Origin of the sequence: Actinoplanes sp. M2I2 (assembly GCF_023544445.1) — a bacterium.
Classification (GTDB): Bacteria; Actinomycetota; Actinomycetes; order Mycobacteriales; family Micromonosporaceae; genus Actinoplanes.
The window spans coordinates 1-57066 of record NZ_JALPVJ010000010.1 but is presented as its reverse complement, the minus strand read 5'-3'; the positions used below and the strand labels follow the sequence as shown (position 1 = coordinate 57066).

General features: G+C 70.9%; 52 protein-coding genes, 2 tRNA genes and 2 pseudogenes (1 of these 56 only partly in view). 32 read left to right on the top strand and 24 right to left on the bottom strand.

Translation table 11 applies throughout. The features are described 5' to 3' along the window. Positions 1-107: the 5' end (the start) of a RidA family protein gene (locus tag HJC40_RS21360; RefSeq protein WP_250003039.1), read on the bottom strand. The gene continues 286 nt to the left of window position 1, outside the view; 107 of the gene's 393 nt are visible here — the first part of the coding sequence; the start codon lies at positions 105-107; its stop codon lies off the left edge, out of view. A 30-nt stretch (positions 108-137) separates the two neighbouring features. On the opposite strand from HJC40_RS21360, the gene HJC40_RS21355 reads away from it, so the two are divergent. Next, on the top strand, positions 138-866 hold the full coding sequence (locus HJC40_RS21355; RefSeq protein WP_250003038.1) for a trans-aconitate 2-methyltransferase: 729 nt from the start codon (positions 138-140) through the stop codon (positions 864-866). Between the two features lie 47 nt (positions 867-913). On the opposite strand, the gene HJC40_RS21350 is transcribed toward HJC40_RS21355, so the two are convergent. The 4 genes from HJC40_RS21350 to HJC40_RS21335 form a co-directional block, all read right to left on the bottom strand. Next, positions 914-1621, bottom strand: a complete 708-nt coding sequence (locus HJC40_RS21350) for a carbon-nitrogen hydrolase family protein (protein WP_250003037.1) — start codon at positions 1619-1621, stop codon at positions 914-916. A 28-nt stretch (positions 1622-1649) separates the two neighbouring features. Further along, the gene (locus HJC40_RS21345) at positions 1650-2378 is read right to left on the bottom strand and encodes a class I SAM-dependent methyltransferase (protein ID WP_250003036.1); all 729 of its coding nucleotides are present in this window, start codon (positions 2376-2378) and stop codon (positions 1650-1652) included. Positions 2379-2526: 148 nt separating this feature from the next. After that, entirely contained in the window at positions 2527-3561 is a 1035-nt protein-coding gene (locus HJC40_RS21340) for a MerR family transcriptional regulator (protein ID WP_250003035.1), read from the bottom strand. 85 nt (positions 3562-3646) lie between these two features. Next, positions 3647-4243 carry a LysE/ArgO family amino acid transporter gene (locus tag HJC40_RS21335; RefSeq protein ID WP_250003034.1) on the bottom strand — a complete coding sequence of 199 codons (597 nt, stop codon included), beginning with the start codon at positions 4241-4243 and terminating at the stop codon, positions 3647-3649. A gap of 71 nt (positions 4244-4314) precedes the next feature. Between HJC40_RS21335 and HJC40_RS21330 the strand changes: the two genes are divergently transcribed. Further along, positions 4315-5115: a LysR family transcriptional regulator ArgP gene (locus HJC40_RS21330; protein WP_250003033.1), complete on the top strand. Its 801-nt coding sequence runs from the start codon at positions 4315-4317 to the stop codon at positions 5113-5115. A gap of 3 nt (positions 5116-5118) precedes the next feature. Here the strand turns inward: HJC40_RS21330 and dapD are convergent, their stop codons facing one another. Further along, positions 5119-6111, bottom strand: coding sequence for a 2,3,4,5-tetrahydropyridine-2,6-dicarboxylate N-succinyltransferase (dapD, locus tag HJC40_RS21325; protein WP_374272355.1), 993 nt, complete (start codon positions 6109-6111; stop codon positions 5119-5121). A gap of 20 nt (positions 6112-6131) precedes the next feature. Between dapD and dapE the strand changes: the two genes are divergently transcribed. Beyond that, complete coding sequence (dapE, locus tag HJC40_RS21320; RefSeq protein WP_250003031.1) at positions 6132-7202, top strand: succinyl-diaminopimelate desuccinylase; 1071 nt, start codon at positions 6132-6134, stop codon at positions 7200-7202. Between the two features lie 3 nt (positions 7203-7205). Here dapE and HJC40_RS21315 read toward each other — a convergent pair whose 3' ends face one another. Continuing rightward, a complete protein-coding gene (locus HJC40_RS21315; protein WP_250003030.1) occupies positions 7206-7406 on the bottom strand; it encodes a hypothetical protein in 201 nt (66 codons plus the stop codon). A 231-nt stretch (positions 7407-7637) separates the two neighbouring features. Between HJC40_RS21315 and HJC40_RS21310 the strand changes: the two genes are divergently transcribed. From HJC40_RS21310 to HJC40_RS21290, 5 genes are all read left to right on the top strand, one after another. Next, on the top strand, positions 7638-8414 hold the full coding sequence (locus HJC40_RS21310; protein WP_250003029.1) for a TIGR00730 family Rossman fold protein: 777 nt from the start codon (positions 7638-7640) through the stop codon (positions 8412-8414). Position 8415: 1 nt separating this feature from the next. Further along, on the top strand, positions 8416-8967 hold the full coding sequence (locus HJC40_RS21305; protein ID WP_250003028.1) for a TIGR00730 family Rossman fold protein: 552 nt from the start codon (positions 8416-8418) through the stop codon (positions 8965-8967). A gap of 266 nt (positions 8968-9233) precedes the next feature. After that, positions 9234-10256, top strand: a complete 1023-nt coding sequence (locus HJC40_RS21300; RefSeq protein WP_250003027.1) for a LacI family DNA-binding transcriptional regulator — start codon at positions 9234-9236, stop codon at positions 10254-10256. Next, positions 10148-13978, top strand: a complete 3831-nt coding sequence (locus HJC40_RS21295) for an ATP-dependent helicase (RefSeq protein WP_374272351.1) — start codon at positions 10148-10150, stop codon at positions 13976-13978. The genes HJC40_RS21300 and HJC40_RS21295 overlap by 109 nt, the downstream gene beginning before the upstream one ends. Beyond that, entirely contained in the window at positions 13975-17352 is a 3378-nt protein-coding gene (locus HJC40_RS21290; RefSeq protein WP_250003025.1) for an ATP-dependent DNA helicase, read from the top strand. The genes HJC40_RS21295 and HJC40_RS21290 overlap by 4 nt, the downstream gene beginning before the upstream one ends. On the opposite strand, the gene HJC40_RS21285 is transcribed toward HJC40_RS21290, so the two are convergent. Then, entirely contained in the window at positions 17349-17765 is a 417-nt protein-coding gene (locus HJC40_RS21285; protein WP_250003024.1) for a pilus assembly protein CpaE, read from the bottom strand. The two genes, HJC40_RS21290 and HJC40_RS21285, sit on opposite strands and share 4 nt — an antisense overlap. 223 nt (positions 17766-17988) lie before the next feature. Between HJC40_RS21285 and HJC40_RS21280 the strand changes: the two genes are divergently transcribed. Continuing rightward, on the top strand, positions 17989-18192 hold the full coding sequence (locus tag HJC40_RS21280; protein WP_225254914.1) for a cold-shock protein: 204 nt from the start codon (positions 17989-17991) through the stop codon (positions 18190-18192). Between the two features lie 220 nt (positions 18193-18412). Here HJC40_RS21280 and HJC40_RS21275 read toward each other — a convergent pair whose 3' ends face one another. After that, entirely contained in the window at positions 18413-19126 is a 714-nt protein-coding gene (locus HJC40_RS21275; RefSeq protein WP_250003023.1) for a 1-acyl-sn-glycerol-3-phosphate acyltransferase, read from the bottom strand. 173 nt (positions 19127-19299) lie between these two features. Here HJC40_RS21275 and HJC40_RS21270 point away from each other — a divergent pair, with 173 nt between their 5' ends. Together HJC40_RS21270 and HJC40_RS21265 are read left to right on the top strand one after the other, a co-directional pair. Continuing rightward, a complete protein-coding gene (locus tag HJC40_RS21270; protein WP_250003022.1) occupies positions 19300-19536 on the top strand; it encodes a hypothetical protein in 237 nt (78 codons plus the stop codon). Between the two features lie 35 nt (positions 19537-19571). Then, positions 19572-20474 carry a hypothetical protein gene (locus HJC40_RS21265; RefSeq protein ID WP_250003021.1) on the top strand — a complete coding sequence of 301 codons (903 nt, stop codon included), beginning with the start codon at positions 19572-19574 and terminating at the stop codon, positions 20472-20474. 46 nt (positions 20475-20520) lie between these two features. Here the strand turns inward: HJC40_RS21265 and HJC40_RS21260 are convergent, their stop codons facing one another. The 7 genes from HJC40_RS21260 to HJC40_RS21230 all read right to left on the bottom strand — a co-directional run bounded on the left by HJC40_RS21260 (position 20521) and on the right by HJC40_RS21230 (position 29450). Further along, on the bottom strand, positions 20521-21666 hold the full coding sequence (locus HJC40_RS21260) for a glycoside hydrolase family 6 protein (RefSeq protein ID WP_250003020.1): 1146 nt from the start codon (positions 21664-21666) through the stop codon (positions 20521-20523). A 46-nt stretch (positions 21667-21712) separates the two neighbouring features. Continuing rightward, on the bottom strand, positions 21713-23665 hold the full coding sequence (locus HJC40_RS21255; RefSeq protein WP_250003019.1) for a galactose oxidase early set domain-containing protein: 1953 nt from the start codon (positions 23663-23665) through the stop codon (positions 21713-21715). Continuing rightward, positions 23662-25470, bottom strand: coding sequence for a glycosyltransferase family 2 protein (locus HJC40_RS21250; RefSeq protein WP_250003018.1), 1809 nt, complete (start codon positions 25468-25470; stop codon positions 23662-23664). The genes HJC40_RS21255 and HJC40_RS21250 overlap by 4 nt, the downstream gene beginning before the upstream one ends. Before the next feature lie 820 nt (positions 25471-26290). Then, a complete protein-coding gene (locus tag HJC40_RS21245; RefSeq protein ID WP_250003017.1) occupies positions 26291-27217 on the bottom strand; it encodes an ABC transporter permease in 927 nt (308 codons plus the stop codon). Continuing rightward, on the bottom strand, positions 27207-27959 hold the full coding sequence (locus HJC40_RS21240; RefSeq protein ID WP_250003016.1) for an ABC transporter ATP-binding protein: 753 nt from the start codon (positions 27957-27959) through the stop codon (positions 27207-27209). The genes HJC40_RS21245 and HJC40_RS21240 overlap by 11 nt, the downstream gene beginning before the upstream one ends. A 13-nt stretch (positions 27960-27972) precedes the next feature. Beyond that, a complete protein-coding gene (locus tag HJC40_RS21235) occupies positions 27973-29043 on the bottom strand; it encodes an ABC transporter substrate-binding protein (RefSeq protein ID WP_250003015.1) in 1071 nt (356 codons plus the stop codon). Then, positions 29040-29450, bottom strand: coding sequence for an Rrf2 family transcriptional regulator (locus HJC40_RS21230; RefSeq protein ID WP_250003014.1), 411 nt, complete (start codon positions 29448-29450; stop codon positions 29040-29042). Before HJC40_RS21230 ends, HJC40_RS21235 begins: the two co-directional genes overlap by 4 nt. A 178-nt stretch (positions 29451-29628) precedes the next feature. Here HJC40_RS21230 and HJC40_RS21225 point away from each other — a divergent pair, with 178 nt between their 5' ends. The 6 genes from HJC40_RS21225 to HJC40_RS21200 all read left to right on the top strand — a co-directional run bounded on the left by HJC40_RS21225 (position 29629) and on the right by HJC40_RS21200 (position 35122). Beyond that, the gene (locus HJC40_RS21225; protein ID WP_250003013.1) at positions 29629-30936 is read left to right on the top strand and encodes a pitrilysin family protein; all 1308 of its coding nucleotides are present in this window, start codon (positions 29629-29631) and stop codon (positions 30934-30936) included. Then, positions 30933-32249 (top strand): pitrilysin family protein, encoded by a 1317-nt coding sequence (locus HJC40_RS21220; RefSeq protein WP_250003012.1) that lies wholly within the window; start codon positions 30933-30935, stop codon positions 32247-32249. The genes HJC40_RS21225 and HJC40_RS21220 overlap by 4 nt, the downstream gene beginning before the upstream one ends. Positions 32250-32323: 74 nt before the next feature. Beyond that, complete coding sequence (nudC, locus tag HJC40_RS21215; RefSeq protein ID WP_250003438.1) at positions 32324-33232, top strand: NAD(+) diphosphatase; 909 nt, start codon at positions 32324-32326, stop codon at positions 33230-33232. A 100-nt stretch (positions 33233-33332) separates the two neighbouring features. Beyond that, entirely contained in the window at positions 33333-34220 is an 888-nt protein-coding gene (locus tag HJC40_RS21210) for a phytanoyl-CoA dioxygenase family protein (RefSeq protein WP_250003011.1), read from the top strand. A gap of 27 nt (positions 34221-34247) precedes the next feature. After that, the gene (locus tag HJC40_RS21205) at positions 34248-34685 is read left to right on the top strand and encodes a hypothetical protein (RefSeq protein WP_250003010.1); all 438 of its coding nucleotides are present in this window, start codon (positions 34248-34250) and stop codon (positions 34683-34685) included. Beyond that, positions 34682-35122 (top strand): hypothetical protein, encoded by a 441-nt coding sequence (locus tag HJC40_RS21200; protein WP_250003009.1) that lies wholly within the window; start codon positions 34682-34684, stop codon positions 35120-35122. The genes HJC40_RS21205 and HJC40_RS21200 overlap by 4 nt, the downstream gene beginning before the upstream one ends. On the opposite strand, the gene HJC40_RS21195 is transcribed toward HJC40_RS21200, so the two are convergent. Next, positions 35088-35333, bottom strand: coding sequence for a mycoredoxin (locus HJC40_RS21195; RefSeq protein WP_250003008.1), 246 nt, complete (start codon positions 35331-35333; stop codon positions 35088-35090). The genes HJC40_RS21200 and HJC40_RS21195 overlap by 35 nt on opposite strands. Before the next feature lie 81 nt (positions 35334-35414). On the opposite strand from HJC40_RS21195, the gene HJC40_RS21190 reads away from it, so the two are divergent. From HJC40_RS21190 to HJC40_RS21175, 4 genes are all read left to right on the top strand, one after another. After that, positions 35415-37550, top strand: coding sequence for an ATP-dependent DNA helicase UvrD2 (locus HJC40_RS21190; RefSeq protein ID WP_250003007.1), 2136 nt, complete (start codon positions 35415-35417; stop codon positions 37548-37550). 130 nt (positions 37551-37680) lie between these two features. After that, a complete protein-coding gene (locus HJC40_RS21185; RefSeq protein WP_250003006.1) occupies positions 37681-38025 on the top strand; it encodes a hypothetical protein in 345 nt (114 codons plus the stop codon). A gap of 142 nt (positions 38026-38167) precedes the next feature. After that, the gene (locus HJC40_RS21180; protein WP_250003005.1) at positions 38168-38530 is read left to right on the top strand and encodes a WhiB family transcriptional regulator; all 363 of its coding nucleotides are present in this window, start codon (positions 38168-38170) and stop codon (positions 38528-38530) included. Between the two features lie 353 nt (positions 38531-38883). Then, the gene (locus HJC40_RS21175; protein WP_250003004.1) at positions 38884-39774 is read left to right on the top strand and encodes a class I SAM-dependent methyltransferase; all 891 of its coding nucleotides are present in this window, start codon (positions 38884-38886) and stop codon (positions 39772-39774) included. A gap of 139 nt (positions 39775-39913) precedes the next feature. On the opposite strand, the gene HJC40_RS21170 is transcribed toward HJC40_RS21175, so the two are convergent. The 4 genes from HJC40_RS21170 to HJC40_RS21155 form a co-directional block, all read right to left on the bottom strand. Then, the gene (locus HJC40_RS21170; RefSeq protein ID WP_250003003.1) at positions 39914-41218 is read right to left on the bottom strand and encodes a M18 family aminopeptidase; all 1305 of its coding nucleotides are present in this window, start codon (positions 41216-41218) and stop codon (positions 39914-39916) included. 7 nt (positions 41219-41225) lie between these two features. Next, positions 41226-42572, bottom strand: a complete 1347-nt coding sequence (locus tag HJC40_RS21165) for an AarF/ABC1/UbiB kinase family protein (RefSeq protein ID WP_250003002.1) — start codon at positions 42570-42572, stop codon at positions 41226-41228. 91 nt (positions 42573-42663) lie between these two features. Continuing rightward, on the bottom strand, positions 42664-43701 hold the full coding sequence (locus tag HJC40_RS21160) for a ThiF family adenylyltransferase (protein WP_250003001.1): 1038 nt from the start codon (positions 43699-43701) through the stop codon (positions 42664-42666). A gap of 271 nt (positions 43702-43972) precedes the next feature. Further along, positions 43973-44134: a DUF5679 domain-containing protein gene (locus HJC40_RS21155; RefSeq protein ID WP_015625326.1), complete on the bottom strand. Its 162-nt coding sequence runs from the start codon at positions 44132-44134 to the stop codon at positions 43973-43975. A 471-nt stretch (positions 44135-44605) separates the two neighbouring features. On the opposite strand from HJC40_RS21155, the gene HJC40_RS21150 reads away from it, so the two are divergent. Then, complete coding sequence (locus tag HJC40_RS21150) at positions 44606-45139, top strand: M48 family metallopeptidase (RefSeq protein WP_250003000.1); 534 nt, start codon at positions 44606-44608, stop codon at positions 45137-45139. A 61-nt stretch (positions 45140-45200) separates the two neighbouring features. Next, positions 45201-45797, top strand: a complete 597-nt coding sequence (locus HJC40_RS21145; RefSeq protein ID WP_250002999.1) for a hypothetical protein — start codon at positions 45201-45203, stop codon at positions 45795-45797. 60 nt (positions 45798-45857) lie between these two features. On the opposite strand, the gene HJC40_RS21140 is transcribed toward HJC40_RS21145, so the two are convergent. Further along, positions 45858-47141: a zinc-dependent metalloprotease gene (locus HJC40_RS21140; RefSeq protein WP_250002998.1), complete on the bottom strand. Its 1284-nt coding sequence runs from the start codon at positions 47139-47141 to the stop codon at positions 45858-45860. 90 nt (positions 47142-47231) lie between these two features. Here HJC40_RS21140 and HJC40_RS21135 point away from each other — a divergent pair, with 90 nt between their 5' ends. From HJC40_RS21135 to HJC40_RS21110, 7 genes and pseudogenes are all read left to right on the top strand, one after another. Further along, positions 47232-48257, top strand: a complete 1026-nt coding sequence (locus tag HJC40_RS21135) for a PDZ domain-containing protein (RefSeq protein WP_250002997.1) — start codon at positions 47232-47234, stop codon at positions 48255-48257. A gap of 79 nt (positions 48258-48336) precedes the next feature. Further along, complete coding sequence (locus HJC40_RS21130) at positions 48337-51324, top strand: UPF0182 family protein (RefSeq protein WP_250002996.1); 2988 nt, start codon at positions 48337-48339, stop codon at positions 51322-51324. Between the two features lie 71 nt (positions 51325-51395). Then, positions 51396-51469 (top strand) — tRNA-Met (locus HJC40_RS21125). Between the two features lie 685 nt (positions 51470-52154). Then, on the top strand, positions 52155-52586 hold the full coding sequence (locus HJC40_RS21120) for a DUF4259 domain-containing protein (RefSeq protein ID WP_250002995.1): 432 nt from the start codon (positions 52155-52157) through the stop codon (positions 52584-52586). Between the two features lie 240 nt (positions 52587-52826). Next, positions 52827-53216, top strand: a complete 390-nt coding sequence (locus tag HJC40_RS21115) for a hypothetical protein (protein ID WP_250002994.1) — start codon at positions 52827-52829, stop codon at positions 53214-53216. A gap of 115 nt (positions 53217-53331) precedes the next feature. Next, positions 53332-54030 (top strand): annotated as a pseudogene (locus HJC40_RS46625) (ISL3 family transposase); the annotation flags it as partial. 305 nt (positions 54031-54335) lie between these two features. Then, positions 54336-54794 carry a transposase gene (locus HJC40_RS21110; RefSeq protein WP_308200925.1) on the top strand — a complete coding sequence of 153 codons (459 nt, stop codon included), beginning with the start codon at positions 54336-54338 and terminating at the stop codon, positions 54792-54794. A gap of 175 nt (positions 54795-54969) precedes the next feature. Here the strand turns inward: HJC40_RS21110 and HJC40_RS21105 are convergent. Next, positions 54970-55116, bottom strand: a pseudogene (locus HJC40_RS21105) (IS256 family transposase); the annotation flags it as partial. Between the two features lie 80 nt (positions 55117-55196). After that, positions 55197-55571: a cupin domain-containing protein gene (locus tag HJC40_RS21100; RefSeq protein ID WP_250002992.1), complete on the bottom strand. Its 375-nt coding sequence runs from the start codon at positions 55569-55571 to the stop codon at positions 55197-55199. Positions 55572-55622: 51 nt separating this feature from the next. Here HJC40_RS21100 and HJC40_RS21095 point away from each other — a divergent pair, with 51 nt between their 5' ends. Together HJC40_RS21095 and HJC40_RS21090 are read left to right on the top strand one after the other, a co-directional pair. Further along, entirely contained in the window at positions 55623-56603 is a 981-nt protein-coding gene (locus HJC40_RS21095; protein ID WP_250002991.1) for a GlxA family transcriptional regulator, read from the top strand. A gap of 258 nt (positions 56604-56861) precedes the next feature. Next, a tRNA-Met gene (locus tag HJC40_RS21090) sits at positions 56862-56935 on the top strand. Positions 56936-57066: the final 131 nt, after the last annotated feature.

The window sequence follows — 57066 nt, the reverse complement described above, 5'->3', positions numbered from 1 at the left end:
TCGAGCGGCACCTGCCCGGAGACCATGATCGTCGTGCCGGTGAAGGACACGGCGTGGCTGTAGCCGTTGGTCGGCGGCGACCCCACGGGCCGGACGTGGTGCTTCACGGATCGAGCCTAGACGCTACGGTCGAGCTCATGGTCCAGGTCTTCGGCGAGGTCGCCGCCCTCTACGACGAGGTACGCCCGGGCTACCCGGAGGAGGTTCGGCAGGCGATCCTCGACTACGGCGGCCGGCCCACCGGCATCGTCGAGCTGGGCGCCGGCACCGGCAAGGGCACCGAGCTGCTCGTCGCGTACGGGGAACCGGTTGTGGCTCTTGAACCCGACCCGCGCATGGCGGCCCTGCTGCGCGCCAAGTTCCCGCAGGTCGAGGTGGTCGAGACGACGTTCGAGGAGTGGTCCCCGCCGGCCCGCCGGCCCAGCCTCGTCGCGTGCGCGCTGGCCTGGCACTGGATGGACGTCGCGACGCGCAACCGCCGGTCCTTCGACACGCTCGCCCCGGGCGGCACGCTCGCGATCTTCGGCCACAAGTACGGCTACGCCGACCCGGCACAGGAACAGGCCATCACGGACGTGTTCCACCGGGTCGACCCGACGGTGGCCGACCGGGCCGACCACTGGGTGCGCGACGACGTGGCCGGCGCCGGGCTGTGGTCGGACGTCGAGGAGTGCTTGTTCACCACGTACCCGGACTTTTCGACGCAGCGCTATCTCGAACTGGTCCAGACGTTCTCGCCGTTCCGCCGGCACACCCCGGACGAGCAGCGGCGCACCCTGGACGGCCTGCGCGCCGCGGTCGACAGCTTCGGCGGCTCGGTCACGCTGGCGCTGCACACCAGCCTCGTCCTGGCCCGCAAGAACTAGACCGGAGAAACTGGACCGGAAAAGCCAGACCCTGAAAGGCCCGGAAACTAGACCCGGGCCAGGCGCTCGGCGAGCAGGGTCGCCCGCGCGATCTCGCCGACCGCGCTGCCGGCCCGGGCGGCCACCTTGCCGTCCGGCGCCCAGATGCCCGAGCGACCGGCCGTCTCGGGATAGGCGGGGCCGGTCGCGCCCGCGCAGGACGAGATCGCGACCCACACCCCGTACGTCCGGCTGATCCGGCGGGCCCTCTCGGCGTGCACGACGGCGGCCTCGGGCTCGTCGGCCACGCCGGCGATGTACGCGTCCATGCCGAGTGCCGCGGTGGTCGCCGCGTGCTCCTCGACGCCGGTGTCGCGGCAGATGCCGAGGCCGAGGCGCCACCCGTCCACCTCGATGACCTCCGGGCCGGGCCCGGGCTCGAAGCGCGCCTCGGTGTGGTGCGGGTTGACCTTGCGGTAGGCGACCCGGGCGCCGTCGCCGTCGATCCGCAGGGTGGCGATGTGCGGGCCGGCGACGGGCGCCCCGGCCAGCGCGATCGTGTCGGTGGCGGCGCAGGCCTCGATCAGCGGGTGCAGCCGTGGGTCGTCCGGCGACAGCAGGGGCGCGTCCAGGTCGTACCCGGTCAGGGAAAGCTCGGGGAAGACCACGACCCGGGCCGCCGCGGCGCGCACGGTGGCCGCGTGGCGGGTCGCGTTGGCCGCGACGTCGAGCGCGTGGACGGGCGGTTGGGCTACGGCGATGACCAACGAGCGCATGGGCCGATCTTTCTCGCGGGGGGGTGTGTCAGGGACGGACGGCTTCGACCAGGAAACGGTGAGCGGCGACGGTGAAACCGCCGTGCAGGCGGATGAAGGTGTCAAGACGTTCGAGAGCGTTCTGGTACAGCCTCGGCGAGAAGTCACGGATCTGCCAGGGAAGATCGCGAAGTTGGCGCACCACCGCGCCGACGTCGTGGAACGTGACCGGCGGGCGTTCCTCGCGCACGTCGACGACGTCGAGACCCGCGGCGGTCAGCGCCGACACGGCGACGTCGGCGTTCCAGGGGGCGCGGTGAGCCGGCGGCGCCCCCAGCGCCGCGTTCAGCTCGGCCAGGTCGTCGCTGCCGACCTGCTGGCTCAGCACCGTGCCGCCGCCGCGCAGCAGGCGGACGATGTCGTCGGCCGGGAGCCGGCCGTGGCGGCTCAGCACCACGTCGAACTCGTCCTCGCCGCCGGGCAGCTCGGTGCGCACCTCGACCGCCAGGGGAGTCAGCCGGTCGCGGGCCACCGGGGTGTTGCGGGCCCAGCTCTCGACGGCCACGGTGTGCGGCGGCAGCGGGGCCAGCTCGGCCAGCAATTCACCGCTGCCGGTGTCCAGGTCGAGCGCCGAGGAGGCGCGTCGCAGCAGCGTACGGGCCAGGGCCGGGTACGACCAGGAGGGCTCGGAGCCCACGTCGCGCCCGTCCAGCCAGGCGAACTCCCAGCCGGTGGCGCGCTCGCCGGCTGATTCCTCGTACTGCTGTCCGATGCGCACCCGACGACCGTAGCCAGTGGCGCCGGGCGCGGAACACCGTTGTGACGCGGCTCAAGCGCTATCGCGTGACGGGAACGTAAATTGTTACGCCGCCGCGACCTCGACCCGGCGCCTGCCCTCGAGCAAGGCCGAGCCGGGCGGCAAGCGGTCAGGGGCGGACGGGCATCAGGATCGAGAAGCGGGAGTCGTCGCCGGGGACGCGGACGGCCAGTGGCTTGATCGGGCCGTCCAGCTCCAGCACGAGCTGCCCGGCGCCGCCCGCGTCGAGCGCCTGCAGCAGGAACTCCCGGTTCACGGCCAGGTGGGCCTCGCCGCTGCACTCCGCCTCCGGCACCAGGCTCACGCCGCCGGTCGGATCGAAGGCCAGGACCGCGACCTGGTACGCCGTGCCGTCGTGCACGCGTGTCGCGGCCGACGCCGCCTCGACCCGGGAACGCAGCGCGGCGGTGTCGACGGTGACCCGGGTGGCCGGTGTCGTGAGCCCGTCGAGCAGGCGGCGGTGATCCGGGTAGTCGATGTCGAGGGGCTCGGCCTCGAGCGCGGCCGGCTCCGCCCGTACCCGGCCGGGGGTGAGATCGAGACCCGCTTCGCCGCCGGTGAGCCCCCGCCGCAGCTCGTCGACGAAGGGCAGCGGCAGCACCGAGCGGATCGGCGGCCCCTCGACCCCGGCGGGCGCCGACGCCACCGCCATCCGGAACCGGTCGGTCGTCACCAGCGTGAGCAGGCCGCCGGTCACGTCGGCGAGCACACACCGCAGCATCGGCAGCTCGGGGTCGGCGCCCGCGGCGAAGCGGACGGCGTCGATCGTCGCGGCCAGGGCAGCGGCGGGCAGACTGACTCGGGTCATGAGTTCCTCCAGGTCGAGCAGGGCGTGGATGCGGAGGAGCTCACGCCGGGCGTCGGCCAGCCCGGCCTCGAGGCGTTGCCGGTGGGCGTCGAGCCGGCGACGCACCGCCGGCAGGTCGTCCAGCTCGCGCACGGCCTCGGCGATCTCGGCCACCGGCAGCCCGACGCGGCGCAGGCCCGCGATCAGCCGGGCGGCCCGCACCTGGTCGTCGCGGTAGCGCCGGTAGCCCGTCGCCGGGTCGACCTCGGCCGGCACCAGCACGCCCGCGCTGTCGTAGAACCGCAGCGCGCTGACGCTGAGCCCACTGTCCCGCGCCACCGCCCCGATGCCCCGCATGTCTCCTCGCACATCCCGACCCTGCTGCCTCGACCTGGTCGAGAGTCAAGCTAGCGCCTGATCCGGCGGGGGCATGGGAGCGGTGTTAGCCGAGCAGCAGCATCGCGGCGACGGCCAGCATGACGACCGCGATCAGTCCGTCGAGCACCCGCCAGGCCGACGGCCGGGCCAGCAGCGGCGCGAGCCGGTGCGCGCCCGCGCCCAGCGCCGTGAACCAGACGAGACTGGCTGCGGCCGCCCCGGCGCCGAAGAGCCACCGGTGCGGATGCTGCTGGGCGACCGATCCGAGCAGCAGGACGGTGTCGAGGTAGACGTGCGGGTTGAGGTAGGTGAGCGCCAGGCAGGTGAGCAGGGTCGCGCGGAGTGTGGCCGGGGCCCGGTCGGCGGCCTTGAGCCCGGCCGGCCGCAGGGCCCGCCGGGCGGCCATCCCGGCGTACGTGATGAGGAAGGCCGCGCCGACCCACTTGATCACCGTGACGGCGTCGGGCCGGGCCGTGACCACCGCGCCCAGCCCGCCGATGCCGGCCAGGATCAGGAACAGGTCGGAGAGAGCGCAGACCAGCACCACGGCGACCACGTGCTCCCGGCGCAGGCCCTGGCGGAGCACGAAGGCGTTCTGGGCGCCGATGGCGATGATGAGCACGGCGGAGGCGAAGAAGCCGGCGACGACGGAGGTGAGCACGGATTCGACGCTAGGCGGGCGGTCAGACGTACTCAAGCTAAAGATTTTGACGTTGCATTAGAATCGCTAATGTGGATTTCGCGCAGCTGGCCACCTTCCAGGCCGTCATCGAGTCGGGCAGCTTCGAGGCGGCGGCCCGCGAGCTGCACGTCACACCCTCCGCGGTGAGCCAGCGCATCAAGGCCCTGGAGCGCTCGGTCGGCCAGGTGCTGGTGCGCCGCACCAAGCCGTGCGTGGCGACCCCGGCCGGGGAGGCGCTGGTCCGGTTCGCCGGGCAGGTGGCTCTGCTCGAACGGGAGGCCCTCGGTCAGGCGCGCGACGGCACCCGGGTCTCGATCGTGGTGAACGCGGACTCGCTGCACACCTGGTTCCTGCCGGCGCTGGCCGCCGTGCCGGGCCCGTCCTACGAGCTGCACACCGACGACGAGCACTACACGGCCGACCTGTTGCGAGCCGGTACGGCGATGGCCGCCGTGACCGCCGACCACGAGGTCGTGCAGGGTTGCCGGATCGAGCGGCTGGGCGCGATGCGCTATCTGGCGGTCGGCCGGCCCGAGGACGAGGCGATGATCCTGTACGACCGGCGGGACCGGCTCCAGCACCGGTTCCTCGAGATCGACAAGTCCGATGCGCCGGTCCACCACGTCCCGTCGGCCTCGGGGTTCATCGAGGCCATCCGGATGGGGCTGGGGTGGGGCATGGTCCCGGACTGGATCGCCCGCGCGGACATCGCGGCCGGGCGGTACGTCGACCTGCACCCGGGCCGCCACCTCGACGTGCCCCTGTACTGGCAGTACTGGCGGATCGGCTCCGAGGTGCTGGAGATGCTGACGGCCGCCGTCAAAGCGGCGGCCGCCCCGTACCTCCGGTGAAGCTCAGGAGTTGGCGTGCAGCGCCGCGTTGAGCTCGATGCCGGTGCCCTTGCGCGGCTTGGCCTCCAGCGCGCCGGTGACCGAGTTGCGCCAGAAGAGCAGATTGTCGACGCCGGAGAGCTCGCGAGCCTTGACCACCCGGCCGTCCGGCAGTGTGATCTTGGACCCGGCCGTGATGTAGCAACCGGCCTCGACCACGCAGTCGTCGCCGAGCGAGATGCCGATGCCCGCGTTGGCCCCCAGCAGGCTGCGCTCGCCGATGCGCACCTTGTCCTTGCCGCCGCCCGAGAGCGTGCCCATGATGGACGACCCGGCGCCGATGTCGGAGCTGTCGCCCACCACGACGCCCTGCACGATGCGGCCCTCGACCATCGACGTGCCCAGCGTGCCGGCGTTGAAGTTGGTGAAGCCCTCGTGCATGACGGTCGTGCCCGAGGCCAGGTGGGCGCCGAGGCGCACCCGGTCGGCGTCCGCGATGCGGACGCCCGAGGGCACCACGTAATCGGTCATCCGCGGGAACTTGTCGACGCCGAAGACGGCGAGGTGACGGCCCGCGGCGCGCTCGAGGAAGCGCAGCTCGTCGACCCGGTCGGGCGGGCACGGCCCGGCCGACGTCCAGGCCACGTTGGCCAGCGCGCCGAAGATGCCGTCGAGGTTGAGCGAGTTGGGCACGACGAAGCGGTGCGACAGCAGGTGCAGCCGCAGGTACGCGTCCGAGGCGTCCTTGATCGGGTCGGCCAGCGACGCGATGGTCGTGCGGACCTCGACCGTCGACAGGCCGGGCAGCGCCCGGGGCCCGGTCAGCCCGGCCGGCAGCGCGGGCTCCTCGGCGGGCGCCGCGCCCAGCCCGAGGAAGCCCTCCGGGTACCAGGTGTCGAGCACCTGCCCCTCGGCGGTGACGGTGGCGAGGCCGATGCCCCAGGCGGGGGAGGTCGAGATCGCAGTATCCACGGCCCGAACCCTACTAAAACGCTGAGCCGGATCGTGATTCACCATCGGCCGGTATCGTGCGGCCTATGGCCAACCCGCTTACCCCGGACGTGTTGGTCGACCCGGTGGAGCTCACCCGCACCCTGGTCGACATCGAGTCCGTGTCCCGCCACGAGCAGGAGATCGCCGATCACGTCGAGGAAGTGCTCCGACAGGCGGCCCACCTCAGCGTCGACCGGCTCGGCAACACCGTCATGGCTCGTACGGACCTGGGGCGCGACCAGCGCGTCGTGCTCGCCGGCCACCTCGACACCGTGCCGCTGAACGACAACTTCCCGTCCACCGTCGTCGACGACCTGATCTACGGCTGCGGCACCTCCGACATGAAGAGCGGGGTCGCGCTGGCCCTGCACCTGGCGGCCACGCTGCCCGACCCCCGCTACGACCTCACGTTCCTCTTCTACGAGGCCGAAGAGATCGACTCCCAGTACAACGGACTCAACCTGGTCGCCGAGGCGCACCCCGAGTGGCTGCTGGCCGACTTCGCCGTGCTGCTCGAGCCGACGTACGGGGTGGTCGAGGCCGGCTGCCAGGGCACGCTCCGGGCGCTGGTGCGTACGACCGGCCGGCGGGCCCACACCGCCCGGGCCTGGCGCGGCGTCAACGCGATCCACGCGGCCGGTGAGCTGCTGCGGCGGCTGTCGGACTACCGGGCGCGGACGGTGACGATCGACGGCTGTACGTACCGTGAAGGCCTCAACGCGGTCAAGATCCACGGTGGCGTGGCCGGCAACGTCGTGCCGGACGAGTGCGTGATCGAGGTCAACATGCGCTTCGCCCCCGACCGTACGGAGAAGCAGGCGCTCGAACACGTGCACGAGGTCTTCGAGGGTTTCGAGGTCGAGCTGACCGACTCGGCGCCCGGCGCGATGCCCGGTCTCTCGGCCGCGCCGGCCCGCGAGTTCCTGACCGCGGTCGGGGCCGAGCCGGCGGCCAAGCTGGGCTGGACCGATGTGGCCCGGTTCGCGGCGCTGGGCATCCCGGCGCTCAACTACGGCCCGGGCGATCCCCTGCTCGCGCACGCCCCGGACGAGCACGTCGAGATCGGCAAGATCCGCGACGGGGCGACGACGCTGCACCGCTGGCTGGCCTCCTGAGGATCACGCCGGCCGGATCGACACCCGCCCGATGGCCCGCGCGGCGGCCAACGGCTGTATCTCCACCGTGGCGTCCGGGTCGGTCACGACCTCGCTGTCGGCCGGGCGTCGCACGCCGAACGCCATGCGGCGTTCCTCGACCACGAGGCGGATGCGCCGCTGCATGCGACGCTGCATCTTCAGGCGCTCGTATCGGTTCGTCACGGTGGCTCCTTAAGCCCGGGAGCCCGGCTGTCGAGCCGGGCGCCGTGCGTGCGTTGCCGCGAACTGGAATCGCTGAGGGGCGGTTTTTTTCGGGAGTGGTTACTGAACAGACGCGCCGGAGCTACCGTCCGTTGCTTCAATCTGGCAAAAAGGTCGCCCACCCGCAATCCTCTTACCGAAACCCACCCGGTTGTTCACCGGGTAACTGACCGTCCGCACTACCTTTTAGGCATGACGGACAGCACCAACGGACGACGTGACGGTGCGCCGGAGCGTCATCGCGGCGCGGTCACGCTTCGCCGCGAGTCGATCCCGCCGAGCACAGCCGACGAGAAACTCCTCGATTCGCACCACCGGCGCGAGTGGAAGACCAAGGACGCCTGGCGGGCCCTGCGCATCCTCTCCGAGTTCGTCGAGGGCTTCGACACCCTCGCCGACCTGCCCCCTGCGGTCAGTGTCTTCGGCTCGGCGCGCAGCCGGCCCGACAGCGCCGAGTGCGAGATGGCCGAGGCTCTGGGCGCCGCGCTGGCCGAGGCCGGCTACGCGGTGATCACCGGCGGCGGCCCCGGGGTGATGGAGGCGGCCAACCGCGGAGCGACCGAGGCCGGCGGGATGTCGGTCGGCCTGGGCATCGAGCTGCCCTTCGAACAGGGCCTCAACGACTGGGTCGACGTCGGCATCGACTTCCGCTACTTCTTCGTCCGCAAGACCATGTTCGTCAAGTACGCCCAGGCGTTCGTGGTGCTGCCCGGCGGCTTCGGCACGCTCGACGAGCTGTTCGAAGCGATCACCCTGGTGCAGACCAAGAAGGTCACCCGGTTCCCGGTCATCCTGATGGGCACGGCGTACTGGTCGGGCCTGCTCGACTGGGTCAAGGGGACGCTGCTGGCCGACGGCAAGATCAGCGAGAGCGACCTGGACCTGATCCTGGTGACCGACGACGTCGACGAGGCGGTTCAGATCATCGTGGACGCCGACGCAGCCCTGGCCGACACCCAGGAGCGGTGACGTGGCCGCCATCGGCGTCTTCTGCGCCTCCTCCAGCACCCTCGACCAGAAATGGCTCGACCTGGCCACCCGCACCGGCGCGGAGATCGCGGCGCGCGGGCACTCCCTGGTCTCGGGCGGCGGCTGCGTCGGCATGATGGGCGCGGTCGCCGACGGCGCCCGCTCCGGCGGTGGCCACACGCTCGGCGTGATCCCGCAGTCGCTTGTCGACCTCGAGGTGGCCGACCTGGCCTCGGACGAGCTGATCGTCACCGGCGACATGGGCGAACGCAAGAACATCATGATCGAGCGGTCGGACGCCTTCATCACGCTGCCGGGCGGGCTCGGCACGCTCGACGAGCTCTTCGAGGTGTGGACCACGGCCACCCTCGACCTGCACCACAAGCCGATCGTGCTGCTCGACCCGGAAGGCTTCTACGACGGGCTGCTGGCCTGGCTCGACCGGCTGGCCGACACGGCGTTCGTCCGGTCGTCCGCGCTCGAACGGGTGATCGTGGTCAAGTCCATCGGCTCGGCGTTGGACGCCATCGAGGAACGGGTAACCGCGGCCTGAGGGTGTCACGCCGGGTGGGTGTCACCACACCCACCCGGCGTGACCAGAGCCCCGGCGGGCCCGCCGGACGGTGCGGGGCGCGCCGGGCGCGCTCTCACCGGGACACGCCGGTGCGCAGACTCCGGCCGTCCGGCGGCGTCGCGCCCGCCGGGGCACGCGCTGGATCGGTTGAGCCGACAGTGCGCCCCGATCTCGCCGGGCGTCAACGTGGCAATTGCGAACGTTCGCGTGGTGCCCGTTCGGGGGACCGTGGAAGACTGCGGGGCATGCCCCCGCAACGGGCGACCCTCCTGCAGGTCGCACAGCGGGCCGGCGTGTCCCGCAGCACAGCCTCCTTCGTCCTGGCCGGACGCCATCTGGACATGCGGATCTCGGAGGACGCGCGGCAACGGGTGCTCCGGGCCGCCCAGGAACTGGACTACCGGCCCAACCTCATGGCGCGCAGCCTGCGGACCAAGGTGACGCGGACCATCGCGCTGGTCTCCGACACGCTGGCCTCCGACCCGTACGCGGGCAAGGCCATCCACGGCGCCCTGGCCGCCGCCGTCGCGCACGGTCACCTGCTCTTCATCGGCGAGACCGAAGGCGACCCGGTCGTCGAGGAGAAACTGATCTCCGACTTCCTCGACCGGCAGGTCGACGCCTTCATCTACGCCAGCATGTTCACCCGGCCGGTGCGGCTGCCCAAGCTGCTCAAGGGACACGCGGTGGTGCTGCTCAACTGCCTGACCGGCGGGGCGCGGCCGGCCCATCACCAGATCATCCCCGACGAGCTGACGGCCGGCTGGAGCGCGGCCGCGACCCTGCTCGAGGCCGGGCATCGCGACGGGATCCACCTGGTCGGCAAGACCGGCGAAAACGTCTTCGCCGGGCGTGAGCGGCTGGCCGGCATCCGCGAGGGACTCACCGCGGCCGGCGTCCGCCTGGCCGGCGCGATCGACTGCGACTGGTGGCCCGATTCGGCGTACGAGGCGGTGCGCCGCGCCCTGGCCGACGGGTTCGCGCCGCGGGCGCTGATCTGCCTCAACGACCGGATAGCGTTCGGCGCCTACCAGGCCCTGCGGGAAACCGGCCGGGTGATTCCCGACGACGTGTCGGTGATCTCCTTCGACGACTCGGATCTGGCCGCCTGGCTGCGGCCCCAGCTGACCAGCATCTCGCTGCCGCACTACCAGCTCGGATGGCAGGCGGTCGGGAAGCTGCTGGGCCCTGCGTCCGACCCGGCGGTGCTGCGCGTGCCGATGCCGGTCCGCCGCCGGGCCTCGGTGGGCAAACCGGCTGTTCGTTAACGTCGGACCCTCGTGGTTTCCTTGTTGCCGTGAGCACGCCGGCCTCCTCCTCCGCCGCGGTGCGCCGCCCGGCGTACCGTCTGGTCCGGCGTCCCCCGACGGTGCTGCCGCCGCGCCTCGACGACCCCCTCCAGACGTACGTGACCTCGCACGTCGACGGCCCGCTGCTGGTGATCGGCGGACCCGGCACGGGCAAGACGGCGACGCTCGTCGAGTCGGTCGCCGCGCGCATCGCCGAGGGCGTCGATCCCGAACGCATCCTCATCCTCACGTTCGGCCGGCGCGGCGCGACGGCCCTGCGCGACCGCATCGAGGCCCGCGTCGCCGGCGACCCCGGCCGCATCGTGCACGAGCCGCTGGTCCGCACCTTCCACGCGTACGCCTTCGGGCTGCTCCGCCGGGCCGCGGCCGACCGGGGCGAGCCGTCCCCCCGGCTGCTCACCGGCCCCGAGCAAGACCTGATCATCCGCGAGCTGCTCGAGGCCTCCGGCACCACCGACGAGCCCGACCCCATCGGCTGGCCCGCCGCCCTGCGTCCCGCGCTGCCCACCCGGGCGTTCGCCCAGCAACTGCGCGACCTCATGCAGCGGGCGGCCGAGCGGGGCGTCGGCCCGGTCGAGCTGGCCCGCCTCGGCGAGCGCCTGGGCCGCGACGACTGGCCGGCGGCGGCCCGCTTCCTGCGCGAGTACGTCGCCGTCCTAGCCCTGCGCGACGTCACCACGCGCGGCTCGTCGGCCTACGACCCGGCCGAGCTGGTGCGGGCCGCCTCGGGTCTGCTCACCGACAGCCCCGAGCTGCTCGAGGCCGAGCGCCGCCGCCTGGCCTACGTCTACGTCGACGAGCTGGCCGACACCGACCCGGCCCAGATCGAGCTGCTGTCCCTGGTCGCCGGGGGCGGCAAGCCGCTGGTGGCGTTCGGCGACCCCGATTCGTCGATCTACGGCTTCCGGGGCGCCGACCCCGGTGCGGTGGCCGGCTTCCCCACCCGGTTCCGGACGGCGTCGGGCGCCCTGGCCGAGACGCTGACGCTGCACACCAACTACCGCGCCGAGCCGACGCTGCTCTCCGCCACCTCGCGGGTGTCCCGCCGCATGCGCGGCCCGATCACCCACCGCCCGATGCACCCGCCGCCGCCGGTGCTCGGCCCCGAGCCACCACCCGCGGCCGCCCCGCACGCTGTCACTCCGGCCGAGCCGGCCCCCTCCAGCCCGCCCGCTTCGGCTGACGCTCACGCCCCGGCCCTCGCCCGCTCCGCTCGTCCCGTCGGTGGCGAGCCGGTCGCCGAGGCGGTGGTCCGGACCTTCCGGGCGGCCACGGCCGAGGCGGCCTATGTGGCCCACGCGCTGCGGGAGGCCCACCTGCTGCACGGGGTGCCCTGGTCGCGGATGGCGGTCATGCTGCGCAGCACGTCGTTGCAGCTGCCCTCGCTGCAGCGGGCGCTCACCGCGGCCGGCGTGCCGACCGTGACCCACGCCGAGGACCTGCCGCTGCACCTCCAGCCCGCGGTGGCGCCCTTCCTGCTGCTCCTGCGGTGTGCGCTCGATCCCGAGGCGCTCAACGAGGAGACGGCCGTCGCGCTGCTGCACTCGTCGCTGGGCGGGGCCGACCCGCTGGCCGAGCGGCGGCTGCGGCAAGGGCTGCGGGCGCTCGCGCTGGCAGCGGGCGACCGGCGCCCGTCGGGCGAGGTGCTGGTCGACGCCGTCCGCGACCCGGCCGGCCTCGACATGGTGGAGCGGCGCTGGGCCCTGCCCGCGCAGAACGTCGCCCGGCTGCTGGCCACCGCGCGTGAGGCGGCCGCGGCGCCGGGGGCCACCGCCGAGCAGGTGCTGTGGACCATCTGGCGGGCCAGCGGTCTGGCCGACCGGTGGTACGCGATGAGCACCCGCTCCGGCCCGGCCCCGGAGAACACCGACGCCGGCCGGGCCCGGCAGTGGCGGGCCGAGGCGGCCGACCGCGATCTCGACTCGATGGTCGTGCTGTTCGACGCGGCGGCCCGGTTCGTCGACCGCCTGCCGGGGGCGCGCGTCGGGGTGTTCCTCGAGCACGTCCTGGGTCAGGATCTGCCGGCCGACTCGATCGCGCCCAGCGCCGACCGCGGCGAGGCCGTCCGGCTGCTCACCGCCCACGCCGCCAAGGGCCTGGAATGGGACGTCGTCGTGCTGGCCGGGGTGCAGGAGGGCATCTGGCCCGACCTGCGGCTGCGGGGCAGCCTGCTCGGGTCGGAGCGGCTGGTCGACGTGCTCGCCGGCCGCGCCGCCCCGGGGCCGGCCGCGGTCGTCGGTGAGACGTCCGCGCTGCTCGACGAGGAGCGGCGGCTGTTCTACGTGGCCACCACCCGCGCCCGTCGCAAGCTCATCGTCACCGCGGTCGCGTCGGCCGGGGTGGGCGGTTCCGAGGGCGAGGAGCAGCCCAGCCGATTCCTCACCGAGCTCGGCATCCCCGACACCCCGCTGCCCCCGGAGCCGCTGCCGCCCACCGATCCTCCACCGCCGCCCGGCCCCGACCTCTGGGACACCGACCCCCGAGGCCCGCGCGACTCCGGTCCCGCGGGCGGGGTCGAGGCGGGCGACGATCCGGTCGTCATCGACCGTCCTGGCGGCGCCACCGCTGGTGGACGAGACTCAAGCGCGGCCGGTGCAGTGGATCTCGGTGACCTGGGGGAGTGGCCGGCCGAGGAACCGCCCGACGAGGACCCCGGTGAGGCCGCAGTGGCCGACGACCCGGCGGAGATCCCGGTGGGGCGGCCGCCGCGGGCCCTGACGCTGTCGGCGCTCGTGGCCGAACTCCGTACCGTCGTGGTCGGCAGCGACCAGACACCGGCCCGGCGCCGGGCCGCGGCCGCGGAACTGGCCCGGCTGGCCGCCGCCGGCGTGCCCGGGGCCCACCCGGACGAGTGGTGGGGCCTGCGGCCGCTCTCCGACGACCGGCCGCTGGTCGACGAGGGCCAACCGGTCAAGGTCACCCCGTCCTCGATGGAGAGCGCGCTGCGCTGCAGCCTGCGCTGGCTGCTCGAACGGCACGGCGGCGCCGCCCCGCCGGGGCCGGCCCAGGGCGTCGGCAACCTCGTGCACGCCGCCGCCATGCTGGCCGAGGACGCCAACGCCGACCGCGAGAAGCTGGTCGAGTACGTCAGCGCCCGGTTCGAGGCGATCGAGCTGGCCGCCCGCTGGCTCGCCGGGCCGGAGCAGGAACGCGCGCAGGGCATGGTCGACAAACTGCTGCGCTGGCTGGCCGTCAACCCGCGCCGGCTGCTCGCGATCGAGCACGAGTTCAGCGTGCGCCTGGAGGACCCGCAACGCCCGATCCAGCTCACCGGCCGGGTCGACCGGCTCGAGATCGACGAGGACGGGCGCCTGGTCGTCATCGACCTCAAGACCGGCAAGAGCACCGCGGTCGCCGCCGCCGAGGTCGAGGAGCACGCCCAGCTGGCCGGCTACCAGACCGCCGTGCAGGCCGGCGCCTTCGCCGACTACGGCGCCGAGAGCGGCGGGGCGGCGCTGGTGCAGCTCGGCCCGGGCAAGCAGGCCCGCGAGCAGATGCAGCTGCCGCTGGCCGAGGCCACCGATCCGCAATGGGCGTACGAGATGGTTCGCCGCACCGCCGACACGATGGCCGCCTCCACGTTCTCGGCCGTCGCCAACAGCCGTTGCCGGGTGTGCCCGGTGCGCACCAGCTGCCCGGTCTCGGGCAAGGGACGTCAAGTCGTAGAGCAGGGCCAGTGACCCAACCGAGTCTGTTCGCCGACGAGCCGGCGGCGCCCCGCCGCCGTGCCGATTCCGGCCCCCGCTACACGCCCGAGGAGCTGGCCCGGCTGCTGCGGCTGCCCCGGCCGACGGCCGAGCAGTCCGAGATCATCTCGGCGCCGGTCGAGCCGTTGCTGGTCGTCGCCGGGGCGGGCTCGGGCAAGACCGAGACGATGGCGTCCCGGGTGGTCTGGCTGGTCGCCAACAGCTACGCCCACCCCGACGAGATCCTCGGTCTCACCTTCACCCGCAAGGCCGCCGGTGAGCTGGCCCATCGCGTGCGCACCCGGCTCGGCCAGCTCGTGCGCCGGCTCGGCCGCGACGACGCGCTCACCGGCGAGGCCACCATCTCGACCTATCACTCGTACGCGGCCCGGGTCGTCACCGAGCACGGCCTGCGCGCCGGCTTCGAGCCGTCGGCCCGCCTGCTCACCGAGGCCGCGCGCTGGCAGATCGTCGACTCGCTGGTCCGTTCGTACACCGGGGAGATGACCGGTGTGAACCGCGCCCCCGGCACCGTCACCGACGACGTGCTGGCGCTCTCCGGCGAGCTCGCCGAGCATCTGGTCTCCCCGGACGACCTGGCCGCCTGGACCGGCCGCTTCTTCGCCGAGGTGCAGGAGCTGCCGGGCAAGGTCTACAAGGACGTCCACGACGTGCTCACCCGCCAGCGTCAGCGGCTCACCCTGCTGCCTCTCGTGCGCCTCTACGAACAGCGCAAACTCGACCTCGAGGCGATGGACTTCGGCGATCAGATGGCCCGGGCCGCGTTGGTGGCCCGCGACCACCCCGAGGTCGGCGAGATCGAGCGGGGCCGGTTCAAGATCGTTCTCCTGGACGAGTACCAGGACACCAGCCACGCCCAGGTGACCATGCTCAACGCGCTCTTCGGCGGCGGGCACCCGGTCACCGCGGTGGGCGACCCCTGCCAGTCGATCTACGGCTGGCGCGGCGCCTCGGCCGGCACCCTCGACCGCTTCCCCGACGAGTTCACCCGGCCCGGCGGCGAGCCGGCCCCGGTCGGCGAGCTGACCCGCAGCTGGCGCAACCGCCCCGAGATCCTGCGCGTGGCCAACACCCTCTCCGCGCCGCTGCGAGCTTTCGGCGCCCGGGTCACCGAGCTGCGGGCCGCGGAAAGGGTGTCCGGCGCGGTCGGCGGCCGCACGGTGGCCTGCGCGCTGCTGCCCACCTTCGCCGACGAGGCGGCCTGGATCGCCGACTCGATGCTCACCGCCTGGCGGATCACCGCCGGTCTGCCCGAGGCCCTGCCCGGCGAGATCCCGGTCGACAAACGACCCACGAGCGCCGTCCTGGTCCGGGTCCGCAGCCAGATCGCCGCGATCGAGGAGGCGCTGCGCTCGCGGGGCCTGCCGGTCGAGGTGGTCGGCCTGGGTGGTCTGCTCGACACCCCCGAGGTACGCGATGTCGTCTGCACGCTGCGGGTGCTGGCCGACCCGACCGACGGGGCGTCGCTGCTGCGCCTGCTCACCGGCGCCCGCTGGCGGATCGGGCCGCGCGATCTGGTGGCCCTGCACCGGCGGGCCCGCGGGCTGGCCGCCGCCCGCGCCGCCGTGGTGGCCGGCGCCGAGCCCGACGACGTGGTCGCCGACCGCCTCGACGACGCCACGCTGGTCGAGGCGATGGCCGACCTGGGCGCGCCGCAGCAGTACTCGGCCGAGGGCTACGCGCGCCTGCACGCGTACAGCCGGGAACTGAGCGCGCTGCGGCAGCGCCTCGACCAACCGCTGCCCGACCTGGTGGCCGACATCGAACGCACGATCGGCCTGGACGTCGAGGTGGCCGTGCGCGGCTGGGCCGCCGGGGACGCCGGTCTGGCCCGCGGGCACCTGGACGCGCTGGCCGACACCGCCGCCCGCTACGCCGCCGAGACCGACGGCGGCACGCTGGCCGGTTTCCTGGCCTTCCTCACCGCGGCCGAGGAGGAGGAGCGCGGCCTCGAACCGGGACAGGTCGACGTCGTCGAGGGCGCCGTCCAGATCCTCACCGCGCACGCCGCGAAGGGTCTGGAGTGGGATGTCGTGTCGGTCGCCGGGCTGGCCCGGGGCGTCTGGCCGGGCCTCACCCGCAGCTCCGACCACTACCTGATGGGCATCGGCGTGCTGCCGTTCCCGCTGCGCGGCGACTCCGACGGTCTGCCCCGGCTCGACCTGTCACCGGCGGTCGATCAGAAGGGTGTGCTCAACGCGGTCACCTCGTTCGGCACGGCCTGGCGCGAGCACGACGAGCGGGAGGAGCGCCGGCTGGCCTACGTCGCCGTGACCCGCCCCCGTCGTCTGCTGCTCGCCTCGGGCTACTGGTGGGGCGACGGCGTGAAGCGCCCGCGCGGCCCGTCGGTGTTCCTCGACGAGATCCGCTCGGCGTGCGACGAGGGCGCCGGCGTCGTCGACGTGTGGACGCCCGAGCCGGCGCCGGACGCGACCAACCCGGCGGCCGAGGCGGTGGTCTCCGCGCAGTGGCCGTTCGACCCGCTGGGCCTGCGCCGCCCGGCCATGGCCGCCGCGGCCGACCTCATCCGCCGCCTGATCGCCGCGCCCGATGCCGAGGCGGCCGAGGCGTTCGCCGACCTGGCCGAGGCCGAGCCCGAGATCGCGGCCCGGGCCGAGCTGGCCGCCGAGCTGGTCGGCCTGCCCGACCCCGACTCCGACATCGCCCGCTGGCGTCGCGAGGCCGATCTGCTGCTGGCCGAGCGGGACGAACGGGCCCGCCACGACGGGCCGATCGAGGTGGCCGTGCCCGCGCACCTGTCCGTCTCCCAGCTGGTCGTGCTGCGCCGTGACCCGCAGGCCCTGGCCCGCTCGCTGCGCCGCCCGTTGCCCCGCCGCCCGCTGCCCCACGCCCGCCGGGGCACAGCGTTCCACGCCTGGCTCGAGCAGCGGTTCGGCGCCGTCCGTCTGATCGACATCGACGAGCTGCCCGGCGCGGCCGACGACGACGCGGCCGGTGACGAGGAGCTGGCCGCCCTGCAGCAGGCGTTCCTGGCCGGCGACTGGGCCGAGCGCACCCCGGTCGAGGTGGAGGTCCCGTTCGCGACCACGATCGCCGGGGTGGTCGTGCGCGGGCGGATGGACGCGGTTTTCGCCGACACGGCCAACCGCTACGACGTCATCGACTGGAAGACCGGCCGGCGACCCGAGGGGGCGGACGCCGAAGCCGCCGCGGTGCAGCTGGCGGCGTACAGGCTGGCCTGGGCGTCGCTCGCCGGCGTGCCGCTCAACCGGGTGCGGGCCGGCTTCCACTACGTCCGCGAGCAGGTCACCGTGCGGCCGGTGGACCTGCTCGACGCGGCCGAGCTGGCCGCGCTCATCGAACGACTGCCCGAACGGGTGAATTAGGGCAGGTCGGCACCTGCCGCGGCGAGCAGGTGCAGCAGCGCTGCGGCATAGGCGCCCTCGACCGTCTCGCCTTCGAAGGTGCGCTCCTCGCCGAGCAGGTCGATGAGCACTTCGTACCCGGCCGCGCCGCGCCGCAGCGTGCGGAACGTGCCGCCGAGCAGCTCCCGTAACTGGTCCTCCCGGGGCAGCCAGACGGTCTCGTCCAGCTCCACGTCGTCCAGCGCCCACTCGGTCGTGCCGTTGAAACCGATCACCTGGCCCTCCGCCATCGTGTGCACCTCGATGGTCATGTTGCTCAGGACGAAGGTCTCCTCGTCCAGATCACGGTCGGGGATCGCGAAGCGATCACCGAGCACGGGCTTCCAGACCAGCCCGGCCTCTCTGAGCTGCCGTGCCAGTTCGACGCCGATCACCAGCGAACCTCCTCGGACGTGTTAGGCTCTCCGCGTTGTCAGTTTGGTTCCCAAGTACTTAGGAGCGCCTGTGGGGGAATTCTGCCCCAGGCGCTCTTTGTCGTAACCCGGATTCCTCCGGTACGGGCGATCAGTACGGCGACACGAGTCCCACGAAGTGTGGGGTCTTATTACCTCGTTCCGACCATGTTGGGCGGAACGATCGACCGTCGAGGAGACGATCATGGTTACCGGCGTTGTGAAGTGGTTTAACGCGGACAAGGGCTTCGGGTTCATCACCCCGGACGACGGCGGCGCCGACGTCTTCGCCCACTTCTCCGCTATCCAGTCTTCCGGCTACCGCAGCCTGGACGAGAACCAGCGTGTCGAGTTCGAGGTGACCCAGGGCCAGAAGGGCCCGCAGGCCGCGAACATCCGCCCGCTCTGATCATCCTGATCAGCTAGCACGGCAAGACGAGGGCGCCGCATCCCGCAGGGGGTGCGGCGCCTTTCTGCAGCCTGCACAGCCCGCCCAAGGCCGGCATGGGCCGCCCAGACCTGCGGCTGCCCACCGCGCGCTGCTGGCTCGGGACCTCGTAGCCCGGCTCGCCACCGCGCGCACCTCACCCGGGGCCGCACGGCCCGCCTGAGCGGGCCGCACGGTGGGCTCAGACGGCGGCCGCCTCCGGTAGCGGGGCGGTGCCGCCGAGGTGGGCCGGCAGCCACCAGCGGTCGTCCGGGCCCGAGGGCTTGTCGGGGTAGGCCCGCTGGGCCGAATCGAGCAGGCCGCTCAGGCGCTCCTTGAGGGTCGCGGTGAGCGCGTCGGGCGAGGTGCCCTTGGGCATCTCGATCGCCTGGCCGATCTTGATGAGCACCGGCACGTGCCGCTTGGACAGGTCTTTCTTGTGGCCTTTGGTCCACAGCCGGTGGGGACCCCAGACAGCCATCGGGATCAGCGGCACCTTGGCCGTGCGGGCCAGCCGGACGGCGCCCGACTTGAGCTCTTTCACCGTGAAGGACTCGCTGATCGTCGCCTCGGGGAAGACGCCGACCACCTCACCGCGGCGCAGCGCCTCGGTGGCCGCGCGGAACGAGGCGGCGCCGGCGTCGCGGTCCACCGGGATGTGCCGCATGCCGCGCATCAGCGGGCCGCTGACCTTGTTGTCGAAGACGGACTTCTTGGCCATGAAGCGCACCAGGCGCTTGGCCGGCTGAGCGCCCAGACCACAGAAGATGAAGTCGAGGTAGCTCACGTGGTTGCTCGCGAGCACTGCCCCGCCCGTGGCCGGAATGTGCTCGGCACCATCGATCTCGATCTTGAGATCGAGCACCCGGAACATCGTCTTGGCAAGGGTGATGACCGGCGGATACACGAGTTCCATGGCAAGACCGTAGCGGAAGTCGCTGAACTTCTCCTGGGACGGCTGCAACGTCCGGGCCCGTTCGCGCGTCTAAGAACTATCGGCCCTTTTCGCTCGGACGTGACTTTGGAGGTACCGCCATGCTCACAGGTACCGGCATGTCGGGACGTACCGGCATGGATCGACCCACTGGCATGGAGCGACGTACCGGCACGCAGGCGTGTATCGGCATGGGCGGGCCCTCTGCCCGCCGGGAGTTCGGATTCGTGCTCGCGCTCGCCGTCCTCGGCATCGCGCTCGTGATCGTCGTGGCCTTCGCCCCCTGGTATCCCGCGGTCGGCGACGCTGCCCCCGACGTCGGTCCCACGCTCTGGCAGCAGGTCAGCGCCCTGTTCGGCGCGGCCGAGGGGACAGTCACGCCGACGCCGTGACGTGATCGCCACCGGCGTGGTGTTCACTAGGTTTCATGTCCGAGCAGACCCCGGAGTCGTTCCCCTGGCAGCAGCCGGGCGGCCGGTTCGGATCCGGCCTGGTCACCACCGCTCCGGTCACCACAGCTCCGGGCGGGGCTCCGCCGCCGCCCCCGCCGTCACGGCCCGATCCGCCGCAGCCGGACGGCCCGCAACGCCGCCGCCGGCAGATGCTGATCTTCGGGGGCATCGCCGGCGCGATCCTGGGGCTCGGTCTGACCATCGTGCTGATCCTCGTGTTCTCGTCCGAGGGCAACCCGTTCCGCTCCCGGGAGTCGGCCCCCACCGACGTACGCCCGCCGCTCGCCCAGGCGTGCCCGGCGCCGACCGGTTCGCCCAGCGCGCCGTCCACGCAGGCGCCCAGCGCGCCGCCGCCGGCGACCGGGGCGCGCACGACCGACGACGAGGCCGGCATCTCGTACCGGGCCTACGGGGCGCCCTGGGTGCCCTGGACCGATGTGTGGCGGGCCGGCACGCTGGAGGTTCCCTACCGGGTCGGCCAGCACTTCGTCACCGAGCAGTACAGCGCCGGCAGCTATCACGCCTCGATCCTGTCGGCCGCGGTGCCGGCGGCCGACAACGACGCGGTGACGCTCGACCTCGAGTGCGTGGGCCGGCAGGTGGCCGCTGACGTGCGCGCCGAGTACTACCCGCAACCCAACACGATGGACCCGATCCGCGACGAGCTGACCACGCTGGGCGGGCGACCGGCCTGGGTGAGCTCGTTCCGCCTGCACTTCTCGGCGCCGGGCCTGACCGCCACCTCGGAGCTCTCCGCGGTGGCGGTCATCGACGTCGGCAAGACGACCGCGGCCGTCCTCTACGTCTCGGTCCCCGGCACCCACAAACAGTGGGATCACGTGGTCGACGAGGTGCTGGCCTCCGTACGGCCCGTCTAGGGCGCGAGCTGGGGCGTCCCGGGAGCTTCCGCCCGCCGGCTCGGTGCTAGCGGGCCAGGCCGAGGGCGTAGTCGGCCCACCACTGGCCGGCCGGCGGGGCGCCGTTGCCGCACGCGCCGTCGGACTCGCCCGGGCGTTTGATCCACAGGTAGGCGTCGACCAGCTTGTGGTTCGTACGGGTGGTCGGCGGCTCGCCGAGGCTGCGGTCCGGGGGGTTGCACCAGTGCTCGTTGCCGTTCGGACCGCGGGGTGCCGGGCCGTTGCCGTTGCGGCTGGTGTCGATCACGAAGCGGGCGCCGTCGAGGTGACCCGACAGCGCGGTCCCGTACTCCCGGTTCGCCGCGGTGCTCTCGAAGTTCGCCACGTTCAACGAGAACCCGTTGCTCCTCGCCACCCCGGCCGTCCGCAGGGCGGCGGCCATCTTCTCGGTGTCGGTGATCCAGCTCGGGTTGCCGGCATCCAGGTAGACGACCACGCCGGGGTTCTTGCGCAGGGTGTCGATCGCCTCGCCGAGCAGGGCGAACCGTTCGGCGGTGCGCCCCGGGTCCAGGCAGCCCTGCACGGCTTGCGGGACAGCGTCCGGTTCGAGGATCACCACGGCCGGGTGGCCGGCCATGGCGTTGGCCATCGACGCGACGTAGGAGCGGTAGGCGTCCGCCCCGGAGGCCCCGCCGGCGGACTGGCCGGAGCAGTCGCGGTGCGGGATGTTGTACATCGTCAGCACCGGCAGCCGGCCGGCGCCGGCCGCGCCGGTGACCAGCTTGCGCGCCCGGGTGGTGTAGCCGGGCGCGGTGTCGGCGAACCAGGTGGCGGTGGGCTGGTCCGCGATCTCGCGGATCAGCCGGGCGTCGGCGTCGCGTCCGGCGGCCTGGAAGTCCCGGAGCTGCTTGACGGCCGCGCCGGTCCGGTCGACGTAGAGGTTCTTCCCGGCCAGCGCCCCGCCGCTCGCCGCCGGCGAGCCGGCCGACTTCGTGGCCGGCCGGCTCGTGGGCGGGGTGGTGGGGGCAGCGCTGGCGCTCCCCGGCGCACTGACGGCCGGGGAGGGTGGCGCCGGTGAGGCACTGCCGGTGCTGGACGGCCCGCCGTCCGCGAAGACCGGCGCGATGGGTTGATCGTCGCCGCGCACGGCCATGGTCACCGCCACGCCCGTGGTGACCGCGACGACCGCGAGGGCCGCGGAGGCTGCGAGCACCAGCCGAGGGCGCCGGAGGGGTGGCTTGGCGTGGTGGGCCATGAGGTCAGAGCACCTGTACCCAGCGGGCCACCGACGGCACGCCCTTGTCGTCCACCAGGAACAGCATGTACCAGCCGGACGGCACCAGGCCCTTCGTCTTGGGGATGGACAGGCCCAGGGTGTCGCCGCCGGCCGGGGTGATGTCCAGGGCGACGGAGCGCTGGTCCACGTCCAGGGCGTGGGTCACGGCGCTGGGCCGCACCAGCCGGGCGGTCTTGATCTGGGCCGCCTCCGCCGAGGTGAACGAGACCGTGGTGCCGCGCTTGACCTTCTCGGGGCCGTCGGTGATGGCCGGTCGCGCCCCCTTGAAGAGGTAGGGAGGCGAGTACACCTCGATGCGCTTCTCGAAGGTGCCCGGTCCCTTGCCCGACTCGTCGTAGAGCGGGTCGCTGCCCATCGTCACGACGCGCCCGTCCGGCAGCAGGATCGCCTCGGAGTGGTAGTTGCGGCCCACTGTGGACTCGGCCGCCGTGGCGAACGCGTTCTGGGCCGGCTGGTAGATCTGGGCGTTGAACAGGTCGCTGCGGGTCTTGTCGCCGTACTTGCCGCCGCGGTAGCCGGAGGAGCCGCCGCTGGTGAAGACGGTGTCGTCGGGCAGCAGGACCGCGCTCAGGTAGCGGGCCGGCGCCGGCAGGTCCGGTCCGGGCTGGAAGCGGGGCTTCTTCTCGGTCAGGTCGATGATGTCGGTGCGCTTGGTGGAGACCTCGGACTCGCCGACCCCGCCACCGCCGAGGATCATGACCTTCTGGTCCTGGGCGGGCGGCAGCAGGACCGAGGAACTGGTCTCGGTGAGCGTCGCGTCGCGCAGGCCGGGAACGGTCACGAACTTGTTGTTGCGGACGTTCCAGACGCCGGGGGTACGGCCCACGGTGTCCGAGCCGTAGCCGGCGTTGGAGCCGGAGTAGAAAAGGTTGCCGTTCGCCATCATGTGGAAGGCCGGGTACGTCGGGAACGTCCGCTTGAGCTTCGGGGCGTCGACCCACTTCTTGGTGGCAGCGACGTACTTCTCGTTGTTGCCGGGGATCATCCGGCCGAACTCGTCGAGGCCGGACACGGCGAGCACGTCGCCGTTGGGCAGTTCGGCCAGCGTCGGGTACCAGCGGTGTTTCACCATGTCGCCGACCCGCACGTAGCGCTCGGTCCGCGGGTCGAACTCGTAGGACGTCTTGTCCCCGCCGTACTCCTGCTTATCCCGGGTGATCTTGTCCGAGAGGCCGTAGATGTTCCGCGCGTCGGCGCCGGCCAGACCCTCGACGACGTACTGCTGCGGCTCGGCGACGATCGACTTGTCGCCCTTCTCGACCGCGTCCACGAAGACCTCGACCTCACCGGCGTGGGTCATCACCTCGGCGCCGTGCTGCATGGTGGTGGCCGCCGGCAGGGTCACCTTGGCGCGGGTCCGGTACTTCTTCCCCGCCTTCGAGACGATCGTGGTGCCCTTGGCGAACGTGCGCGGCCCGCCGGCGACCGACTCGTTCTTCAGCTTCATCACGCCGTACGCCTTGTCGATGTCCTCGGCGAGGACCTCGTAATCCTTCGTGCCGCCGGCGACGAGCAGGTTGCCGTTCGCCAGGAACGTGTGGCCGGCGCAGAACACGTCGGTCGGCGTGGGCACGTCGGTGAACTTGTCCGCCGCGGGGTCGTAGAGGATCGTCCGGAAGGTGCCGGCCTCGAACGCGTCGCGGTTGTTGCCGCTGCCCGCGATGATGAGCAGCTTGCCGGTGCTGAGCATGGCCGCGTGGATAGCGTTGATCTTGTAGTCCTGCGGGACCGGCAACGTGGCCCAGTGGCCGAACTCTTCCTTGTAGGCCTGCCGGTTGATGTTGAACTGGTGCAGAGCGGTGGCGCCGGCGGCGACCATCGGCCGGTTCACCACCACGACGACGCCGGAGACCAGGACCACGGCCAGGCCGGCCGCGATCCTGCGGGCTAGGGAGGGGCGGGTACGGGGCTTCATACGTACGTCTTCTCCATGGTCTTCGGGTCGAGGACTCGCTTGCGGGCCGGTGGCGGCCTCATGGTCTGGATCTTCCACACGATGATCGGCAGCAGGCAGATCACCAGGTTGAGGCTGGGCCACAGCCACATCGCGCCGTCCACGTGCCCGAGGAACGGCGAGGCCGCCAGCAGCGCGGCGTAGAACGCCGCCCAGGCCAGGCTGTACTTGAAGGTGGCCGGGCGGTCCGGGCTCGTCGAGTCGCCCTTCGGCGTCACCACGAACCCGGCCTTGCGGCCCAGCAGCGCGCCGACGAACGACGACACGTAGAGCGGGCTGGACAGGGTCGACACCAGCATCCCGGACAGGCCGGAGGAGCCCTCTTCCTCGTGCGGGCTCACGTTGTGCCGGCGGTTGAAGAGGTACAGGCCGATCTGGAACAGCGCGGCGTCGACGTAGAGCATCAGCCACACCTCCTGCGGCACCTGTACGCCCTTGGCCCCCAGCAGCAGGTAGCAGGCCGCGACGCTGGCGCCGAGCAGCCAGGCGAGCGCGGTCAGCGGGTAGTACGCCATCAGCAGCCCGTAGTGCAGCGCCCGCCCGAACCCGAGCTTCCAGCCGATCCGGCCGAACTTGCGCACCACGACCTCGTCCGTGCCGCGCGACCAGCGATGCTGCTGAGTGAAGTAGTCGGTCCAGGAGGACGGGCCCTCACCGACCGCGAGCACGTCCGGCGTGTACACCGAACGCCAGCGGGCGCCGGTCGCCGGGTTGGCCGTGCTGTGCATGACCAGGCTGGTGGCCATGTCCTCGGTGATCGAGTCCTGCAGGCCACCGATGCTGCGCAGGGCGGAGATGCGCACCGCGTTGTTCGTGCCGACCAGCATCGCGATGCCACGCTTGTTCCCGGCCCGCTGCAACAGCGAGTGGAACAGGTACTGCTGCGACTCGGCCCAGCGGGTCACCACGCTGTCGTAGTTGCCGTAGACCTGCGGCCCGACGACGAACGCGACATCCGGGTCGTTGAAGTAGCCGAGCAGGCGCTCGCAGAAGTTGGGCTGCGGGACGTGGTCCGGGTCGACCGAGACGAACACGTCGTACGAATCTCCGTGCCGATCGATCCACGAGTTGTAGTTGCCGTGCTTGGTCTTGGCCTTCATGGCGCCGACCGGGGTGTTGTACTGCGGGAGGCCGCGGCGGGTGTAGTGCCGCACGCCGATGCGCCGGCACATCGCGCGGACCTCGGGGTCGTCGCCCTCGTCGAGCAGCCACACGTCGTACGGGCCGGTGTGGCGGATCTTCTTGGCGGCGACCAGCGTGCGCTCCACCATGTCCACCGGTTCCTTGCCCGGGACGATCGTGGTCAGGAACGCCACCCGCAGCCTCGCGTCCGGGATGACCGGCTGCGGATCCCGCGCCCAGATCGTCGCCAGGCAGAGCGTGACGACGTTGAGGAGCCGGAACAGCTCGATCAGCGTGGTCGCGGCGATCATGAAGATCGTGGCGCCGAACAGCAACGGCCGCAGGTCGGGGTCGGGCAGCTCGATGGCGGAGATGAGCCAGCCGAAGAACGTGGTCTCGAACGCGAAGGCGAACAGCGTGATGAACACCGTCGCGATCGGGCGCCGCCGGGCGAGCGGGCGCATCTTCACCCGGTACGGCTTGCCTTCCGACTTCCCGACCGGCGCCACCGCGGGCCCGGCGAGCACGCTGTAGGCGCTGTAGCTGTACTTGTCCGTGAAGATGTGGGTCTGCTCGAGGTGAGCCCACGGCCCGTCCCGCTCCAGAGCCGTGCGGGGCAACGGGATGACCCGGGTGTCGTCCACGGGCGCCGGCCTGTGGTGCGGCGAATCTGGTGACGGAGTCCGCACGGCGCTCACCGTTGACGTCCTCCGCTCGGCCGGCGCCCGGCCCGGCGAAGGGCATGACAATTCACGGTCGAGCTCGATGGGAGCCGACGCCGACCAGATTCCACTTCAACACACCCCGTAGTGCTACGGTCAGTAATCATCGACGCATTTCTATGTCAGTACTGCGTAGGCGTTTGTAAAAACAGTGACCGAGGGTCGCATTGGGAAGTTGAAGAGCTGTTACTGGGGACGAGATAGAGAGTTACATCACTCATTTCTATACCCCTATGCCACAACTGTCCGGTTTGCTCGGTCGCCCTCGAGGGCCGGCGGCACGACATCGCCGCCGTCCCGGGTCGGCCGGGATCAGTGCGTCAGCACGCGGTCCCCGAGCCTGTTCTCCCGGGGTACGAAGGTGCGAGCTCTGGCGATTAGACAGCAACCGGCAGCACAACACCAGATCGCCAGTGGGAATACCGCGACCCGCTCCATGCCGCCGACGCCCAGGCCCAGCCCCTGCCCTCGCGGCCAACATGTGAAGGCCTCCGTGGCGGTCCGCCGGGAAGATCCCGCTCAGGCCCATTTCGGAGGCGCGGGCGCAGGTGGGGGAAATGGGGAAGATGCCATGCCCGTACCGTATTGATGCAGTCTCAGGCAGTCCATTTCGGACTTATGGCGATGGGGAACCCGTCTCGTATGCCACGGGACGAGAAAGGGACCAGTGTCGAAAGCCCGCCGGCACTCGGTCGCCGGCGGGCTTCGAACCACTGATCAGGTCAGGACATCCGGACCGGCCTCAGCTCCCGACCAGGCCCCAGCGCTTGCGCAGAGCGTTGTCCGCGGTGTTGAACAAGACGTCGATCAGGATGCCGATCACCAGCACGACGATGATGTAGGAGATCACCAGGCTCGAGTCGCTGAGGTCACGGGCCTGCTGCATGCGTACGCCGATCGACAGCGCCCCCGGCACGATGACCAGCAGCTCGCCCGCCATCAGGCTGCGCCACGAGAACGCCCAGCCCTGCTTGAGGCCGGAGATGAACGAGGGCAGCGACGCCGGCAGGATCAGGTGCCGGTATTTGGCGAAGCCCCGCATGCCCAGGACCTGGCCCACCCGCAGCCACGTGCGGGGCACGTAGTCGATGCCGCTGATCAGGCCGTTCGCCACCGACGGGGCCGCGCCCAGCACGACCACGAACAGGATGGCGCTCTCGCTCAGCTGGAAGAGCAGGATGGCCAGCGGGAACCACATGATCGAGGGCATCGTCTGCAGGCCGGTGATCAGTGAGCCGATGGCCGCCCGCAGCGGCGCGAACTGCGACACCAGCGCGCCGATGATCGTGCCGATCGCCACCGCCAGCAGGAAGCCGGTGAACGCGCGGGTCATGGTCACCCGTACGCCGTCCCAGAAGTCGCCCGTGGTGATGACCGTGCCGAGGTCGGTGAAGACGGTCGCCGGGGACGGGAGCACGTAGATCGGCTTCCACTCCGACCAGACCGCGATCTGCCAGATCAGCAGCACGATGCCGATGGCCAGCACCTTGGGCCAGGTGCTGCGCCAGATCCGCCGGCTCAGCCGGCCCCGGTCGCGATGCGGCTGCAGCTCGAGCGCGTCGAGCCCGCTGACCTCCGCGGCGGCGACCTTCTCGGGCGCCTCCGGCACGTCCGCCTGGGCGGTCGTGCCCTCGAGCCCGGCGCGCGCGGACGGGTACTTAATGGCCATGACGGGCGACCTCCGCGCGGAGACGGTCGGTGATCTCGGCGGCCTGGCCGGAAACCTCGGGGGAGTCGATGCGCCGGGGGCGCTCGTGGGTGATCGCGTAGTCCTCGATCACCCGGCCCGGGCGGCTGCTGAGCAGGATCACCCGGTCGCCCAGCCGCACCGCCTCGCGCACGTTGTGCGTGACGAACATGACCGTCAGCTGTTGCTCGCGCCAGATCCGTTCGAGCTCGTCGTGCAGGATGTCGCGGGTCATCGCGTCGAGCGCCCCGAACGGCTCGTCCATCAGCAGGATGTCGGCGTTCTGGGCCAGCGCGCGAGCCAGGGCGACCCGCTGGCGCATGCCGCCGGAGAGCTCGTGCGGCCGCTTGTCGCCGAAGTCGCGCAACCGCACGATGTCGAGCAGCTCGTCGGCGCGCTTGCGGCGCTCGGTCCGGGAGACGCCGGCCAACCGGAGCGGGAGCTCGACGTTGCCCCGGACCGAGAGCCACGGGAAGAGCGCGGCCTCCTGGAACATCAGCGACACCCGGCGACCGCCGATGTCGAGCGAGCCGCCGCTGATCCCGTCCAGCCCGGCGACCAGGGAGAGCAGCGTGCTCTTGCCGCAGCCGGACGCGCCGAGCAGGCAGACGAACTCGCCCTGCCGCACGGTCAGCGACACCCGGTCGAGGGCCAGGAGGTCGCCGTAGCTCTTGGAGATGCTCTCCAGGCGTACGACTGCTTCGGTCTGTTGCAGGAGGCTCATGAGATCGGACCCTTCAGGCCGCCGCGTCGCTGACCTCGGGCTTGCCCGCGGCCCTGAGCAGCTCGTTGAGCGGCCCGAGGTCGTAGATGCCCTTGAGGTCGACCGGCTTGAGCAGTCCGACGTCCTCGGCGTGCTTGGCGCTGGTGAACAGCGACGAGGCGACCGGGTCGGCGGTGAAGGTCAGGTTCTTGAACGACGCGGCGAGCACCTCGTCCTTCAGCGGCTTGCCGCTGAGCGCCTCGAGCTGGGCGTTGGCCGTCTTCTGGGCCTCGGCGTTGTTCTTCTCGATGTAGTCGAGCGACTCGAGGTGGCCCTGCACCAGCTTCTTGACCGTGGCCGGGTACTTCTTGAGGAACTCCTGGGTGACGATCAGGTGGGTGGTGACGAACAGCCCGCTCGGCCACAGGTCCTTCTCGTTGACCAGGACCTTGCCCTTGGACTCGAGCACCAGCCGGCTCAGGTTGGGCTCGGGCACCCAGGCGCCGTCGATCGCGCCCTGGGCGAAGGCCTGCAGCGCGGTCGCGTTGTCCTGCGGGAGCACCGACACGTCGCCGCCGCCCTGCTGGTCGGCGTTGAGGCCGTTCTCCTTGAGCCAGGCCCGCAGCGCGACGTCCTGCGTGTTGCCCAGCTGCGGGGTGGCGATCTTCTTGCCCTTGAGGTCGGCCGGGCCGTTGATGCCCTCCTTGACCACCAGGCCGGCGCCGCCCGAGGTGCTGCCCGCGATGATCTTCAGGCCGGTGCCCTTGGACTGGGCCCAGCCGTTGATGGCCGGGTTCGGGCCGATGTACGTGGCGTCGATCGCGCCCGAGAAGAGCGCCTCGATCGCGGCCGGACCGGCGTTGAACGTCTTGGTCTCGAGCTTGGTGCCGCCCAGGGCGGTCTGGAAGTAGCCCTTGTTGACCCCGATCAGGGCCGGGGTGTGGGTGATGTTGGGGAAGTAGCCGAGGCGCAGCGACGCGGCCTCGGCCGAACCGCCGGCTCCGCCGGCTGCCGCGTCGTCGTCGCCGCCGCACGCGGTCAGCAGCGAGGCGGACAGAAGGGCGGTGGTGGCCAGGGCCAGCGCGCGGATGGCGCGGAAGCTCATGCGGACTCCTTAAGGGTGGACAGTTCGGCCAGGGTCTTGTGATCGACGACGCCCTCGATGGCTTCCTCGACGGCGACCCACACGTCGTGCAGCCCGGTGGCCGCGCCGTGGTAGGTCGCGATGGCGGTGGGCAGCCCGCGCACGGTGGCCAGGGCCCCGCCGACGGCCCGGACGACATCGCCGACGGTGATCTGGTCGGCCGGCCGGGCCAGCGCGTAGCCGCCGTCGACACCGCGGTGGCTGTGCAGCAGGCCGGCCCGGCGCAGGTCGAGCAGGATGCCCTGCAGGAAGCTGAGCGGGATGTCCTGGGCGGCGGCGAGCGAGGCGGCCTTCACGAGCCTGGGCTGTTCCGCCGTCACCGAGAGCATGGCCCTCACGGCGTAGTCGGTGCGCGCCGAGACGTACACGTGGCCCCCTGTCCCGCATACCCGCGTTTGCCTACCTAGTAGATGGGAATGATGGTCTAAGTAGGGATTGGCGTCAAGCCTCGCCCCCCGGAAGTGCGACGACCGATCGATGCCGCCGGGTGGCCGCGTGGTGACATGCAGTCGCGACGCTGGCCGGAGAAGGCGCTAATGTCATTTCGTGGCGCGCAGAATCAAGATCCCCGCGACGAAGTACCCGGTGGAGCGTTTCACCCTGGCCAACGGATTGCGGGTGGTGCTCACCCCCGACCGCAGCGCCCCGGTCGTCGGGGTGGCGGTCGTCTACGACGTGGGCATCCGATCCGAGCCCGAGGGCCGCACCGGCTTCGCCCACCTCTTCGAGCACCTGATGTTCCAGGGCTCGGCCAACCTCGAGAAGCTGGCCCACTTCCGGCACGTGCAGGGCGCCGGCGGCACCTTCAACGGGTCCACCCACCTGGATTACACCGACTACTTCGAGGTGCTCCCGGCGGGCGCTCTCGAGCGGGCGCTGTTCCTCGAGGCCGACCGCATGCGCGGGCCGCGGCTGACCGAGGAGAATTTGCTCAACCAGATCGACGTGGTTAAGGAAGAGATCCGGGTCAACGTGCTGAACCGGCCCTACGGCGGGTTCCCCTGGCTGCGGCTGCCCCCGGTGATGTTCTCGACCTTCGCGAACGCCCACGACGGCTACGGCTCGTTCGGTGACCTCGACAGCGCCACCGTCGAGGACGCCCAGGCCTTCTTCGACCGCTACTACGCCTGTGGCAACGCCACCCTGGCGGTGGCCGGCGACTTCGACGTGGCGACCGCGACCGAGATGATCCACCGCCACTTCGGCGACGTGCCGGCCCGTCCGGCGCCGCCGCTGCCCGACTTCGACGAGCCCGACCTGACCGGCGAGAAGCGCGACTCGTACACCGACCGGCTCGCACCGCTGCCCGGGGTGGCCGGGGCCTGGCGGGTGCCCGACCCGATCGGCGACTTCGACAACTACCTGCCGTTCGTCGTGCTGGCCGAGGTGCTCACCGACGGCGACGCCTCCCGGCTGGTCGAGCGCCTGGTGCAGCGCGACCGCACGGTCACCAGCATCGGCGGCTACATCGGCTTCATGGGCGACGAGTTCCAGGTCCGCAACCCCACGGCGATGCTGATCCAGGCGCACATGCCGCCCGGCGGCGACGCCGACAAGGTGCTGCGCACGGTCGACGAGGAGCTCGACCGGCTGGCCGCCGACGGGCTGGCCCCCGGCGAGCTCGAGCGGGTCCAGGCCCGCATCGCCACCCACCTGCTGCGGGACACCGACGCGGTGCTCGGCCGGGCGCTGCCGATGGCGGTGCTCGAGCTGCAGCGCGGCCGTCCCGAGATGCTCAACGAACTGCCGAAACTGGTCGGCGAGGTCACCGAGGCGCAGATCGTCGCCGCGGCCGCCACCCTGCGCCCGGAGCGGCGCGCCACCGTCGAGGTCATCCCCGGAGCCGTCGCATGAGCCACACCCTCCCCGATCTGATCCCGGACGCGAAGCTCAAGCTGCCCAAGGAGGCCGAGCGCACGCTGGCCGGGGGCCTCACGGTGATCGCCATCCGGCGTACCTCCGTGCCGCTGGTCGAGCTGCGGCTGCGGGTGCCGTTCGGCAAGACGCCGCTGCCCCGGGCGACCGTGCTCTCGCAGGCGCTGTTCACCGGCACCAGCACGATGAGCAGCGTCGACATCGCGGCCGAGCTGCAGGCGGTCGGCGGCGGTCTGTCGGCCGGCCTCGACCCCGACCGGCTGCTGGTCACCGGCAACTCGCTGGCCTCCGGGCTCGACCGCATGCTCGAGATCCTCGCCGCGGTGCTGACCGACCCGGCGTACCCGAACGACGAGGTGGCGACCGAGCGCGACCGCCTGGTCGACCACATCCAGGTGGCGCTGACCCAGCCGGCCCACCTGGCCCGCACGGCGCTGCTCAAGAGGATGTTCGGCAAGCACCCGTACGCGGTGCAGACCCCCGGGCCCGACCAGGTGCGCGCGGTCCGCCCGGCCCAGCTGCGCACCCTGCACGCCGAGCGGGTCCGTCCCGAGGGCGCGGTGCTGGTGCTGGTCGGCGACCTGAACCCGGAAAAGGCGATCGACGCGGCGGAGAAGGCGCTCGGCAGCTGGACCGGCCCGGCCAAGGCCGTCGAGGTGCCGCCCATCCCGGCGCTCGAGCCCGGCCCGCTGCTGCTGGTCGACCGGCCCGGCGCGGTGCAGTCGTCGCTGCGCATGGCCCTGCCCGCGCTCGACCGCACCGACCCCGACTACGCGGCCCTGCAGCTGGCCAACCTGGTCTTCGGCGGCTACTTCTCGTCCCGCTGGGTCGAGAACATGCGCGAGGACAAGGGCTACACCTACGGCCCGCACACCGGCATCGAGCACTTCCTGGCCGGCTCGGCGCTGGTGGTCTCGGCCGAGGTCGCCACCGAGGTGACCGGTCCGTCCCTGCTCGAGACCCTGTACGAGCTGGGGCGCATCGCCAGCCTGCCGCCCGGCGAGGAGGAGCTGGAGCAGGCCCGCCGATATGCGCTGGGCACCCTGCGGCTGGGCATGTCGACCCAGGCCGGCCTGGCCGGTCTGGCCAGCATGTACGCCAGCTTCGGTCTGCGGCTCGACCACCTCCGGCAGTACTCGGCCGCGCTGGCCGGCGCCACCCGGGAGCAGGTGGCCGAGGTGGCCGCCCGCTTCCTCGCGCCGACGAACGCGGTCACGGTGGTGCTGGGCGACGCCGCCCGGGTCGAAGGGCCGCTGTCCGCGCTGACCACGGTGGAACGAAGCGCCGAGTGAGCTCCCCTGAAGAGCCCGATGTCCCCGAGCCCGATGTCAGGGAGCAGCCGGGCGGCCGGGTCGACTCGCCGCCACTGGCGCGCAGCACCCTCGACCGGGCCGCGGAGCACCGCACCGACGAGGCATGGCTGGCCGCGGCCTGGACCCGCGGTCAGGTCGTCGTCGTCGATCTGAGCAAGGGTGGCCGGGCGATGATCGCCGACGACCGGCTGGTGCTGCTGCCGTCGGCCGCCGCGCCCGACGGTGAGCACTGGTTCCTCGGCCTCGACACCGACGGCACCCCGCTGTGGATGGTCGACGCGCCGCTGCCCGAGTCCGCGGGGGCCGCGCCGGCCACGCTGCGCGACATCGGCCACCTGCTCGACGCGCGGGACGCCGGGGTCTTCACCACGGCGGTGGCGCTGGGCAACTGGCACCGCAGCCACACGTTCTCGCCGCGCACCGGCCTGCCGACGACAGTGGTCGAGGCCGGTTGGGCGCGCAAGGACACCGAGGGCAACACGATGTGGCCGCGCACCGACCCGGCCATGATCGTGCTGGTGCACGACGGCGTCGCCGGCCCCGAGGGCCGCTGCCTGCTCGGCCACAACGCCACCTGGGGGCGCGCGGCCGACGGCGGGCTGCGCTTCTCGTGCCTGGCCGGCTACGTCGAGCCGGGCGAGTCGGCCGAGGCCAGTGTCGCCCGCGAGGTGAGCGAGGAGGTCGGCGTCGATCTCACGTCGCTGCACTACGCCGGCAGCCAGTCCTGGCCGTTCCCGGGCTCGCTGATGCTCGGCTTCCACGCGACCGCCGACCCGGAGCAGCCGATCCGGCTCGACCCGGCCGAGATCGACGAGGCGCACTGGTTCACCCGGGACGAGGTCGCGAAGATGATCGCGGGCGACTACCACCACCCCGGCACCGGCACAGCGATGAGCCTCCCGATGCCCTCTTCCATCGCTTTCTATCTCATTGAGCAGTGGTTGGGCGGTTTCGCCCGCTAAGGGAATCAACTTCGTCGAATCAGAGAAGTTTTCTCCTTTCGAAGTAACCAAAAGAGGGCTCAGCCGCGTCTCGGTTTACAAAGACCGAGAGGTGGATTCGATGACGCAGGTGCAAGCGCCCGCATGGGCCCCGATGACCGCGGAAGAGCGCGCCCGGTTCGACCGGGACGGTTTTCTCGTGGTCCGCGGAGTGCTGTCCGAGAGCGAGATCGCGCTTGCGCGTGACGCTGTCCTGGGCGCCTTCGAGCGGGCCGGCCAGCCCGGCGGGCACGGGCTGGGCTCGACGGGTGCGCTGCACCAGCTCTCCGCGGTGACGTCCCTGCCGGAGCTGGCGTTTCTGCTCGACCACCCGGTGGCGTTCCGCTACATCTGGTCGCTGCTCGGGTGGAACGTGCACGTCTACCACTCGCACATCGACGTGCACCCGCAGATCCACGAGAAGCAGAAGGAATGGTGGCACTGGCACCAGGACGGCGGCCGCCAGAATCGGGAGATCGAGACCGACCCGCGCCCGACGTTGTCGGTCAAGCTGGCCTACTGGCTCTCCGACGTGAGCGAGACCGGCCGGGGCAACTTCACCGTCCTGCCCGGCAGCCACAAGACCAACTGGCTGCCCGGCCCGCCGAGCCGGGGCGTTCCGTGGCCCGAGCCCGAGGGCGCCCTGCAGATCACCGCGAACCCCGGCGACCTGGTGGTCTTCGACCGCCGCCTGTGGCACGCACGGTCCGACAACTACTCGTCGATCACCCGCGTCGGGGCGTTCTTCGGCTACACGTACCGCTGGATCGCCGGCCGTGACGATGTCGCCGACCTGCCGAACAGGCCGGAGTGGGCGGGCTTCACCGACGTGCAGAAGCAGCTGCTCGGCGGGGCCGGCGACGGCAGCGGCGACCACGCCTGGGGTCACTTCCCCGAGACGACGCCGCTCTACGGCGCGCTCAAGGATCGGGGTCTGCTCGACTCCAGCATCCCGGCTCTCATCCCGTAACAGTGGTCCTCCGGATAGCATCCGGAGGTGGGGCAAAGCGGGACAATAGATACAGCGGCGACCGCGGCGGGCCGTCTCCTCCTGGACGCACTGGGGGAGGAGAGCCCGGCGCGGTCGCTGTCACGGGCCGGCGGCTCACCCCGGGCCGCCCGGCTGCTGCACGAGCTGTTCACGGTGGCGGTGCGCCGCAGCTTCGTCGGCCGTGATCCCCGGGACGTCACCGACTACATCCGGGACCTGCTCGACTATCAGGCGCTGCCGTCCGGCGGCCGGCTCGCCCGCCAGGCCGAGGCGGTCGTCCGGTCCGTCCTCGGCGAGCCCGAGCTGGCGTACGCGATCCCGGCCCTGCGCCGGGCGGAGATCATCTGTGTGGTGGTCGGCGACCTCGCGCGGCCACCGGGCGTCCCCGCCGACGAGCTTCGCGCGCTGGTCCGCCAGGCCGAGCGACGGGTGGACCGGTCATGAGCCCGATGTTCTCGCCCGCCACGGGCGTACGCACCCAGGCCGGGCACCATCTGCTGCGGGTGGCCGCCGAGGAGACGCCGTCGCCGTGTGACGCGCCGGACGAGGACGCGCGCCGGCTCTGGGCGATCGCTTTCGGACTGGCGGCCCGTCGCCGCTTCGACGCCGACAGCCCGCTGGCCGAGATCCGGCGCACCGTGGCCGCGGGCCTGCCGACGCTCGAGGCCGAGATGCTGATGCGCGACGCCCTGGGCGAGAAGGTGCCGGTGGAGGAGATCGACGAAAGCGTCCGCACCGGCGCGTACCTGCTGCTCTTCGCCCGGCTGGTGGACGAGATGGCCTTGACCGACGGCGAGCTCGAGGGCCTGGTCGCCCGGGCCGAGGAACTCGCCGCCGAGCCCGGCATCAGCCCGCGGCCAGAGCCGACAGGCGCTCCTTGACCTGGACGATCGACGGATTGGTCAGCGCCGAGCCGTCGTCAAATTTCATCGTAGGGACGGTCTGGTTGCCGCCGTTGACGCTCATCACGAAGTCGGCCGCTTCGGGCTGCTGCTCGATGTCCACCACCTCGTAGGCGATGCCCTCCCGATCGAGTTGCGACTTCAGACGGTGGCAGTAGCCGCACCAGGACGTCGAGTACATGGTCAACATCGGTCGGAACTCCTTCGGATGGGTCACATGGCACAGCGCCTTCCGGCACAACGTCCGACCCGGGTGCCATGATTCCCTACCGTGCGGACTGATGCGGTGCTGGCCGGGCTCGACCCCGAACAGCGGACGGCGGTGACCGCCCCGGCCGGGCCGGTCTGCATCCTGGCGGGTGCGGGGACCGGCAAGACTCGTGCGATTACCCACCGGATCGCGTATCGAACGCTCACCGGCGAAGTGAGCCCCCGGCACATCCTCGCGGTGACCTTCACCGCGCGGGCCGCCGCCGAGATGCGTTCGCGGCTCACCGAGCTGGGCGCCTCCGGTGTGCAGGCGCGTACGTTCCACGCGGCGGCGCTGCGCCAGGTGCGCTACTTCGCGCCCCGGCTGCTCGAGGGCCGGGCCATGCCCGAGCTGCTCGAGAGCAAGGCCCGCATGGTCGGGCTGGCCGCTGCGCGGGCTGGGGTACGCGCCGACCGCACCGGCGCGCGCGACCTGGCGAGCGAGATCGAGTGGGCCAAGTCGTCGCTCGTCGAGCCGGACGAGTACGCCGTGGCGGCCCGCAAGGCCCTGCGCGAGCCGCCCTTCGAGCCGGCCAAGGTGGCCGAGGTCTTCGCCGCGTACGAGTCGCTCAAGCGCCGTCAGGGCGTGATCGACTTCGAGGACATGCTGCGCGCCGCGGTCTGGGGCATCGAGGAGCACCCCGATGTGGGCGAGCAGATCCGGGCGCAGTACAGGCACTTCGTCGTCGACGAGTACCAGGACGTCAACCCGTTGCAGCAGCGCCTGCTCGAGGCCTGGCTGGGCGGCCGGGACGACCTCACCGTGGTCGGCGACGCCAGCCAGACGATCTACTCGTTCACCGGCGCCACGTCGTCCTACCTGATCGACTTCCCGCGGCTGCGGCGCGAGGCCGTGGTGGTCCGGCTGGTGCGCGACTACCGTTCCACGCCCCAGGTGGTCGGTCTGGCCAACGCGGTGATCCGGCAGGCCCGCGGCAACGAGGCCCGGCTGCGGCTCGAGCTCGTCGGTCAGCGCCCGCCCGGGGCCGAGCCAGAGCTCAAGATCTTCCCGGACGAGGCCGGCGAGGCGGCCGCGGTGGCGCGCCGGTGCCGCGACCTGATCGCGTCCGGCACCCCGGCCAGCGAGCTCGCCGTGCTCTTCCGGACCAACGCGCAGTCCGAGGCGTACGAGAAGGCGCTGGCCGAGGCCGAGGTGCCCTATGTCGTCCGGGGCGCCGAGCGCTTCTTCGAGCGGCCGGAGATCCGCCAGGCGATGATCGCGATGCGGGCCGCCGTCCGCTCCACGCCCGGTGAGACACCGCTGGTGCAGGCTGTGGTCGAGGCGCTCGCGGCCACCGGCTGGCAGCGGGAGCAGCCCCCGCCCGGCGGCGCGGCGCGGGAGCAGTGGGAGGCGCTGGCCGCTCTGGTCGCCCTGGCCGAGGACTACGCGCGCCTGCCGGTGGTCGAGCCGATCGGGCAGGCCGGGGCCGTGCAGCGTGACATCACGCTGACCGCCTTCAACGACGAGCTCTTGCGCCGGGCCGAGCAGCAGCACGCGCCCACCGTCGCCGGTGTCACGCTGGCCTCGCTGCACTCGGCCAAGGGCCTCGAATGGGACGCCGTGTTCCTGGTCGGCCTGGCCGACGGCACGCTCCCGACGACGTACGCTAAGACGCCCGAGCAGCTGGAGGAGGAGCGCCGCCTCCTCTACGTCGGGGTCACCCGCGCACGGCAGTGGCTGTGGTTGTCGTACGGGCAGTCGCGCTCGCCCGGCGGCCGGGCGCGCAGGCCGTGCCGTTTCCTGCCCCAGCTCGAACGCACCTCGTCGACCGAACGCGCCGGCGACCGGAGTCGGAAACCCGACCGAAGGCGTTCCCAGGTGTCCTCGTGCCGCATCTGCGGGGCCACTCTCCTGGCCGGGGCCGACCGCAAACTCGGCCGCTGCCCGACCTGCCCGTCCGACCTCGACGAGGAGCTTTTCGAGCGTCTCCAGAAGTGGCGGGCGGCCACCGCGGCGGAGCTCAAAGTGCCTGCTTACGTGGTCTTCACCGACGCCACGTTGGTGGCCATGGCCGAGCGTCGCCCGTCGTCGCCCGCGGAGCTGCTGGCGATCGCCGGGATAGGGCCTCGCAAGCTGGGCCAGTACGGCGAGTCGGTGTTCGCTCTCGTGGGCGGCGCTTCACCCGAAGAGGTCGCTCAAAAAAACTTTGAAAACTAGTCCGTTAATTCGTTTGCCTCGCCTGTGGAGGCAGGCATAGCCTCAGGACACACCTCACCGAGCAGGGATGTTCGGTGAGTTCACATCAACGAGTGCAACGCAAATGGAGGAGGTGGCCACGATGGGAAGCATGACGATGACGATGCAGCTGTCGGCGCCGCTGACCCTTGCCTGCGCTCCGTCCGCCTCGCTGTTCGCCCCGGCCCACGTGTGGGCCCCGGCAGCCGCTGAGCGGGCTCCGTTCGTGGCCACCGCACCGATCACTGTGCCGGTGATGGCCGCCGAGCGAGCTCCGGTTTCGTACCTGCACCAGGTTTCCGTCCAGGCCGAGCTGGACGTTCTGGCGCTTGACCGGATCGAAGGCACCACTGGCACCAACGGCACCAACCCTGGGTTCAAGGGCAGCAATGTCTCCATCAGCAAGCGCTACACGGATGGTGGCAACGGTGTCCCGCCTCGAGGAAGGCCGGTCTGACCAACAGACCTCCGGCTCACCTCGAGGCCGCGGAACCCGTAACTGGGATCCGCGGCCTCATTTTTTTGCCGGCTCACCGGCCGGACGCATGACCTGAACGGCGATCCAGAAGATCGAGAAAAGAGAGAGGTGACCGGGCTTTATGAGTCTGGCGCTGGCCCCGCTCGACGTGAGCGTCGAGATCGAGGCAAACCTGCCCTGTCGGAAGTTCGACCCGGACCTGTGGTTCTCCGACTCCCCGGCCCAGCTGGAACTGGCCAAGTCGCTCTGCGGGGACTGCCCGCTGCGCGTCGAGTGCCTGGCCGGCGCGGTCGAGCGGAACGAGCCCTGGGGTGTCTGGGGTGGCGAGATCTTCGAGCGCGGTGCCGTGGTTCCGCGCAAGCGGCCGCGTGGCCGTCCCCGTAAGGCCGACGTGGCGCGCGACGCCGAGTTGGCTCACGAGGTCGAGGAGCGGCTCGCCGCCAACGGACTCGAGTCCCGCAAGACCGTCAGCCTGGCGGCCTGAAGATGACCACCACCGTCCCCTCCTACCGGAAGCAGAAAACTGACATGCACTCGAACGGAGCAACCAAGATGAGACTCCTCCAAGAGGCGTTGAGCCGGGCTCGAATGCGTCGGCCTCAGAGTGACTACACACCTGAGGCCCACCGTCCCGCTCGCCAGGTAGCCATGGAGGCGCGTCACACCGCCTCACGTGAACTCGGCGGTCGGCGATTCTGATACCCGACACGCATTGAATACCGATAGATGAGCCGAGAGGCCCGCCCGCATTCCGCGGACGGGTCTCTCGCTTGGTTCAGCGGGTCCGCGGCCGGCCGGATCGGGGCGGCGGGAATCCTGCTGCGCGCGGATCGGCGGATGTCTACGTTGGTGGCTGTGGAATCCCGCCTCAAGGCCATCACCGAGTCGAACCGGATGAGCTGGAACACCATCGCCCCCAGACGATCGGGCATCGCGACCGATCGCCTCCGCGCGGGCGAGGTCAGCTTGGCGGACTTCGAACGTCGGCTGGCCGGTGATGTGACGGGCCGGCGTGTCGTCCATCTGGCGTGTTCGTACGGGGACGAGGTGCTCTCCTGGGCGAACCTCGGCGCCGTCGCGACGGGTGTCGACATCTCCGACGTCGCCGTGGCCGAGGCGAAAAGCCGAGCCGCCGAGGCGGGGATCGAGGCCGACTTCCGCCGGGCCGACATGCTCGACCCGCCCGCCGATCTGGCCGAGCTGGATCTCGTCTACCTCAGCTGGGGCGCGATCTGCTGGGTGCCCGACCTCATCGGCTTCGCGACCATGATCGCCGGCCGGTTGCGCCCCGGCGGCGCGGTGCTGCTGTGCGACCACCATCCCGCCTGGGAGGTCCTGGCCGTCCGCGGCGACGACCACTTGGCCGTGGCCGGCGACTATTTCGGGCGCGACCGCCCCAACGTGGATCAGGACGACGCCAAACGCCCGCAGGGAGCCCGCGGCGAGCCGGATGCGCCGCGGTTCTCGGCCTTCGTGTGGCCGGTGAGCGATGTCGTGATGGCCCTGGTCGGGGCCGGTCTCCGACTGGACGCCTTCTTCGAGGCGCCCGAGCCCGCTCTGTACGCCGGGCTCGGGCAGACCGCCGGTGCGCTGCCGGCCTACTACGTCATCAAAGCCACCAAGCCCGACCCCACCAAGCCCGATCCCACCAAGCCCGATCCCACCAAGCCCGACCCCATCAGGCCCGGCCCCACCAAGCCCGAGCTCACCAGGCCTGAGCCCATCTAGCCTGAACTCAACACGCCTGGGCCCATCTAGCCCGAGTTGACCACGCTCGAGCCCACCACGCCTGAGTCCACTTGGCCCGACCCCACCTAGCCGGCCCAGCGACCGACGCCGTCTTCCCGGCGCGATCCGTCGCGTGATCTCAGGGCTGTGCGGACAAGAAGACGCGTGCGGCGGAGCTCAGGTAGGCCGGGTCGTCGACGTGGCAGAGCTCGCGAGCCGAGTGCATGGAGAGCAACGGCACGCCGACGTCGAGGGTGGGGATGCCGATGCGGGCCGCGGTGATCGGGCCGATCGTCGAGCCGCAGGGGACGGAGTTGTTCGAGACGAACTCCTGGTAGGGGACCTCGGCGGCGGCGCAGGTCCGGGCCCAGAGGGCCGCACCCGTGCCGTCGGTGGTGTAGCGCTGGTTCGCGTTGATCTTCAGCAGGGGGCCGCCGCCGGGGACGGGGCGGTTGACCGGGTCGTGGCGGTCCGGCCTGTTCGGGTGGACGGCGTGACCGGCGTCGGAGGAGAGGCACCACGAGCCGGCGATCGCCCGGGCCAGGTCGGAACGGTCGCCGCCGAGACCGATCGAGATGCGCTCCAGCACGTCGGCCAGGAACGGTCCGGCTGCGCCCGACCGGGTCTCCGAGCCGACCTCTTCGTGGTCGAAGGCGGCCAGCACCGCGATCGCCTGGGTGGGCTCGGCGGCGAGCAGGGCGACCACGCCGGCGTGCACCGAGGAGAGGTTGTCCAGGCGGCCCGAGGCGAAGAGGTTCTGCTCCGCGCCGAAGCGGGCGGGGCTCGCCGAATCGACCGTGATGATGTCGTAGCCGGCCACGTCGGCGCCGCCGATGCCGGCCAGGCCGGCCAGGTGGGCGACGATGTCCGCGTTCTCGGGGCCGCCGGCGCCCCAGATGGGCTGCAGCTCGCGCTGCTTGTCGGGGGCGAACGAGTCGTTCACCGCGCGGTCGAGGTGGATGGCCAGGTGCGGGATGCGGGCGAACGGGCCGGTCCGCACCAGGGTCGCCGTGCCGTCGCGATGCACGATGCGGCCGGCGAACGCGAGCTCACGGTCGAACCAGGAGGGGACGACCGGGCCGCCGTACACCTCGACGCCGGCCTGCCACCAGCCGAACGCGACCGTGGACGGCTTCGGCTTGAGCTTGAACCCGGGCGAGTCGGTGTGCGCGCCGAGGATGCGGAACGGGGTGCCGCGCCCAGCCGCCGGGGGCAGGGCCAGCGCGATGACCGAGCCGTCGCGCACGATGGTGAGCCGCGCTCCCGGGCGTACGGAATCGCTCCAGTCGGCGGTCTCGTCGAGCGTCTCGTAGCCCGCCTCGCCCAGCCGGCGGGCCACCTCGGCGGCCGCATGGTACGAGCTCGGTGACGCCGAGACGAAGGCGGCCAGGTCATCGATGTGCGCGGACGCGTCCATGTCGCCCATCAGATCATGAGCGGTCACCGGATGGTCACCCGACCGGCGCGAACCCGGGCAGCCACTTCTCGAGGATCGAACGGTAGGGCGCCTCGGCCTCGAGCTGGCTCAGGACGCCGATCGAGCCCAGGGTCACGCGGTGGATCAGCAGGTACGACGGGGGCAGGTTGAGCTTGCGGCTGAGCTGGTAGGCGGGCGAGCGCGGGCTGCTCAGCCGGGCCGCCTCACCGCGCAGCCACGAGCGGGTGAACCGGAACTGGTCGACCGCGACCGGCTCGATCATCGGACGCAGGAAGTCGAGCAGACCTTGGGCGTCGATCTCGTCGTCCTGCTTGACGAAGCCCTCCTCGCGCAGGCCGTCGGCGACCCCCTGGGCATCGCCCGCGAGGGCCAGCCGCACCAGGCGGCCGATCGGCTCGGGGTGGCCACCGGGCAGCCGGGCCACCGCGCCGAAGTCGATCACGCCGAGGCGGCCGTCGGCCAGCATGCGGAAGTTGCCCGGGTGCGGGTCGGCGTGCAGCAGACCGGCCCGGGCCGGCGCCGAGAAGTGCAGGATCGCCATCAGGCGGCCGGCCTGGTCGCGTTCCTCGACCGTGCCGTCCGAAATGATCTTGGCTAGCGGCGTGCCCTCGACCCACTCGGTGACGAGGACCTTGGGCGCCGCGGCGATCACCTTGGGCACATAGATCTCGGAGTCACCGGCGAACGCCTCGGCGAAGGTCCGCTGGGTCTCGGCCTCCATCGCGTAGTCGAGCTCCTCGGTGATGCGTTCGCGGAGCTCGGCCAGCAGCGGCTTGATGTCCATGCCGGGCTGAATGATCTTGAACATCCCGGCCAGCCGGGACAGCTGCTTGAGGTCGGCGATCAGGGCGTCGCCGGCTCCCGGGTACTGCACCTTGACCGCGACCGCGATGGTCTTGGGCTTGGCGTTCTTTCGGGCCGGGGGCAGTTTCCAGACCCCGCGGTGCACCTGGCCGATGCTGGCCGCCGCGGCCGGGCTGTCGTCGAACTCGGCGAACTTGTCGCGCCAGTCGGGACCGAGCTGCTCGGCCAGGGCCTTGTGCAGGCTCGCCACCGGCATCGGCGGCGCGGCCTCCTGCAGCTTGGTCAGGGCCTGCCGGTAGGGGCCGGCCATCTCTTCGGGCATGGCTGCCTCGAAGACCGACAGCGCCTGCCCGAATTTCATGGCACCGCCCTTGAGCTGCCCCAGGACGCTGAACAGCTGCTCGGCGGTGCGCCGTTGGATGTCCTCCGAGATCACGTCGCCGGCGATCCCGACGGCGCGCTTGCCGAAGCCCAGTGCGGTCCGCCCCGCGAAGCCCAGCGGAAGTGCGGCCAGTTTGGCGGTGCGGGCGGCCGCACGCCGCGGAATGTCGCTCACCAGATCATTGTGACCCAACTCGGGAGGTTCGATCGCCCGGCTCAACACCAATTGCCCGTTAGCAACGTGAAAGTCCATCCCGATTCCCGCATCATGGCCCGGTCGGGCGGCTCCGACGCCGCGGCGGGCGCGAGCAGTCGCAGCTCGGATGGGATGGCCACGTGCGGCGGCGAAGGCGGGACGGTGAGGTCAGCTCGGTCGAGACCCCCAGCGTCTCGGGGGCGCCGCCGTCGATGAACGTCAGGACCTCTTCGACGGCGTAGGCGGTGGCGGCCAGCAGAGTCGCGACGGTGCACGGCTCGGGCCCGGTGCGCTGCGGCGGGCCCGGCCAGGTGGCGTCCCGGTCGCGGCGATGCAGATCGAGGCAGGCCAGGCACGGTCCACCGGAGGGCGGGACCAGGGGGCCGATCACGACCGCGCCGTCCCGGATCGTCACGGCCAGATGGGGTTGGTGGCGCTGCCCGTGGGCCGCCGCGAGCAGGGTGACCGGCATGTCGGAGTCGAGCTGGACGACGAGGGTGGCCGGACCGCGGACCGCGCCGGTCTCCAGGCCCGGCGCCGCGCGCGCGAGGGCCGACACGACCGCGACCTCGCGGGGTTTGCCGACGTCGGACCCGCGCAGGGGGCCGGCCGCCAGCTCGCCCGGATGCACCAGTCCCGGCAGGTCGGGGCGGATATGGCCGACACCCGCCTCGGCCAGCGCCACCGCGATCGGCGCGCCCAGCCGGCCCCGCCCGCTGATCACCACCCGGGCGGCATGACGCCGGCGCAGGCGGGTCGCGGGAGTTCGGGACGCATCACCGCGCAGCGCGAGGACGGCGGCCTCGCCGATCAGCCGGTGTGCGGAGGGAAGCGACGGGGGCAGAAGCGACGCGGCCGGCACGGCGAGCCCGGCGGCGCGAAGAGTGTCGACGACGGCACGGGTGTCGTCGGGAGGTATGCCCTTCTCGGCCGCCTGCAGCAGCACCACCCGCTCGGGCCGGCTGCCGTCGAGGAGATCGAGCACCAGCGCAGTGCGGGGATGGGGAAGGCGCAGCATGACGGCCCGGGAGGGGTCGGAGCCGAGCTGCAGCTCGCCTCCGTCACGCCAGATGCGAGGGAGGCCGGGGATCAGAGTGGGGCGGTTCACGTGTCACAGGATGTCACCGCAAGGATGCGGAGCGAATAAGTTGTCCACAGGCTCCGACGGCTCGCCACACGGACTGTCCACAGGCCTCAGCTAGTTATCCACAGGCCCTGAGGGTTATCCACAACCTCACTCAACGTTCCGCGGGGGATGTGGATATGTGCCGCGGCGGTAATGCACCGGGGAGGGCGACCTGCCCTCCCCGGGTGGGTGAACGGCCTTGCCGGGGGCTCGACGATGGCCTAGTGGGGCCAAGCCCTCGGGGCCGTCCGGATCAGGCCTTGGCCTTGCCCAGGATGCGGTTCACGGTCGTCCCGCAGACCGGGCACTTGCCCTTGGCCATGTTCATGCCGGTCTTCGAGACCTCGACAGTGCCCTGGAAGTCGCGCTTCTCCTTGCACTTCACGCAGTAGCCGTTGTACGTGTTGTCGGCCACGGTTCCTCCTCGTCATGTTGTCGGCCGGGTCGGCCCGATGCCTGCTCGCGGTGGCAGGCCGCGACCTGTGTTCGGCGCTGGACCGCTCCGAGACCACGTGGATGTGGCCACCCATCGGGGCGACCACTACCCAGGTCAGGCCAGTTCCATGTCAGCGCGGCGTCGGCGGTGTCACCGACGACGTGAGTGTGCCCGCCCGAATCGCCCTTTTTGGGATGTTGTGCCGCAACACGCCGTACGGTGCCATCAAACGGGCAGAAAAGGGACGTTGGGCTCGATGGTGGCGGATCGCGTCGTGGGCTAGGTTGGGCACTCGGCGCTCCGGTTGTGCCACGTTGGAAAATTTTTTCGGTATTACGCGGACGAAGCACGCATATCCGGCGCGTGTCATCGGGCGTACTCTTGCGGTGACATGGGTCTCACGGATTAGCGTCTCAACGTGAACCCGAATCTGGGCCGCGCGAGCCGGTAATGGCCCGGACGCGCAAGCCTGTCGTGGAAGTGCGGCGCAGCCAGCGCCGTCGTCGCACAGTGTCCGCGTACCGCGATGGAGAGCGCGTCGTCGTGCTCATCCCCGACCGGTTCTCCCGTGCCGAGGAGACCGAGTGGGTCGAGCGGATGCTGGCCCGCCTGGCCGCCCGCGAGGAACGCATCCGGCGCACCGACGACGAGTTGCTTCTGCGCGCGCGCCGCCTCACCGGCCGCTATCTCGCCGATCATGTCTCTCGGGTGCAGCCGGCCAGCGTGCGCTGGGTGACCAACCAGAACGGCCGCTGGGGTTCCTGCACCCCCGATGACGGCACGATCCGCATCTCGCACCGCATCCAGGAGATGCCCGACTGGGTGATCGACTACGTGTTGCTGCACGAGTTGTCCCACCTCGTCGTGCCCAGCCACAGTCCCCGCTTCTGGGAGCTGGTCAACCGCTTCCCCAAGGCTGAGCGCGCGCGGGGCTATCTGGAGGGCATCTCCGCGGCGACCGGTCTGGTGCTGGCCGACGACTGAGCGGGCCGGGGCGTTGTCCACAGGCGCCGGGCGGGGCCCGGGGCGCCGATAGGGTGGGCCTGTGGTTCGACGGGTGGTTGCTGTGCTGCTGGTGCCGGTGCGATGGAGTCCGCCCGGGGTTGATCTGACGGCCTGGCGGGCGGCGCTCGCCGAGGACGTGGTCGACCTGCTGGCCCGGCTGGCGCAGGCCGAGGCCGCCGTCGCGGCGACTCCTGACGACGTGCCGCTGGCGCGCGAGATCGCCTGGCCCGGCATGCGGATCTACGAGGTGCCGACGGCGACCTACCGGCCCGTGCTGACCGCGGCGACCGAGGACGGTTTCGATCAGGCCGCCGTGATCGCGGCCGACGCCCCCGACGTGCCCGGGATGATCCTCGGCAAGCTGCTGCGGCCGCTCGAGAACAAGGCTGTCGCGGTGGCGCCCGGTGGCCCCGGCAACGGGTTGTTCGGGCTGGCCACCGCCTTGCCGGCGCCGGACTGGCTGGTCGATCACGACCTGGACACCGCTTCCGCCCAGATCCTGCGGAAGAACGCTCCCCGTCCCGGCGACGTCTCCTCGACCCCGGAGTGGCGGCGGCTGCGCGGGGCCGCCGAGCTGGCGAGTCTCGACCCGGCCCTGGAGGGCTGGGAGAACACCCGGGCCCTGTTGGGCGGCTGAAACGGCGGAGGCCGGGCCTCTCCAGCAGGAGAAACCCGGCCTCAGGGCCGTGCTCGGTGCTTACTTGGCGCCGGTCTCGCCGTCGTTCTCGCCGTCGGGCTTGTTGCCCGGCTCCTGGTTCTCGCCCGGCTCGAGGTTGTCGAGCTCGCTGATGTCCCAGTCGAGGTTGTTCTGGGCGAAGGCCTCCGGGTTGGCGAAGTCCTCATCGGTGGGAAGCAGGTCGGGGTGACCCCAGAGGGCGTCGCGACCCTGGACACCCCGCTGCTCGGCCACGGCGGCCCACAGGGCCCCCGCCTCGCGCAGGCGGCGGGGGCGCAGCTCGAGGCCGACCAGGGCGGCGAACGTCTGCTCGGCCGGGCCACCCGCGGCCCGGCGGCGGCGGAAGGCCTCGCCGAGCTGCACGACCGACGGCAGGCGGTCGCCGGCGGCGCTGTCGACCACGTGACCGACCCAGCCCTCGATCAGCGCGAGCGCCGTCTCGAGACGGGCCAGGCTGGCCTTCTGCTGCGGGGTGTCCTCGGGGGTGAAGATGCCCTCGAGCGCCATCGCCTGCATCGACTCGGGGTCGCCGGGGTCGACGCGGCTCATCGCGTCCTCGATCGCCTCACGGTTGACGGTGATGCCGTTCGCGTACGTCTCGACGGCGCTCAGAACGTGGGCCCGCAGCCACGGCACGTGGCCGAAGAGCCGCTGGTGAGCAGCCTCGCGCAGGGCCACGTACAGGCGTACCTGGTCCTCCGGGATCTCCAGGCCCTCGCCGTACGCCTTGATGTTGGCCGGGACGAGCGCGGCGGTGCCGGTGGGGCCGAGCGGCAGGCCGATGTCGCCGGCCGAGAGCACCTCGGCCGCGAGCTGCCCCAGGGCCTGGCCGAGCTGACCGCCGAAGAGCGCGCCGCCCAGCGTCGCGACCATCGACTGCATCGGGCCGAGCTGGGCCTTCGCCTCGTCGGGGACCAGGTCGCCCATGGCGCCGACCATGCGGCCCGCGATCGGGTCGCACAGCTTCTTCCACACCTCGAGGGTGTTGTAGATCCACTCGTTGCGGTTCCAGGCGGCGGCCGTGCGGATGCCGCTGGGCAGCGCGGAGGCCGGGTCGAGCCACAGGTCGGCGAGGCGCAGGGACTCCTCGACCTGGTGGCGCTCGAACATGTTCACCGCGGGGTCGCCGGCGGCGGACAGCTGGCTGGCGGCGACCTGCCGGGCCAGGTCCCAGTTCACCGGGCCGCTGCCCGGGCCGGCGAACATCTGCTGCAGTTGCGCCATGAACTGCTGCATCTGCTGCGGATCGGAGGGGTCGGGCGGCTGGGCACCCGGCAAGGAGAATCCGAACGGGATATCAGGCACGGAGTCAACGGTACGCGCGAAAAGCCCGCTCGGGACCCGTCGCGGTGTCAGCTCAGAGAGAACTCAGGCAGGGACGATAGTCTCTCGCGCATGAGACGTCGTGGTGTCACTGTAATCCTCGGCGCCCTGATCACCGCTCTGCTGGCAGTCGGTGTGATGGCCGCACCCCTGCCGTACGTCGTGCTGAAGCCCGGTCCGACGGTGAACACGCTCGGGTCGGACAACGGCGCCGAGGTGATCCAGGTGACGGATGCGAAGACCACCACGTCAGCCGGTCAGCTCCGGCTGACCACCGTGAACGTGCAGTCGCAGGTCGAGCTCGTGTGGGCGATCAGCAGCTGGTTCACCTCGTCGGACGCGGTCGTCCCGCGGGAGCTGATCTATCCGCCCGACCGCACCGAGAAACAGGTCGAGCAGCAGAACGCCGAGGAGTGGACCGAGTCGCAGGACAGCGCGATCACGGTCGCCCTGACCAAGCTGGGCTACCCGGTCCGTACGGTGGTCGCCAAAGTGACCGACGGCGGCGCGGCGACCGGCATCCTGCGGGCCGGCGACGTGATCACGGCGGTCGACGGCTCCGCGGTCACCGACCCGTCGAAGCTGACCGAGCTGGTCCGGGCCAAGCCGGCCGGCACGGCGCTGACCATCGCCTACACCCGGGAGGGCAAGGCCGCCACGGCCAAGGTCACCACCAAGGCAGCCGAGGACAACGTGCCGCGGCTGGGCATCGAGATCGGCACCAAGCAGAACGCGCCGTTCAAGGTCGCGATCGATCTCGACAAGATCGGCGGTCCGAGCGCGGGGCTCATGTTCACGCTCGGCATCATGGACAAGCTGGAGCCGGCCGACCTGACCGGCGGCAAGATCATTGCGGGAACGGGAACGATCGACAACAGCGGCAACGTCGGCCCGATCGGCGGGATCCCGCAGAAACTCGTCGGCGCCAAGAAGGCCGGAGCTCAGGTCTTCCTGGTCCCCAAGGGCAACTGTGCCGAAGCGCTGCGCAACGCGGTCGACGGGCTCCCGATGGCCGAGGTGGCCACCGTGGACGACGCGCTCACCGCGCTCAAGACCTTCACCGGGGGTGGCACCCCCAAGCCGTGCTCGGCTGAGTGACAGATGACGTACTGTGAGACACCGGCCCAACTGATATGTGGAGCCTCCGTTGGTAATGCGTAACAGCCCTCTACCGAGGATGAGCCGGCGCGGTCGCGTCACCGTCGGCGTCCTGGTCGGGGTCTTCCTTCTTTTCACGCTGCTCGGGTGGGGCATCGACGCGTACACCGATTATCTCTGGTTCAACGAAGTCGACTTCGTCAACGTCTTCTCCGGTGTCCTCCTCACCCGCCTCCTCCTCTTCCTGGCCGTCGGTGTCCTGGTCGCGCTGATCATCGCCGGCAACCTCTATCTCGCCTACCGGCTGCGCCCGCTGCTGCGGCCGCATTCCGCCGAGCAGGCGACGCTCGAGCGCTACCGCATGATCATCGCGCCGCGGCTCGGCACCTGGATCACCGTGCTCACGCTGATCATCGGCTTCTTCGCCGGCCTGTCCGCACAGGGCCGGTGGAAGGACTGGATGCTCTTCCGCAACGGCGGCACCTTCGGGGTGCAGGATCCCGAGCACGGTGTGGACGTCGGGTGGTACATCTTCGACTACCCGATGCTGCGCTACGCGCTGGGTGTGGCCTTCACCGCCGTGGTGCTCTCGGTGCTCGGCGCGCTCGCCGTGCACTACATCTTCGGCGGCGTGCGCCTGCAGGGCGTCGGCGACCGGATGACCACCGCCGCACGGGCTCACCTGACCTCGCTGGTCGCGCTGTTCGTCCTGCTCAAGGCCGTGGCGTACGTGCTCGACCGGCGCGCCCTGCTGCTGGAGCAGCACGTCTCCCCGGGGCTCTACGGCGCCGGGTACACCGACGTCAACGCGCTGCTGCCGGCCAAGGAGATCCTGGCGTACATCTCGATCGTCGTGGCGATCGCGATCATCGTCTTCTCCAACGTCTGGATGCGTAACCTGGTCTGGCCCGGCGTCTCGCTGGCCCTGCTGGCGATCTCGGCGGTGGCGATCGGCGGCATCTACCCGCTCGCGGTGCAGAACTTCTCGGTCAAGCCCAGCCTGAGCGAGAAGGAAGCGCCGTACATCCAGCGCTCGATCAACGCGACCCGGGCGGCGTTCGGGTTGGACGGCACCCAGATAGCGCCCTACCGGGCCAACAACGTCGTCCCGCCCAGTGGTCTGGCTCGCGACAGCAGCGCGCAGAACGCGCGGTTGATAGACCCTCAGCTGGTCTCGCAGGCCTTCACCCAGTCGCAGCAGTCCCGTGGCTTCTACGACTTCGGCAAGAAGCTGGACGTCGACCGCTACACGATCGACGACCAGACCGCCGACTACGTGGTCGGCGCCCGCGAGATCAACGACGACAAGCTGACCCCGCAGCAGCGCAACTGGCTCAACCGGCACACCGTCTACACCCACGGCTACGGCCTGGTGGCGGCGCCGGCCAACGAGGTCGTCTGCGGTGGTCTCCCGTTCTTCGTCTCCGGCTTCCTCGGCGACGACCGCCCGCCGGGCTGTTCCTCCGCGACCGAAGAGATCAAGGTCGAGCAGCCGCGCATCTACTTCGGCGAGCAGTCCACCGAGTACGCGATCGTCGGCCAGGAGGACGAGGCCCGCAAGGTCGAGTTCGACCGTCCGCAGGAGGACAACAACAACGCCGAGGAGCTGTACACCTACAGCGGTGAGGGCGGCGTCGAGATCGGCTCGTTCTTCCGGCGGCTGGTCTTCGCGATCAAGAACACCGAGAGCAACTTCCTGCTCTCGGACGCGGTCAACGGCGACTCCCGGCTCATGTACATCCGCGAGCCGCGGGAACGCGTCGCCAAGGTCGCGCCGTTCCTGACGATCGACGGCGACCCGTACCCGGCGGTGGTCAACGGCCGGATCACCTGGATCCTCGACGGCTACACCACGTCGGCGACCTACCCGTACGCACAGAAGATCAACCTGGCCACCGAGACGCAGGACGAGCTCACCGGCCAGGGGACGTTCGCCCTGGCCCGCGACGACGTCAACTACATGCGCAACTCGGTCAAGGCCACGGTCGACGCCTACGACGGCACGGTCAAGCTCTACGAGTTCGACGAGAACGACCCCGTGCTCAAGGCCTGGAACAAGTCCTTCGGCGGTGACCTGATCATCCCGAAGGCGGAGACCCCGGCCGCGCTCGCGGACCACTTCCGCTACCCGCAGGACCTGTTCAAGGTGCAGCGCAACCTGCTCACCCGGTTCCACGTGACCGACCCGCAGGCGTTCTTCTCCGGCCAGGACTTCTGGCAGGTGCCGAACGCGCCGGACGCTCCGTCCAGCAACCAGAAGCAGCCGCCGTTCTACTTGAACGTGCAGCTGCCCGAACAGGACCAGACCCGGTTCCAACTGACGGCCGGCGTGACTCCGGCCAACCGGGAAAACCTGGCCGCCCTGATCTCCGGCTCGTACGTGGACAACAAACCGCAGCTGGAAGTCCTCGAACTACCGGATCAGACGGTCATCCCCGGGCCCACCCAGGTCCATCAGAAGATGACCAACAACGCGTCGGTGCGGCAGCAGATCAACCTGCTGTCCAACAACGCGCAGAGTCAGGTGCTCTACGGCAACCTGATCTCCCTGCCGGTCGAGGGCGGTGTCCTGTACGTCGAACCGGTCTACGTCAAGACCGGCAACCAGGAGAACGCGGCCCCGCTGCTGCAGAAGGTCCTGATGTCCTACGGCGACGGCGGCACCTACGTCGTGCTGGCCGACAACCTCAAACAGGGCCTCGAACAGCTCGTCACGCAGGGCAAGCAAGCCAACGCCGGCAACAACAACACTGGTGGCAACAACAACAGCGGTGGCAACAACAACACCGACAACAACGCGCCACCATCGGCCCTGACCGGCGAACTGGCAACGGCGGCAGCCGCCGTCGACAAGGCCATCGGCGACGTCCGGACAGCCCAGCAGTCCGGCGACTTCACCCGGTACGGCCAGGCGCTCCAGGCACTCGAAACCGCGATGGACAACTTCGAGAACGCGCGGAACGCGGCCGCCGGAACGCCCAGCCCGGGCGCCTCGGCCACCCCGTCCGCGCCGGCCAACCCGTCGACGGCCCCATCCGGTAACCCGGCGCCGACACCCAGCGGCTGACCTCGGCGTCGACGCTCACCGGGGCCCGTTTTGCAGCTAACGACAGGGTTGCGCTAGTCTTAACAAGCCGACGCGGGGTGGAGCAGCTCGGTAGCTCGCTGGGCTCATAACCCAGAGGTCGCAGGTTCAAATCCTGTCCCCGCTACGAGTCGAGGGGCCCTTGTCCGCGGAAAGCGCGGACCGGGGCCTCTTCGCATTTCTGCTTGGGGGCCGAGCCCCCAGACCCCACGGTGCGGCGGTCGCGAGGGTGGGCTTTGCGCTTCGCGCTCGCCGAGGTGCTGCTCTGCGGGGGTGCTTTGCGCTTCGCGCTCGCTCAGGTGCTGCGCCGCACTCCACCCCAGGCGCTGCGCCCACAGCACCGCACCCCATTGCGCCGCACCGCAGTGCACTTGCACCCCGCTGCACTGCGCCGCACCTCACGCACCGTAGCCCGTTGCGCTGCGCCGGACCGCACCCCACTTCATTGCGCTACGTCGGACCGCACCGCACTGCACTGCGCGCTCTGCACTGCAGCCCATCGCGATGCGCCAGACTGTCCTTTGCCATCGAAGTGTGTCCGTCTTGCCAGCGGACTTTGTCCCTGGTGAGATTTCCGCCATCGAAGTTTGTCCGCCGCGTTGAGACGATCGGTCGGGGGCAGGCAGATCGAGGCCGGCTCGGCTCGGCTCGAGGTCGTCGAGGTGACGGGCTCCCGCCGTCGCGGCTCGTCACCGAATTCGGATGCGACCACCGCTGGATTACCGAGCTGGCGCCCGCCGCCGCCACCTCCGGCGCCGACCGACCCGTAGTCCAAAGATCACCCAAGGGATCGAGAGGAGATTGGCAAAGCCATGGGCACCTGGGACGCTGGGCCGTTCGATAACGACGACGCGGCAGACTTCGCTTATCAACTGGACGAAGCGCCAGCACCAGCCCGCATCGAGATGATCGGTGCCGTCCTCGAACGTGTCGCCGACCCAACCGACGATGACTCCCGCCTCTCCGATGCTCCACGAGCCGTCGCTGCCGCTGCCCTCATTGCCGCCCAGGGCCCAGGCGGCGTCCCCGTCGACCCGAACTACGGCCCGAGCACACCCATGCCGCAGTTCCCGGCCTACCTCCGGGGCCTCGCCATCAACGCTCTGGACAGCGTGATCTCGAAACCGACATGGCTGGCCGAAGCCTGGGACGAAAGCCCCAGCGGCCCCGAGTGGCGCCGGACCATTTCCGACCTGCGCACCATTCTCGACCCACCGCAGGAAGAAACGCTCTTCACACCGTGACCGGCGCGTCCAGCAGGCAAAGCCCACTGTCACAGACCGCCGCTCAGACATCCCTCACTGGCACGGACATAGTTCGTTAGCAACGGACACGGGCCGGCCCCGCCGGCGCCCGGCGGGCGGCCGGTGTGACGGTCTCATCTGGGCCCCACCATGCGGCTCGTTCACCAACTACTAGTGTCACCGCAGCTTGGGTAGCGAGCACACGGATCGCGGCAGATGCGAATGCAGCGGTGGCGGACTGTGAATTACTATCGCGTCACCACGCTCCGTCAGTGTGGTGACGCGATCGCGGGAGTCAGGTTGACCATTCGTGAGCAGGTACAGCGCTTCGTTGAGCTTGGACCACTTCCGTCCGAGGAGGACAATTCTGAGGACGGCGACGCCGATTTCGACAATCTTGAGCAGGTGCTACGCGGGATAGAGCGGCCGGTCAATCAGGTCGAGGCGGCAGCCTTGTCCGGCTCGTTCGGCACGGACAACTGCTTCGGGCTTGCTTGGACCCTGCTCCATCTAATCGAGACGGCGCCTATACCCATACCGTTGACTGAGCCGGCCGCCGACGCAAATCCATGGATTCGGCGCTTGTGGCTCCGCCAGCAGAACGCCTTGGCCGCTTCCTGTTTGTCATGATCGATCGTTGGGTTGATGGTGTGATGAGCTAATCGGCAGGCTGCTGCCGCATCTTGACGACGTAGAAGTCAACGAGGTCACCGCCTCCAGTTCTGGCGTCGTTCTTCATGCTGCGGTGCGCAACGGTGAGCAGCGCTGCCCGGCGTGCTCAGTGGTGTCTGGACGGGTGCATTCGCGGTATCGGCGCCGGTTGGCTGATCTGCCGGTCGGGGGCCGACTGGTGGAACTGTGCCTGACGGTGCGCCGCTTCTTCTGCCTCAACACCGCCTGCGGGAGGCGGACGTTCGCCGAGCAGATCGCCGGGCTGACACGCCGCCGCGCTCGTCGTAGCGAACCGTTGCGGACGATGCTGACCTCGATCGGGCTGGCGCTGGCCGGCCGGGCCGGTGTCCGGCTCGCCGCCAAGGTCGGGATCCGGACCAGCCGCAACAGCCTGCTGCGGCTGGTCCGAGCAGTCCCCGACCCTGAGGTGGGCTCGGTGCGGGTGCTCGGCGTCGACGACTTCGCCGTCAAACGAGGACACCACTACGGCACTGTCCTGATCGACTGCGAGAACCACCGCGTCCTCGATCTGGTTGAGGGACGCGACGCGTCACCGCTGGCGGTCTGGCTGCGGCAGCACGAGTCTCCAGAGGTGATCTGCCGGGACCGGGCCAGTGCCTATGCAGAAGGCGCCCGAACCGGAGCGCCGGACGCGGTGCAGGTCGCTGACCGTTTCCATCTCTGGCAGAACCTCGCCACCGCGGTCGAACGCCTGGGTCGCCAAGCACAAGGACTGCTTGATCGAGAAACCCATCGCTGCGACCGTCGACAACGACGCAGAGATCGTCGCGCAGCCGCAGGGCGCGATGGCACAACGCCGCCGAGCCCATCACACCCTGGTCCACGAGATGCTCGCGCAAGGCGCCGGGTTCCGGCAGATCGCCCGCCACATGGGCTGGAACCACCGAACCGTGTCCCTCTACGCCCACGCCGCGACGTGGCAGGAAATGATGATCGTGCCCAAGCAACGGGCAAGCGCGCTCGACCGATACAAGCCCTATCTGGCCGAGCGGATCGCCGGCGGGTGCCTCAAGGCCTCGGTGCTGCACCGAGAGGTCGTCGCGCAGGGCTTCACCGGTGGCTACGGCATCGTCCGCGGTTTCGTCGAGCAGCACCGCGCCCGGCCAGACCTGCAGGCGATCCCGAAGCCCGTGTCGACACGGCAGGTCACCGGCTGGGCATCCCGACAACCTCACCGACCGCGACGCCAACCGCCTGGCCATGATCCTCGATACCTGTCCCGAACTGCGAACCGCCGCCGAGCTCGTGCGGTCGTTCGCCGCGATGATGACCCAGCGACACGGCCACCGCCTCAGCGCATGGCTCACCCAAGCCGAACAGGCCGACCTGCCCGGCATCAACCGCTTCGTCAACGGCGTGACCGCCGACCTCGAGGCCGTGACCGCCGGACTGAGCCTGCCCCACAGCTCCGGACCAGTGGAGGGCAACGTCAAACGGATCAAGATGCTCAAGCGGCAAATGTATGGCCGAGCCGACTTCGACCTTCTCCGCAAACGAGTCCTGCTGGCCCACTGACCTGAAGATCAATCACGCTTCGCGGGACAGAACCCCCAACACTCGCGAACGAAGCCGCGCTGCGCCAGACCGCACCGCAGCCCACTGCGCCGCGCCGGACCGCACCGCAGGCCATTGCACTGCGCTGGTGGCTGTCGGGTCTGTCAAGAAACGGTGTGACTCGACGTTGTGATGATCAGTTGCGGCCTGCGGTGAGGCGGCCGTCGGAGGCAAGGTCGAAGGCGTTGAGAGCGGGTTTCCAGCGGGTGATCCAGTGGCGTCGGCCGGCGCCGGTCGGGTCGAGGACCATCACCCCGAGGTAGCCGCATATTAGGGCGGCCTTCGCCACACCGAGCGACCGAGCGACAACGCCACCGCGCCTCTCGCATTGCGCTGTGCTGGGGCTTTGCGTTGGGCGGGGGTTTATAGGGGGTGGCCTGTTGTTGCGTCTATGTGGGTGGGGATTTGGTTGGGGTGGTCGCCTACGGTGGGGGTGCCTGTGGGCTCGACCATGAGGATGGCGGCGCCTGTTGGGGATGAGGGCTTGTGTTCTGTTCCTCGGGGGACGGTGAAGACGTCGCCTTGGTGCAGGACGACGGTGCGGTCGCGTAGGGCGATGGTCAGTTCGCCGTCCAGCACCAGGAAGAACTCGTCGGTGTGGTCGTGGGTGTGCCAGATGTGCTCGCCGTGCACCTTGGCTATGCGGATGTCGTTCTCGTTGACCCGGGTCACGATGCGCGGGCTCCACAGCTGGTCGAAGGAGGCCAGGGCCGCGGTCAGGGAGATCGGTTCAGTCACGTTCTCAGGATGAAGCCTTGGTGGCTCCGGCGTGAGTGCTAGGAATGTCGAATGACGCAAGAATCCTTGCACCGCGTCGTGGCCGTGGTCGACGCCGGCTCCAACCCGTTCGAGCTGGGCTGCGTCACCGAGGTGTTCGGGCTGCGCCGGCCGGAGCTGGGCCGTGAGCTGTACGACTTTCGTCTCTGCGCGGCCACCCGCACCACCCGGATGCGGGACGGCTTCTTCGACCTGACCGGGATCGCCCCGCTCGACGCGGTGGACGAGGCGGACACGGTCATCGTCCCGAACCGTCCCGACGTCGAGGTTCCGCGGCGCCCGGCCGTCCTGGAGGCGATCCGCCGGGCCCATGCTCGGGGCGCCCGGCTGATCGGCTTCTGCAGCGGAGCGTTCACGCTGGCCGAGGCCGGGGTGCTCGACGGGAGGCGGGCCACCACCCACTGGCAGTGGGCTGCCGAGTTCCGCGTGCGCTTTCCCCGCGTACATCTGGAAACCGACGTCCTCTTCGTCGACGACGGTGACATCCTCACGGCGGCGGGAAGCGCCGCGGCGCTCGATCTGGGTCTGTACGTGGTGCGGCGCGACCACGGTGCCGAGATCGCCAACGCGGTCAGCCGCCGGCTTGTCTTCGCCCATCGTGACGGCGGTCAGCGGCAGTTCGTCGAGCGCCCGATCCCCGATATCCCGGACGACTCGCTGGGTCCGCTGCTGACGTGGGTCCAGGAGCACCTCGACCGCCCGCTGACGGTCGCCGACCTGGCCGGCCACGTGTCGGTGAGCCAGGCGACGCTGCACCGGCGGTTCCGGGCCGAGCTCGGTACGACGCCGCTGGCCTGGCTGACCGGCGAGCGGGTCGCTCTGGCCTGCCGGCTGCTCGAACGCGGCGAGTCCCGGCTGGACGTGGTCGCCCGCCGTTCCGGCCTCGGCACGGCGACGAACCTCCGCACGTTGCTGCGTCGCGAAACCGGCCTGACCCCGACCGAGTACCGCCGCCGCTTCGGAGCGCCTCCCGTCGTCAGCCGGGCCGGGTGAGCGGTACCGGGCCGTCTGCAACCGCGTCCATCGCGTACGCCTGGGGCTGACGCTGCGATGCCGGTAAATCCGGTCGGGTGCCGGGTTCTGGTCTCGCCCGGTTCGAAAACGAGGCCGGAAGGCTCGCCCATGGGGCGCATCGGTGCTGGTGGGAGGCGTGCCGCCGCTGGTGGTGCGGGGTCCGCGGCCGGGAGCGGGAGGCGTGGACGACCCCTCTGTGGTCGTTCCCGACAGGGCAGGGTAGGGTTTAACTACCGACGCGGGGTGGAGCAGCTCGGTAGCTCGCTGGGCTCATAACCCAGAGGTCGCAGGTTCAAATCCTGTCCCCGCTACGATTGTGATGTCTCAGGACATCGGAATAGCCTGAACCTACGTTTCGTAGGTTCGGGCTGTTTTGTTTTTGGGGGTGGGTCCGGGTGGCCGGCCGGTGGGCTGGTAGTCGCGTCGGGGGTCGATGGTGAGT

Coding starts and splice junctions, on each gene's coding strand:
- HJC40_RS21355 (WP_250003038.1), top strand. CDS start 138: ATGGTCCAGGTCTTCGGCGAGGTCGCCGCCCTCTACGACGAGGTACGC.
- HJC40_RS21350 (WP_250003037.1), bottom strand. CDS start 1,621: ATGCGCTCGTTGGTCATCGCCGTAGCCCAACCGCCCGTCCACGCGCTC.
- HJC40_RS21340 (WP_250003035.1), bottom strand. CDS start 3,561: ATGCGGGGCATCGGGGCGGTGGCGCGGGACAGTGGGCTCAGCGTCAGC.
- dapD (WP_374272355.1), bottom strand. CDS start 6,111: ATGGTGAATCACGATCCGGCTCAGCGTTTTAGTAGGGTTCGGGCCGTG.
- dapE (WP_250003031.1), top strand. CDS start 6,132: ATGGCCAACCCGCTTACCCCGGACGTGTTGGTCGACCCGGTGGAGCTC.
- HJC40_RS21310 (WP_250003029.1), top strand. CDS start 7,638: ATGACGGACAGCACCAACGGACGACGTGACGGTGCGCCGGAGCGTCAT.
- HJC40_RS21300 (WP_250003027.1), top strand. CDS start 9,234: ATGCCCCCGCAACGGGCGACCCTCCTGCAGGTCGCACAGCGGGCCGGC.
- HJC40_RS21295 (WP_374272351.1), top strand. CDS start 10,148: ATGGCAGGCGGTCGGGAAGCTGCTGGGCCCTGCGTCCGACCCGGCGGT.
- HJC40_RS21280 (WP_225254914.1), top strand. CDS start 17,989: ATGGTTACCGGCGTTGTGAAGTGGTTTAACGCGGACAAGGGCTTCGGG.
- HJC40_RS21275 (WP_250003023.1), bottom strand. CDS start 19,126: ATGGAACTCGTGTATCCGCCGGTCATCACCCTTGCCAAGACGATGTTC.
- HJC40_RS21270 (WP_250003022.1), top strand. CDS start 19,300: ATGGAGCGACGTACCGGCACGCAGGCGTGTATCGGCATGGGCGGGCCC.
- HJC40_RS21265 (WP_250003021.1), top strand. CDS start 19,572: ATGTCCGAGCAGACCCCGGAGTCGTTCCCCTGGCAGCAGCCGGGCGGC.
- HJC40_RS21255 (WP_250003019.1), bottom strand. CDS start 23,665: ATGAAGCCCCGTACCCGCCCCTCCCTAGCCCGCAGGATCGCGGCCGGC.
- HJC40_RS21245 (WP_250003017.1), bottom strand. CDS start 27,217: ATGGCCATTAAGTACCCGTCCGCGCGCGCCGGGCTCGAGGGCACGACC.
- HJC40_RS21240 (WP_250003016.1), bottom strand. CDS start 27,959: ATGAGCCTCCTGCAACAGACCGAAGCAGTCGTACGCCTGGAGAGCATC.
- HJC40_RS21235 (WP_250003015.1), bottom strand. CDS start 29,043: ATGAGCTTCCGCGCCATCCGCGCGCTGGCCCTGGCCACCACCGCCCTT.
- HJC40_RS21220 (WP_250003012.1), top strand. CDS start 30,933: ATGAGCCACACCCTCCCCGATCTGATCCCGGACGCGAAGCTCAAGCTG.
- HJC40_RS21210 (WP_250003011.1), top strand. CDS start 33,333: ATGACGCAGGTGCAAGCGCCCGCATGGGCCCCGATGACCGCGGAAGAG.
- HJC40_RS21200 (WP_250003009.1), top strand. CDS start 34,682: ATGAGCCCGATGTTCTCGCCCGCCACGGGCGTACGCACCCAGGCCGGG.
- HJC40_RS21195 (WP_250003008.1), bottom strand. CDS start 35,333: ATGTTGACCATGTACTCGACGTCCTGGTGCGGCTACTGCCACCGTCTG.
- HJC40_RS21185 (WP_250003006.1), top strand. CDS start 37,681: ATGACGATGACGATGCAGCTGTCGGCGCCGCTGACCCTTGCCTGCGCT.
- HJC40_RS21180 (WP_250003005.1), top strand. CDS start 38,168: ATGAGTCTGGCGCTGGCCCCGCTCGACGTGAGCGTCGAGATCGAGGCA.
- HJC40_RS21175 (WP_250003004.1), top strand. CDS start 38,884: ATGTCTACGTTGGTGGCTGTGGAATCCCGCCTCAAGGCCATCACCGAG.
- HJC40_RS21150 (WP_250003000.1), top strand. CDS start 44,606: ATGGCCCGGACGCGCAAGCCTGTCGTGGAAGTGCGGCGCAGCCAGCGC.
- HJC40_RS21135 (WP_250002997.1), top strand. CDS start 47,232: ATGAGACGTCGTGGTGTCACTGTAATCCTCGGCGCCCTGATCACCGCT.
- HJC40_RS21130 (WP_250002996.1), top strand. CDS start 48,337: ATGAGCCGGCGCGGTCGCGTCACCGTCGGCGTCCTGGTCGGGGTCTTC.
- HJC40_RS21120 (WP_250002995.1), top strand. CDS start 52,155: ATGGGCACCTGGGACGCTGGGCCGTTCGATAACGACGACGCGGCAGAC.
- HJC40_RS21095 (WP_250002991.1), top strand. CDS start 55,623: ATGACGCAAGAATCCTTGCACCGCGTCGTGGCCGTGGTCGACGCCGGC.